The following is a 57,671-nucleotide window of genomic DNA, read 5'->3' as shown; positions in this document are numbered from 1 at the left end:
TTCTGAGTACCATTATCGACGAGATTGCGGGCTGGACAGTATCGCGAAAACTGCAGACTACGGGCGTTACCTCGCGGCTCGAAGTTAATTACCGGCATCCTGTGGCAATAACAGAACAGCAACTTACCGTGCGTGCCCGTATCAGAGAGATGAAGCGGAACCTCGCTTTTATCGATGCAACCATAGAGAACAGCCGCGGCGAAACGTGTGTGGAAGGCACCGCCGTGTACTTTACGTTTGGTCCGGATAAGGCACGCGAGATGGGTTTCACCCGCTGCGATGCGGTAGACGAGCAACTGCTATCTATGTAATAAGGTATGAAAAGATTTCTTTTAGCAGACAGGCAAGGCATCACCCGAGCCGGTCTGATGTTCTTGTTGGGCGGCTTTTCAGATACCGATTATAAGTTTACGGAAGACAAGACCGAACTGATAAATGCGTTACGCGAGGCTCCCGACAGCATCGTTGTGCTCGACTACACGCTCTTCGATATCAATGATGCAGCCGAACTGCTGATACTTAGCCAGCGTTTCGGTAATGTTTATTGGGTGTTGTTCAGCGAAGATTTAAGTACAGATTTTGTGCGTATGATCATTGCATCAAGTCCGCAATTCAGCGTTTTACTAAAAGAATCGCCATTGCAGGAGATACGCGAGGCACTCAGTTTTGCCATGCGTGGCCGGCGGTTCATCTGTCAGCGCATGGCAGAGTTGTTGCTCGTGCCCGAAACACGCGAACAGGAACAGGTGAAACTTACACGTACAGAGACCGAAGTGCTGAAAGATATCGCGCTCGGAATGACCACCCGTGAGATTGCCGAGAAGCGTTTTTCGAGTTTCCATACCGTGAATACTCACCGTAAAAATATATTCCGTAAGCTCGGAGTGAACAATGTACACGAGGCAACCAAGTATGCTCTCCGCGCCGGATTGGTAGACTCGGCGGAATATTATATCTGAATTTCGGCGATAATGGGATGTGCGGAGGGCCTTATTCAAGCCTTGGCTCTGCTCTAACTCCTCGCTGTAGAAAGAGTGGGAGAGGGGAGGAAGGACCTCCCCCGGTCCCTCCAAAGGAGGGATGTGCCTTGCGGAAGACGGATAAATTGCTCGTAAAAATGTTTTTATTCAGTATTCTAAATGAAAACTATTTGCAGTCTAATCGTACTTTTCCCTTTGGAAAGAGGTGACAGAGAGGGGACGGAACTATTTTACCCCACCTCTTTAATTAGAAAAAAAAGTTGGAGTAAAGCAGATAAGTGGACAAGGAAGTACCCTTTACCCATCCATCCAATAGAAAGAGACAGAAGAATTTAAACAGACAGATATACAGGGTGTCTTTATTAGATGTGTAGTTTAAATTTGATAGATATGCCATCTATGCCTGATAGACAGCCGGTCTGACAGAACCGTAAGGACTTAATCTGTCTAAATTCGTATGCGTGTATCGTAAAAATAATATTGCCGAAGAGGATTTTGATAGGCCAAATTCACACAATATAACATGCCTCTCCTCTTGGAAAGGGTAGGCCGGGAGGGGGTTGAACATGGTAAACAAAAGAAATCCTTCCCCCTCCCTCTCTTTCTACAGCGAGGAGTTAGAGCTGGTCTAAGTATTGCTTAGCCTTATTTCTTGCTCCTTGTTTCGCGGTTATTCTCGAACTTTACGTGTACAAACTTGAACCCCATCGACCGCAATAGGTTATTGAATTGCGCGGTAGCATTCTGCTCTGCCGCTGCTATGTTACTACTGTTCAGGCACCGTTTCTTCATGGCAACATAGGCTTTACGGTAAAGTGCGTCGCGTGAAGCCTCTGTCCATGAGCCGCTTTCATAGAAAGAACGACTGCGAGCTTCATCGATGAAGTCGTTCGAAAGTAACTTAATGGGCGGCAAGGTGGCCACGATAGTATCTTTATTCGCCTTTATCCAGCCGGGTTCAGCCTCGTGCAAGTTCACTCCGAGGCGTAATGTACCGTAATAAATACGTACGAGTTGGGCATCTCCGAAGAACCCGTGTCGCACCGTGTCTACCAGTTCTTCATCGCTGATCGATAGAAATTCCCATTCTCCTATGCGTTCTATGGAGCGTATCTGCGTAGGTGTAATGTCGATACGATTATTTTGTACGATGCCTATGCTGTTATTATTGGTGAGCCATACCAGCGCCGGAATACCCACAAGCACTATTAACACCACTGCAACAATGGATATCTGCATGCTTTGCGGCATCATTCCGTAAAGTCTTTTCAGCCTTTCGTGCCGCTTATTCCTATTATTTTCCATGTTCGTTTGTCGTTTTTTCTAAGATTTCAGGTATATCCTGCCACGTGAATTTCTTACGGAAACTGATGGTGATATCCTCTTCTTTGTAGCCCATTTGTACAATCATAGGCACCAAGATGCGTGCCGCACTCTCACGAGCAGTCTCTATAATACCCATCTGCGGTATGTCTTTTATGATTGCCTCGCGCCCCTGTCGTTCGTAAGAGGTAAGTTCGGCATCGGTAAAATTGCTGCGCAGCATGGCTACATACTGTTTCACGTCGTCGTGGTTGATGCGTGTACCGGTGAGAGTAACCTTGGGATCGGGCAATGTTATTTCTATCTTGCGCCCGTTCCGATGCACATTGTCTGCGCTGAAGTCATCGAAATCTACATATGCCTTTACCGTGGCATCCATCGGGATGGCTACCTTACGTTCGCCGAGCGGCAGGTCTATGCTGAAACTTTTCTGCAAAATCTTGCCTTCCAGCTTCTTCGTGTCATCATGAGTCACTATCTTATGCACGCGTACCTCTGCCGTGTAGAGCCGCGAACACTTCTGTATTTGCATCACCATCATGGGAATTGTGTCTACTGCAAGCGTTTCCTTGGATGCCTGTTTGCCTGAACAGGATGTGATAAAAGGCAATATGAGCACGAAATATAATAGCTTTTTCGTCATTATAGAATATGTTAATACTCGCGCAAAGATAGCAAAAATATGTCAAATTGTAGGGAGTAGCGTACATTTTTTCATATCTCGTTAAACTTTTATAACCGCTCTACGTCAAACTGATAGTTGCAACGTAGAAACGATTATGTACGAACAATTAAAATGTAGTGAAGATGAAAAAGAAGATGATGATGACAATGATTGCCTTACTGATGCTGAACGTATCGGTTATGGCACGTGAAGATAGATGGCAGGATAACGACAGAAAGAAGCCCGATACGGAACGGATGGTGCAAATACGTACCGACCGTATGGTAGAGAAGTACGGTTTGAACAAGAAACAGGCAAAGAAACTCCTCGAACTTAATGCCAGATATGCCGGCAAGATGCCTCCGATGGCAGGTTGCGACAGGTGTTTTAATAAAGGTAAACGGCCCGATGACGGCAATCAACCGCCGCTGTTGCGTGACTCGATGCCGCGTCCGCCACGCCCAGATAGTGAAGCTATGCAGGCTGAACATAAAGAAATGCAGGAGAATATGGCTGCCTATCGCAGCGAACTGAAAGAGATAATGACCGAAGAGCAATATGCCAAGTACGAAAGCGATGCAAAACAGATGCAACACCGCCATGGTCGTGGTGCCCGTTTTGGTAAGCAAATCGGAACTAAACCGCCAAAGAAAACCGAATAACGGCACTAACTGAACTTTTATTATATCACAGCAATCTTCAATGGTATTTGGTTTGATTAAAGGCAGCGGCGCTTCCTGAATTATTTAGGAAGCGCCATTTTTCGTATTTGTCGGATAAATATGTTACCTTTGTAATCTAAAATGATTGAGGTATGAAAAAGCTTTTTATGCTGTTGACGGTAGCCGTTGCGGTGGTAGGTATTACATCTTGCGGCGGTAAATCGGACAGTAATCGCATTATTGCGCCCAAACCGGTGAAGCAGAAGCCCAAGGCAACGCAGAAAGTGGGTGATTATTCGCAGACTCGTGATGTGGAATGGTTGGGATCGCATTATAAGATAGAGGTGAAACGCGTGGCAGATACTTCGCTTCCGCTTGCCGACGATGGCTCTGGGAATAAGTATTTCGACAACCGAATTACGGTGCGTATCTTGCGTAGTAACGGCACAGAGTTCTTTTGTCGTACGTTTACGAAAGCAGATTTCGATGCATCTCTCGAAGCTACATATCGCAAGAACGGCGCCTTATTGGGCATCGTGTACGATCAGGTAGTGGGTAAACGGCTAATATTTGCAGCGAGTGTGGGTTCTCCCGATAAGATGAGCGATGAATACATGCCGCTTCTGCTGAAGATTTCTAATCTTGGCAGCGTAGAGATAAGTAAGGATAATCAGCTCGATACAGGTGGTGAAGGGAGCGCAAAGAAGTCGGAAATCGATCTTGCAGAGGAGGAAGGTATGTGATGGAAGACCTCTGATCTGAAGTTTCCCTGCAAAGTTAGATGTGTTAAACATTATCTGATTTTGGAAAGAGTCTGGTATTGCGCCGGACTCTTTCTATCTAATCGGAGTTTTATTCTTTTATTGTTGTAATGATAGATGTGTCTTTCTAAAGCCTTAGCGAAGGTTTCGAACGATTCAAATTTATCTGTATACAGAAGTTCGTACTTCATAATATAAGAATTTTTCAGCCGTCGTATTGTCGCTGTGATGCGCTGATAGCCTCGTTTATTCTTCTTTCTATCTTCCTTTGGAAAAGGGAGAAGTAACCACATTCATAACATCTCTAAGGTCTGTTCTCCCCTTATAGGGAGGAGTTAGAGGGGTACCGCTTCACCTATTTCTATAATATTTCTTGCATACGCACATCGTTTTCGTCGATCGGAATGCAGGATAACTTTTGGAAATCGAAGCATACACCTATTTTATATATATAGGGCAGCGGTCGTAGAAAGCGGTCGTAATAGCCCCGCCCGCGCCCCAGACGGTTGCCGTTTGTATCGAATGCCATACCCGGTATTACTGCAACGTCGATTTCCTCGTAGGCTGTAAATGGTTCGCCTGTGGGTTCCATAATGCTGAGACTGCCTTTCTGCAGGTCTTTTTCTCCGTTATATTCGCGCAAAATCATGGTTTCTTCGCCTATTACCACAGGCAGTAGTATCCGTTTGCCCATGCTTGCAAGGCGGTCGATGGTGTCGTGTGTATCCGGTTCATCGGGCAGCGAATAGTACATGAGTATAGTTTTAGCTGCCACTAATCGCGGGTGTTCCGTCAGTCTCTGCATAATACGAAGCGACAGTTCGTGCAATCTTTCGGGCGTGAACTGCCGCTTCCGTAGGCGTATTTCGCTTCTTATCTCGCTTTTAAGCATGGGCTGTCAGATGTGGAAAGGCATGCAAGGGGCGGTACTCGTAGGAAATGTTGGTCGTAGCGGCTACCTTTTGCGTTCGTTTCGGCACCGTTTTGGGAGCGGGCTTCTGCGGAAAAGCCGCCTTATTTTTAAATACTTCCAGCGCTGTGCCTATTACCGGATCGTCCATATTGATATATCTGTTCCACGCTTCTTCATCGAGCATGTTGTAAATAATACGGCTGTTGATAAAACGTTCCAACAGTTTATGCGAACGTTGTATCATCAAATTCCGGCGTTTAAGGCCATGCTTGTCGGCATATACGGCAAACTTGTCTACCATATTCTGCTTGATCAGATAGTCTGCCATTGCGGTCATCTCTTTGAAAGTATTCAGTTTAAGACGGTTGTCGTCGGTGTATGTGAATGCAAACTGCAGGATGAGTCCGCTCATGCTTGCCTGTTTATAATAGGAAGTTACGTCGGCCGTGTCCTCCGGAACAAAGATGTCGGGGGTAATTCCTCCACCTCCGTAAACCGTACGCCCTATACTTGTGTGATATGCGGGGCCGGTGTGTTTAATAGAGTCTTGCGAGAAAAACTCGCCATGTTTATAACGTGTGAGCAGATCTTGGGCATAATTGGCGTCGTCTCCCAACGTATAAGGCTTCTGAATGCACCTTCCTGACGGTGTATAATAGCGTGCAATGGTCAGACGGATCATACTGCCGTCGGGGAAACCTATTTGCTGTTGCACCAGTCCTTTGCCGAAAGAGCGGCGCCCGATGATAGTGGCACGGTCGTTATCCTGCATGGCTCCCGCAAATATCTCCGATGCTGAAGCCGATCCTTCGTTGATTAAAACCACGAGAGGTATCCTTTGATAGCTGCCATGACCATTGCTCTTGTAGTCTTGGCGGGGCGATTTGCGACCTTGGGTGTACACTATAAGTTTGTTGTTGGGTAGGAATTCGTTCGCTATCTGTACGGCCGATTGCAGGTAACCGCCCGTATTGTCGCGCAAATCGATGATGAGATTTGAGAAATTCCTTTGGGATAACTTGGCTAAAGCTATAAGCAGTTCGGGATAGGTGGTTTCTCCGAAGCTCTTGATGCGTATATAGCCCGTGCTGTCATCGAGCATGTATGCGGCTCCGATGCTCTTTAAAGGAATGTCGCCTCGCGTAACTGTGAACTCTTTCACTTTCTTCTGTCCGTAACGCAGCACCCCTATACGGACCTTAGTATCCTTAGGTCCCTTCAATCTATGCATGGCCTCTTCGTTCGTAACGGCCTTTCCGACGAATTTCTTGCCATCTACAGTAACGATCTTATCGCCGGCTAAGAGCCCTGCACGTTCTGCCGGACCGTTCTTGATTACGTTTTGAACATGGATAGTATCCTGACGTATCGTAAATTCAATGCCTACTCCAGAGAACGATCCTTTAAGATCATCGTTGGCAGCCTGCACGTCTTTGGCGTTTATATACACCGAATGGGGATCGAGTTCGGCAAGAATTTGCGGGATAGCTTTCTCTACCAACGAGTCTACATCTACCTTATCAACGTATTGATCGTCGATGATATGCAACAAATCGTTAAGTCTTTTGCTGCCTGAATTAATGATATTCAGCCGATTTCCGGAGGAATGGTTCGCATAGAAAGAACCTATGATGATGCCGATAACCACGCAGAGCGCCATCAGCAGCGGCATGTATCGGTTTTTATTCTGATTCATATTCGTCGGGGTTTAAATATATAACTTCGATGTTTGCTCTCCTAAGCAGGTTGATACCGTCTTCTAAGCGGTAACGTTCGCCGTAGACAACGCGCTTAATGCCTGCTTGTATGATGAGTTTAGCGCATTCTATGCAGGGCGAAGCGGTTACATAAAGCGTGGAACCGTCGCTGTTGTTAGAGCTGCGTGCCAGCTTTGTAATAGCATTAGCTTCTGCATGGAGCACGTAGGGCTTGGTGATACTGTTTTCATCTTCACAGACATTCTCAAATCCACTGGGCGTTCCGTTGTAACCATCGCTAATTATCATCTTGTTTTTTACTACAAGTGCGCCCACTTGGCGGCGTTTGCAATAGCTGTTTTCTGCCCACACGCGAGCCATACGCAGGTAGCGTAGGTCTAATTTCTGCTGCTTCTCGTCTGCCGATGTCATATTTCTATTTTGGTTTTACCGATGCCATCGCGTTCGAGCAGCGCCTGTATAGTGGGCTCTTGACCGCGAAATCGCTTGTATAGAATCATTGGGTGTTCGGTTCCTCCGCGCGAAAGAATGTTGTCGCGAAAGCTTTGTGCCGTCTTTTGATCGAATATCCCGTTGCGTTTGAATACACCGAAAGCATCGGCATCCAGCACTTCTGCCCACTTGTAACTGTAGTATCCGGCCGCATAACCACCTGCCATAATGTGGCTGAATTGCGTTGTCATACAGGTATCCGGCAGTTGTGGCGTTACCATAGCCCGCTCCCATGCCTGCTTTTCAAAGGGGATAATATCGTCGGTAAATGCTTCTGTCTTCGTGTAATAGGCCATGTCGAGCAGACAGAAAGCCACCTGCCGCATACAGCCGTAGGCTGCGTTGAAGTTACGGCTGCGGATAATGCGCTCTATCAGGTCGTCGGGAATGACTTCGCCCGTTCGGTAATGAAAGGCAAACGTACGCAGGAACTCTTTTTCAACGGCAAAGTTCTCCATGAATTGCGAGGGTAATTCAACGAAATCCCACCAAACATTCGTGCCTGAAAGGCTCTCGAAACGGGTGTTGGCGAATATTCCGTGCAGGGAATGCCCGAACTCATGCAGGAATGTTTCTACCTCTCCGAGCGTCAGCAGAGCAGGTTTGTCGGCGGTAGGTTTGGTAAAATTCATTACCAGACTGGCATGCGGACGCACGTTGTTGCCCTTATGATCGATCCATTGTCCTTGGAATTCCGTCATCCAAGCGCCTCCCTGTTTGCCTTTACGGGGGTGGAAATCGGTATACAAAACGGCAAGATAAGAGCCGTCTTTATCGAAAACATCGTAGGCTTTCACGTCTTTATGATACACCGGAATATCTTTGTTCTCCTCGAAGGTGATGCCGTAAAGACGCGTAGCCAGACCGAATACACCTCGGATAACGTTGGAAAGTTCGAAATAGGGGCGCAGCATTTCAGCGTCGATATTATATTTCTCCATCTGCAGCTTATGGCTGTAATAGCCGAAGTCCCACGGCATAAGCTCGAAATCGCTTTCTTCCATCTGCTTTGCCATGGCCTCTATCTCGGCCACTTCTTTCTGTGCAGCGGGCTTATAGGCATCGATCAATTCGTCTAAAAGCTTATATACGTTGCCTACATTGCTTGCCATGCGATGCTTGAGCACATAGTCGGCGTAGGTATCATAGCCGAGTAATTGCGCTATTTCGCGACGCAGGTTGATCAGACGCTTGCAAATGTCGAGATTGTTTTCTGTATTATCGTGCGTACATTCCGTGTTTCGCGCCATATACATGCGTTTACGCAGGTCGCGTTGGGTAGAATAAGTCATGAAAGGCGAGAAACTTGGAAAGTCGAGAGTGAATATCCACCCCTCCGATCCTTTCTCTTTAGCAGCCAAAGCCGCCGCTTCTCGTGCCGTTTCAGGCAGTCCGTCAAGCTGTTTCTCATCGGTTATATGCAGTTCGAAAGCCTTGTTTTCTTTCAATAGGTTTTGCGAGAATTGCAGCGAGAGCATGGCTGCTTCTTCGGTAAGTTGCCTGAGTTGTTTCTTTCCGGCTTCATTCAACAGTGCTCCGCTACGCACAAAACCGTCGTAACATTTATCGAGCAGCATCTGTTCTTCGGCCGAAAGTTTGCGGTCGGGGTGCTGGTAAACGTGCTTTACCCGTGCAAACATGCGTTTGTTAAGCATTACATCGTTGGCATGTTTGGTAAGTATCGGACTCATTTTCTGTGCCAATTCGTCGAGTTCATCGTTGGTCTCGGCCGATAACATGCACGAAAAAACGTTCGAAACCCTATCGAGCAGGTCATAATAATGTTCTCCCTTCGAGGTGTCTACATGTATGATAGTGTTGTCGAAAGTCGGTTCATCGGGGTTATTCGTTATCTTTTCTATCTCTTCATCGTCGCGTTGTATGCCTTCCATGAATGCTTTTTCGTAGTCAGATGTCCGAATACGACCGAAAGGCACCGTGTTGTGCGGCGTTTCATAGGGCAGGAAGAAGGGATTTTGGTGTTCTGTGTTCTCTATATTCTTTTCATTCATACTAATCGTACCATCTATTTTACTTGCAAAAATAGTAAAAATATCAAAGACACATTATTATAAATAGTATTTTTAACGAATATTACAAGACGGATGGGGACCTCCCCCGTCCCCTCCGAAGGAGGGGTGTAGAGGTGATGGATTAGAGATGAGGGAGGAGTGATTAATGGGTGTATTGTAGGGATTTGACTTGCCTAAGTTCTGTTGTGCCATTCGGTTTTTATGATACATGTATAAAATGATGTGCGAGTTAAGTTCCCGCAGTTCAACCGAAGCAACTACCTGTGGAGCATAGAAATGCCATCTAAGTCTGTTAGAAATACCATCTGAAGCAGACAGACATGCCCTCTAACGGTAATACACATAATACATTCTTAACCAACAGATTATGAATTAAGCGCGAACACCATACTCCTCTCTTTAATAAAAGGATACGGGGAGGGGATGAAACATGATAACCCGCCGCCATCCATCCCCTCTCCGTCTCTACTTTCCAAGGGGAAAAGCACATTTAGACTGCCCCTTCGCTTCAAATGAAAAAGCACGAAAACTCCTGCGTGTACTATATTTACCCATCTTCCGCAAGACACCCCCCTCCTTTGGAGGGGACGGGGGAGGTTAAAATTCCCTACATAATCAACCGTTCCATTGCAGGAATAACGATATGATTTCGGCTGAGTATGAGCAGTCCTTCGGCCTGCATCTCGTTCAAGGCACGCGAAACGTCGAGCCTACTGTCGTTCACTTCGGCCCCTAACTGTGTCATCTTGATCTTAAAGTCCTTGCTTCCGGCAGGGTATAGACAGTGGTCTATGAAGAAACGAACGATACGTTCGCGCAGGCTATGGGGCTGCCTTATCCACGGTCGATGCTGGAAACGCTGGCTCTGGGTAGACAGAATGTTAAGGAGATTGGTACGGAATATGTCGTAAGAAGACGACATGCTAACCACATATTCCTTTCTCAGAAAGAGCGTGCCGCACCGTGTGAGGGCCTGATAAGTACGCGTATAACGCTGCGTAAGACCGAAGATACGTTCGGGTTGCAGTACGTTCGGCGCTTTTAGTTGTTCTTTTAATGAGTATTGTCTGTCGTCCGACCATGCCGTAGTTTCTACCACTCCGTCGAGCAGGAATACCATATTGCTGCACGGGGTGTCTTCTTTAACGATAACGTCTTGCTCTTTAAACGCCTTAAACTCAAAAGGTATTTGTTCTACAATCTGCGACAAATCGTTATGGCTCAGCCCTTGAAAGAGTGGAAGCGTAAGCAATTTGTCGTATAAGTGCAGCATAGACATGGACAATACGTTGTTTATAGGGTTATCGGATGAGGGATGAAGCGGCCGCGCACGGGGTGTTATTCGGCCACGAACTTGCCGTCCATCGAGGGCGAATGCCATATCGAAGTCTTTCCTTCGGCATCGGCATAGATGAAGTAGGCCATCAGTTCGGGATGTTTCTGCAACACCTGTTTGGCTTTTTCTATACCCATTACCATGAAAGCCGTGGCGTATGCGTCGGCTGTAGCGCAATTTGGCGCCAATACAGTGGCCGAGAGCAAGCTGTGTTGTACCGGTCTGCCCGTCTTAGGATCTATGGTGTGGGCATATTTCTTACCGCCCTTGTAGTAGAAGTTGCGGTAGTTGCCGCTCGTAGCCATGGCTTTATCCGTAACGTTTAGCACCGTCTGCAGCTCTTGGTCGATGTGGGTAGAGTCGTCTGTGGGCTTGGTTACCCCTATTCTCCACGGCAAACGTTTCTCGCTGATGCCGCTCGTGACCACTTCTCCGCCTATTTCAATCATAAAATTCTTTATGTCTTTGCTGCGTAGATAGCGTGCCACAACGTCGCAACCATAACCTTTGGCAATGGCAGAGCAGTCGAGCATGATGCGCCGGTCCTGCTTCTTCACCCGATTGGCTGCCAAACTAACCTTTTTATATCCCACTATGGCGCGTAAACTGTCTATGGTTTGTGGCGACGGATGCATATTGTTTTTGAAGCCGAAGCCCCATAGATTGACCATAGGTGCCACGGTTATATCGAATGCACCGCCGGTTTCCGCCGATATTTGTTGTGCCTGTTCGAACACTTCCCTAAACATATCGTCTACAGCCACATCCTTATTCATGTTTACCTGCGATATAATCGAGCCTTTGTTGAAAGTTGAAAGCGAGGCATCCACCTTGTTCAACTGCGCTACAATCTCGTTTTGCAGGTTTTGGTCGCTCTGGTAAGTGATGTTATACACCGTTCCGAAGATAAATCCACTGTCGTGCTGATAGGGCATGGACTGCTGTTGACGGATGATGTATACCGTGCCTGCGATCAGTGCAAGCAAGAAAGGCACCTGCCAGAACAGTCTTTTACGTTTCTTGTTATCTGTCATATTTCGAGGATTACATTGAATGTAGCACCGAACTTTGCACCGCCTGCGCGCCCGAAACCGGGCACATACCACGGTTCACCTATCTCTCCGGCGGTATGAAACAGGCGTCGTTTGTATCTTACACTCCACCCCAAGCGGAACGCCCCCCATATTTTAGCGTCGATGCCTGCCACGCCTTCCAGCCAATGATAGCTGCCTTTCACGCCTTGAGCGCCGAAGTTATGCACTCCACCCCACACCGGATCGATGATACCCGGGTGCTCTATGTCGTATTTAAATGATGTGAAAGCGTAACGAAAGCCCAAATACAGCCGATAGTCGTCGTGCTTGTTTCTCATCATGTTGAAGTCTAAGCCTGCTTTTCCGTATGGAGCGGTGGCTTTGTAGGTAAGTCTGGTGGTCACGTCGTCGGCATTCGCCCGCCCTAAACCGAGCTCGACGACGGGAAAATACTTATCTTTGATGTTCACGCGCAGTGCAGCTTCCAGTTGTCCGTAGCCGCTCAAGACGAGTTGCCCCAAGCCTACGAGGTCGGCAGACACCGCCACTCCCCGAAACGTAGCTATGGTGTCGGTCTTTTCCGGTACAATTCTTTTGGGCTGTTGTGCACTGCCTGTCAGTGCCGAAAGCATCATGCAACTACTCGCCAGCAGCCTTAAAGTAAACATGGAAATGCGCTTTGGTGTAATCATAATCTACGTTTGCTTTTTTTACAACGATGGAGTCGAGGACATGGTACGTGCATTCCACGCCGTTGATTTTATGGAATACCGCCGGATTGCAGTCTATCGACTCGAAATGGGGGTGGTCTTCCTTGGCGATACGCACGGTGTCTATCGTGGTTGCTCCGCCCACGCGCTTCACTTCAAAGTAGAATGTGTCGCGGGCGGCAGCATGACTCATGGGCAGCGAAAAGCTGTCTACCGCCGTTGCACGGTTCAGTATCACCGTGTCGTTGCCGTCGTTACGTGTGGTAGAGATGGTGAGCGTGTCGCTTAGCGTGGTAATATTGCCGGCTAATTTATAATATGTAGCCACGGCACTATTCAATGGACAGTCGATAGACGAGCATGCCGTTAGCATTACAATAGCCATGCATGGCAGGATTATTCTTCGCATCGGATCGTTTTTTCTATTTGATAATCGTTACGGGTGGGGTTTGAACGGCTGATAAGATCGCCAAGGAAGCCCGCTAAAAAGAGTTGTGTGCCGATTAGCATAGTGGTCAGGGCGATGTAGAACCACGGACTGTCGGTGATGAGGCGTTGGGGTATGCCGTTGGCAAGGGCATAGAACTTGTCGGCACCGATGAAGATAACGGCGATAAAGCCGATGAAGAACATGAACGAACCCAACAGTCCGAACACGTGCATGGGCTTTTTGCCGAAGTTACTGAGGAACCATAGCGTTATCAGGTCTAAGTAACCGTTGAAGAAGCGGTTCAGTCCGAACTTCGAAGATCCGTACTTTCGCGCCTGATGATGCACCACCTTTTCGCCGATTTTGCTAAATCCGGCGTTCTTAGCTATATAAGGTATGTAGCGATGCATTTCGCCATAAACCTCGATATTCTTCACTACATCGCGACGATATGCCTTGAGTCCGCAGTTAAAGTCGTGCAGGTTTCGTATTCCGCTTATCCGTCTTGCGGTGGCATTGAATAGTTTTGTCGGCAATGTTTTGCTTATCGGATCGTAACGTTTCTGCTTATATCCCGACACAAGATCGTATCCGTCTTCGGTAATCATTCGGTAGAGTTCCGGTATTTCGTCGGGTGAGTCCTGTAAATCGGCATCCATAGTGATGACGACATCGCCCTGTGCCTCTTTGAAACCGCAGTATAACGCGGGACTTTTGCCGTAGTTACGGCGGAATTTAATGCCCTTTACGTGTTCCGACTGTGCGCTCAACTGCTCGATAACCTGCCATGAAGCATCGGTAGAACCATCGTTTACGAATATTACTTCGTAAGAGAAGCGGTTTGCCTGCATCACGCGTTCGATCCACGCATAGAGTTCGGGCAGCGATTCTGCCTCGTTGAATAGGGGTACGACGATTGTAATATCCATCTGTATAGTTTGCTTGTTATTTGTTTTCTTTATCTATGGGGTGCCCGTTCCTATGCTCCGGCAGCTTCATGGTGGGGGCCTTCTTCGCACCGAAGACGGCTATGAACAGCGAAAGCGGTATGGCTACCATGATATTTTGCATCATAAAGAGGAATGCTTTCTCTATTGCACTCAAATCGGCGAGTATGCCTACCGACTCTATCAGCTGCTTGCTGTCTATCCCCATGGCCCGATAAGCGGCGGCGTTAACGCTTACTACCTGATTTAGGAGTGCCGTAAACTTGCCGTGATCGAGGAACTGAAAGTATAAACCCTGTGCCACTGCGAAGATTAGAGAGCTGTATAAAAAGGTATAGAAGCAGTAGCCGAACGCGCGGCGGTAAGAGATTATGCCGCTCAAAGCGTAGTTACGAAACTTGAACAGCCGCCATCCGACGAAGAAAGGCGTGGCAAGTACGACCAGTTCATTGAGAAACGGAACCGGTACAAGTACCATCGAGACGAAACCTACAAGCCATAAAAGGCTGAGCAGGGCACCGTCTTGCTGCGCAAAAGCCTTGAGCTGTATTAACGAAGCGATATTTATCATACTGATGCAAAAGTAGTCAATTTATTGCATATTGTATGTGTTCGGGTTGTAATTTTTCGATTTTTTACCTATAGGTGTACCACCTGTCGCGGGCAGATATGCCGTTTAAGCGGCTTACATTGCCTGTCTGAGGCAATCAGACAGGCAATGTAAGAAAGGCGTTTGGCACGTATTCATAATCAATAGATTGCATAATCCCCCTCTAACTCCCCTCTGTAGGGGGAAATCGGATGGGAGTTGTCTTTCCTTTTTAAGTGGAGAAGCGCATTCTCTCCTTATCCTTTCCGGTAAAAGAAATAAAGAACGTGGAAGAAAGGCAAGCAATGAGTAATCGATAGCGGTGCCGTACGGACAGAATAGAACCCCCAAAAGATGTTAAAAGAGATGGAAAAACGCTCTTGTTGTTGCGCCATTCGGTATAAATTGATTACCTTTGCATCCGTTTTAATGTATATGGGTAAGTCTCATACGGTCAGCTCCCATCGAATCCTCCAGGACGGGAACGTAGCAAAGGTAGTTGGTTGTAGCGGCGCGATATGAATAGCTTACCCGCCTTGCCTCTTTAGCTCAGTTGGCCAGAGCACGTGATTTGTAATCTCGGGGTCGTTGGTTCGAATCCGACAAGAGGCTCGAATATTCAAGAGATGCATGCTTTGCGTGGCATCTCTTTTTTACTTTTTTATATCTTTTTATGCCAATCACTAATTATGATTAGATAGAAGTAGGTAGCACACATGGTAGCTGTAGAACTGGTGTGTGTTGTGTAAAGCGTTGATTGGTAGGTTGTTGTGTGTATTCGTATGCTTTTCCTTGCACCCTTTCCGCTTAGAAAAAATACCCCTTTTTTAGTATTGTACGGCCGATGGAAAGAACTTAATTTTGCAATCGATAAGCTAATTAATTCAAATTTAACAATTTAATTTTAAACGATGAAAACCAAACTATTTTTGGCATTATGCCTTGTTATGATTATTGTTTCGGCATGTAGCAACAATAATGACGAACCTGCAAACCGAGTAGATCCTAAAGATGTAAAAGCCAAGAGTGCCTCGTTTCCGGCTTCAGCATACGATTCATGGGTTTTTGTAAATCTTGAAAACGGTGATACTGCTATAAGAAAAGATGTGAACGAATGGGAATATCACCAGCTAATTGTAGAAAACGGAAAGTATAAAAGGAATGCAGACGGCTCGCTTGCCTACGAGGTAACAAAGACGGTCAAGGCAGGTACGCCTAACGAACCCAAGACTTGGCACTTGGCTTTCCATGTTTATGACGTGCGAACCAATGGGGGCGAGGCGATGATAACTAAGGAGACGATGCTCGATAAGGTTAAATTAACCGATCTTACAAGCGGAACCTATGAGGCTGACAAGGATATCTTTATTGTTGTAGATATGGCTGGTATGCAGAAAAATCTGATGGGATATTCCAAAGGACAGGCCAATTTGGTTCTGGGTAAATGGCTTACCAGCGTGGGTATGCCGCCCAAACGTACGTTGAGCGATAAGGTTTTTGTGGTGAAATTCAAGGATGGTAGCTATGCTCTTCTTAAGTTCAACGACTATTTGGATGATACCGGAAAGCAGAAAATGATTAAGTTCGATTACAAATTAATAAAGAAAAACGCGTAATAGAAGTAAGGGTATTTTGTGGTTGACGGTCGGGTAGATGGCGGCAGGTAATATTCAAGTGCTGTTTTTTGTGTTGTTCCGTTTTTGCCGGCATGCCTGTCTGTCTGTCCGGCAACCGCAAAACAATCCTTATGTTTCATTGATCTTTAATGAATAATGAGGAATAAGAACATGAATAAATTTCTATATCTCCTCTTTTTGCAGCTTGCTGTAGCGTGGGTTAACGTAAGGGGTGCCGGTCCTGTCTCGCCTCCCAAGTACACCGTTAAAGGCGTGGTAGTTTCGGTAGACGGCGGTCCGCTTGCGGGAGCCACTATCTCTGTCGAAGGTACAAATATCAATACCGGAACGAATGCCAAAGGTGAATTTGCGATAGATTTCCAAAAAGACCGGGTATATAGCCTTCGGGTGAGCTTTGTTGGGTATGTTACGCGTCGTATAACGGTTCCCTCGAGCGGACATCCGCCCTTTATAATAAGGTTAATCCCTGCAGAAACCAATCTTAACGAGGTTGTTGTCACGGGTACACGTAGCGAACGTCCGCTGAAGGATGTACCTGTAATCACGCGAGTTATCTCTCGAGAAGAGATAGATAACGTAAATCCCGCCGATATAACTACCCTCTTGGAGTACACCTTGCCCGGTGTACAGTTCTATTATAACACGATGAGCCAAGTTCCGGAGATAACCTATCAGGGTATGGATAGCAAGGCAGTACTCTTCTTGCTCGATGGAGAGCGGATAAGTGGTGAGGGTGGCGCCAGTAACATAGACTACAGCCGGTTCAATATAGATGATATAGAGCGGATAGAAGTCGTTCGAGGGGCGGCATCCACACTGTATGACAGCCGTGCAATTGGAGGTGTCATCAATATAATTACCAAGAAGAGCGTTCGTCCGGTAAATGTACGCCTGCATGCCCGCTATGCCGGGCATAACGGAGAGCAATATACCGCCTCTACAGGTACCAACTTGAAGCGCTTCTCATCACTTACATCGTTCACGTTTCGCAAAAGAGACACCTATCTTGTAAGCGATGACAAGGGTAAAGTGACCGAAACGCTTAATCCCGACGGCACTGTAACCAAAACAGAGGCCAAGCCTACGGCGGCTTATATCTACGGCTATCGCATCATGGACTTATCGCAAAAGCTGTCGTACAACTTTACCGACCGGCTCAGTGCTTACGTCAGAGCTTCTTACTATGCCAATACGCGTGCCACATATCTTAATGCCAGATTTCATCAGAGATACGAAGACCTCGTGTTGAGCGGCCGTTTAAAGTGGCAATTTTTCGATAATCAGAGCTTGGAACTTTCGTATATCCGCGATATTTATATAAAGAATAATGTATATGACCGTGTGGATTTGAAAGAAAAGGTTTATCGCAATATCAACAACACCGTGCGTATGTATTATACAGGAACCTTTGGCAAGCATACTATCAGCGGCGGTGTAGACTTTTTGCGCGAAGACCTGAAGCATCATTTCATGAAAGATACCGCCAACGTACACATGAACCAATTCTCTCTCTGCCTGCAAGAAGACTGGCATATTGCCGATAATATCGATGTTGTTCTTGGTTTGCGTGGCGACAAGGGGTTACATTATAAGTTCCATCTCACGCCGAAGATCTCGGCTTTATACCGTCCTTGGAAGCGCATTACCCTGCGTGCAGGTTATTCGCAGGGATACCGTATTCCTAATCTGAAAGAACTCTATCAGGAGTATAACATGGGAGGAACGGGTATTATGATGTATGGCAACAAAGATTTGAAGCCCGAAGAAGGCAGTCAGTTATCGGCTTCGGTAGAGTACGACCATAAAGGTTTGAACCTCGCAGTGTCTGTCTATCACAATCGTTACAAGAATAAAATCACCTATGAATATATAGAACCCGGCAAATCATGGAACATGCGTTATGCCAATTCGTTCAATGTAAAGACGACAGGTGTAGAACTTACGGCCAATTACATGCTGCCTTGCGGGCTTCGTTTCTCCGGAGCCTACGCTTACATCAACGACTTTGACAAGAAAGACGGTTATAATATGTCGTGGATTCGGCCGCATAGCGCACGTTTCAGCACGCTCTACAAACACCGTTTCGGCAAGACAACGGAGACAGTTGCCTTAAACAGCCAATGGGTATCGCGCATCACGCGCTATTCTTACGACAGTAAAACCAAGGCGTACACCCGTTCCGTGTACGATGCCCGCACGCTCTGTTCGGTCAATTTGCGGTCGGAACTGCCGCGAGGCATTACACTCGGGCTGATGATAGACAACATCTTCAACTATAAGGACAAGGCTGCAGACTCGGCAGTACAGTTGCCTCAGAACGGTATAACGTATGTAGCAACGCTCGGAATCAATATTTCAGACATGTTTAAACTCTAATCCATGGCAAGATGAAGAAGAAAATAATAATCGGTGTAGCGGCACTTATGCTGCTTGCCTTGTGCATATACGCGTGGCAGAAGTGGTTCTGTGCCACACGTATTGCCTTTGTAAACTACCAAACCATTACGCTTGGCAGGATTGCCAAGGCAAACGACAACCCGTTTATTAAGATCGACGACGTGGAGGCAGACGATTTAAGCAGCCTCGACGGTTATGATGCCGTGTGTATAGAGGCCATGGGACTGCGCTTGACGGAGGAACAGCGCGAACAGATAGAGCGGGCACGAAAGAAAGGAGTACCTATTGTCAGTACTATGATTACCAATCCCGACAACGATTTTACCTCTATGGACTCGATAGTTGCCGATACGTTGAGGAAATACATAGCGAACGGCGGTCAAGAAAACTACAGGAGTATGCTGAGTTATGTACGTAAATACATTGATGGCAAGCTGATTTACGCTCCTAAACCCCATGTATTGGTGGAACAGAAGTACGGTCTGTTATACACATACGATAGGTCTGATGCCGATAGAGAGCCTATTCAATTCCATTCGGTGGCCGAATACCGTAAATATCTGCACCGTAATGGTTTGCTAAAAGTCCATGCACCGGCAATAATCATTACGGGTTCCATCGGCGAACCTAAAGAGTTGATCGCCCGTCTCGAAGATACGGGCAACACGGTATATCCCGTCAACTCCATCAGAGAGTTCATAGAGGGGCATCATGCCGACAGCATACCCGTGGCGGCCGTTATCAATATGGCTCACGGGCGCATGGGAGATAACATGGTAAACTATCTGAAAACGAGGAATATACCCCTCTTCGCACCCCTGAATGTGAACCGTTTGGTAAAGGAATGGGAAGCTGATAAGATGGGTATGAGCGGCGGTTTCCTCTCGCAAAGCGTGGTTACGCCGGAGATAGACGGGGCGCTTCGGTCGTTTGCCCTCTTCGGTCATTACGAGGGGAACGACGGTTTACGGTACGTGGCAGCGATACCTGAGCGTCTTGAAGATTTCGTAAAGACGGTAAACAACTATATAAATCTTAGGCATAAACCCAACAAAGAAAAGCGCGTGGCCATATATTATTACAAAGGACCCGGGCAGAATGCCATGACTGCAGGCGGCATGGAAGTGGGCCCTTCGCTATATAATCTGCTGCTAAAGCTACGCAACGAGGGCTATAACGTGGCCGGATTACCCGCTTCTTCGGCGCAACTCGAGCGCATGATACAGCATCAAGGAGCGGTATTCGGGCAGTATGCCGAAGGTGCATTGGGCGAATTTATGAAGAATGGGCACCCTGAACTTATCGCAAAGAGGCAGTACGAGGCATGGGTAAAGGCCTCTCTCCGTCCAGAGAAGTATGCCGAAGTGGTGAAAGCCTATGGCAATTTCCCGGGTAAATATATGAGTACGCCCGACGGGAAGCTCGGTATAGCACGCTTACGTTTCGGAAATGTGGTGCTTCTTCCGCAGAATGCGGCCGGCAAGGGCGATAATGCGTTTAAGGTAGTTCACGGCACCGACGCCGCTCCTCCCCACACCTATATTGCTTCTTACCTATGGACGAGATACGGATTTAAGGCAGATGTGCTGATACATTTCGGCACTCATGGCAGCTTAGAGTTTACGCCTAAGAAGCAAGTTGCATTGAGTAATCTCGACTGGCCCGACCGTCTGGTAGGCACAACTCCGCACTTTTATCTTTATACAATAGGCAATGTGGGCGAAGGTTTGATAGCTAAACGGCGTTCGTATGCCGGACTTCAGACGTATCTAACGGCTCCCTTCATGGAGAGTAACCTACGTGGAACGTATCATGACCTTGCAGAGAAGATTAAAATATATAACGATAAAGTGGCACACCATAGGGCCGGAATAGAGAAAGCCTCGCTGGATGTGAAGGCTATAGCCGTGAAGTTGGGCATACATCGCGAGCTCGGACTCGACTCGGTTATGGCAAAACCCTACAATGAAGACGATATCTTGCGCATCGACAACTATGCTGAAGAGATTGCAACCGCCAAGATTAACGGTCAACTTTATACCTTGGGCGTGCCTTATGAGCCTGCCCGAATAGTGAGCAGCGTATATGCTATGTGCACCGATCCCATAGCCTATTCGGTTTATGCCATAGACAAAGCGCAGGGACGTGCCGATGCCAGCGTGGCAAAACGTAAGGTGTTGTTTACACAGCGTTATCTTAATCCGGCAAAAGCCTTGGTGGCTAAGTTGCTTGCCAATCCTGCCTATGCCACCGATGCCGTAGTTTGCGCTACGGCGAATATTACGCCTGCTCAGCTTGCAAGGGCACGTGATGTGTATCAGACGCTCACCGCACCCAAGGATATGATGGCTATGATGATGGCCGGAGGCGGTAGGAATAAAGCGAATATGATGAAGGGAATGCCGAAGATGAGAGGCCCTATGCCTGCTATGCGGGGCAAAATGCCGAAACAGCAGGCCGGTATGTCGCCGGCAAAAGGCCTTAAAGGCATGGGAGGAATGCCGGGTATGGCAGCTAAGGAGCCCGCTTATGCCAAGCACGATAAGGATTTTGCCTTCGCAGTAGCGGAACTCGAGCGTACCATCCGTAACGTTTCGACCTATAAGAAGAACCTCTTGGCAAGTCCGCAGCTCGAACTCAGCAGTATCGTCAATGCTATGAACGGTGGCTACACCATGCCTTCGCCGGGCGGAGATCCCATTGCTAACCCCAATACAATTCCAACTGGCCGCAATATGTATGGCATCAATGCCGAATCTACGCCCAGTGAATCGGCATGGGAGAAGGGGAAAGACTTGGCCGAAAATACCATACAGATGTATCGCAGGCGCCATAACGACAGCATACCCCGCAAGGTCAGCTACACTTTATGGAGCGGAGAATTCATCGAGACCGAGGGGGCGACCATCGCGCAAGTGCTCTATATGCTTGGTGTGGAGCCTGTAAGAGACAGCTTCGGACGCGTTACAGACCTGAAACTCATACCTTCTAACGAACTCGGACGCCCCAGAATAGACGTCGTGGTGCAGACTTCAGGACAATTACGCGACCTTGCCGCTTCGCGTTTGTTCCTCATCAATCGGGCTGTGGAGATGGCTGCAGCGGCTAAAAACGATAGGTATGAGAACGAAGTAGCCGAGGGATTGAAGGAAACGGAGCGTGCTCTGACGGAGAAAGGCGTGTCGCCTAAGGAAGCCAGAGAGCTTGCCTCGCGCCGCGTTTTCGGCGGTATGAACGGTAATTACGGTACGGGTATCCAAGCTATGGTGATGAGCAGCGACCGATGGGAACGCCGTTCAGAGGTGGCAGATGTCTATCTGAACAACATGGGAGCGTTCTATGGCGACACTAAAAATTGGGAGCAATTCAAACAGTATGCCTTCGAAGCGGCGCTCACTCGTACCGATGTGGTTGTTCAACCGCGTCAGAGTAACACATGGGGGGCACTAAGTCTCGACCATGTTTATGAGTTTATGGGCGGTATGAACCTCGCTGTGCGCAAGGTAACGGGCAAGGAACCCGATGCATACCTAAGCGATTACCGCAACAGACAGAACGTGCATATGCAAGAGGTGAAAGAGGCGATCGGCGTAGAGAGTCGTACCACCATTTTTAACCCTACCTATATCAAGGAACAGATGAAGGGCGGAGCCTCGTCGGCAAGCGGCTTTGCCGCCATCGTGCAGAACACTTTCGGGTGGGAAGTTATGAAACCGTCGGCGATAGACGATGAGATGTGGAACGAAATCTATAATGTCTATGTGAAAGACAAGTATGATCTGGGCGTGAAAGATTTCTTTGTAAGGCAAAATCCTGCGGCAATCGAGGAGATTACAGCGGTAATGTTGGAGGCCGCACGTAAGGGTATGTGGAAGGCAGATGGCCGGCAAATCGGTACTCTTGCGCAGATGCACGTGGATTTAGTGAATAAATATAAGCCTTCGTGTTCGGGGTTTGTGTGCGATAATGCCAAGTTACGCCGCTTCATTACCGACCATAATGCCGACAAAGAAGCTGCGAAAAAGTATGAAAGAAATATCGGAGAAATACGCAATACAGGCATAAATGCACAAAAAGGCATGAAGATGAAGAAAGAAACACTCACCGAACAACCGTCGTCGGTGAAGCATGTACTGAACAATGTGGCAGTGGGTGTGGTTGCTGTTCTACTCATTATCTTGCTTTTGTGGATAGTAAGACGCAACCGAAAGATGCGTAACATGGAGTAAATGCCTGCTGAATGGAAACGGTAGTAGCTATACTTATGATATTGGTTTGCTTCAATTTCTTGTTGAAGCAAACCTTTACAACATGGCGCACCTTGGCGGTTACCACAGTTGTTCTGGCACTGTTTGCCGCCTTGATGTGGCCTTTGGCCATAGAACAGTCTAAAACTCAGATTGCCGATTGGTTAAAGAACACAGAATTAATGCGCGACATAGCCGTGATATTGACCATAGACGTGGCAGCACAACTCACGTTCTGTCTCTTCACGGTGCGCATGCCGAGTGCCGAAAAAGCCAAACCTCGCAGCCGTGCCATACATATATTGCTCACTCTTTACCCGGGTATAATCGTGTTCCCTGTGGTGTTCGCCACCCTTGTAGAACTCATCTTCGCCTTGCCCGGCACATCGTTTACCCTCATAGCCTATATGCTTGCCGCCGCTATCCTTGCGGTGGTGCCTTTGGGAAGAGTGCTTCTGCGCCTGTTGCTGCCCGAAAACGACCTGCGTTTAGAGATGCTTTTCCTCTCGAATGTGCTCGTGGCAGTGGTCGGAGTAGTGGCAACTGTGAACGGTGAAACACAAACCAAGTCTGCCGACAGCATAGACCTTACGGCGCTGTGCGGCTTTCTCGTATTGCTTACGGCGGGGCTCTTGTGCGGCATGGCATGGTATGCGTTGAAACAGAAACGGAATAATAATATAAACAATCGATAAAAAATGACTTACATTTCAGACGTTTTATTTTGGATATCTACGGGGCTTCTCGTGCCTGTTGTCGTGTTGTTGCTCGTGTTGTTCGGCAGGTCATTGCTGCTCATCGGCACATTTTTCGGGCAATACATGAATATGCGTAGGGTACAAACTGTGGCTACAGCCGAGCTCGAAGGGCTCACCATAGCGAATGTAGATACGCTTGCCGACCGTTTGCCGCACCGTGCATCGTCGTTATTGCTTACGTTTGTGCACCGTATGCTTGCAAATGCCGGCAGTAGTGCGCACATCTCGCGCCTGCTCTCGCAATATGAAATTGCGGCAGATAGGGATATGGGCATCTCTAAAACGCTTGTCAAGCTCGGTCCGGTGTTAGGTCTAATGGGCACACTTATCCCTATGGGGCCGGCATTGGTAGGACTTTCCATCGGTGATATTGCCACCATGGCCTATAATATGCAGGTTGCATTTGCGACAACTGTCGTTGGACTGTTCTCAGGTGCTGTGGGTATGATTACATTACAGGTAAAGAAGCGGTGGTATATGCAGGATATAACGCAGCTGGAGTTCCTTGCAGAGTTGTTGAACCGTAAAAATACTTCTGTATGAGACGGCGCAGATTACTCTTACAAGACGGCGATTTCGATCCTATGAGCTCGGTGGGAAACCTTTTCGACGTAGCTATGGTGTTCGCAGTGGCACTGATGGTGGCGCTCGTTACGCGCTACAACATGACCGAGATGTTCAGTAAAGAAGACTTCACCATGGTGAAAAACCCGGGTAAAGAGAACATGGAGATCATCAGTAAGAAAGGTCAAAAGATAGAACGCTATACGCCTTCTAAAGATCAAAGCAACACCGACGGCACCAAGGGGCGCAAGGTGGGCATTGCGTATGAACTCGATAACGGCGAAATAATTTATGTGCCGGAGTAACAGACGGTATTTTTATGGCAGTTACACGGCATGTTTATCGCCGATAGGCCATAGGTATTAGGGCAGTAAAGATATGGCGTAAGTAGGGCTGTCGGTCGTGCTTTTTCCGTTATCTTAAAAAAATAAGAACGCTCGGAAGGGTTTTTGCAGGCAGTATGATGGCTTAACTCACATAGCAGTTTTACGCTTTAAACTACTTGATTTTTAAATTTATATTTACCAAACTATTATTATTTTATGAAAAAACAGTATTCAATGATGTTCCTCTTGGGACTTTTATGTGCATCATCAGCATTCGTTTCGTGCAGTAAAGACGATGAAAAAGACAAATCTGAAGCACCCGATCCGCACGGATTCGTATGGATTAAGATCGACGGAGGGACATTCGTCATGGGTAGTCATGCCTCGGAATTGGGACACGAGGTCGATGAAGTACAGCACAACGTAACGCTCAAGGGATTCAGGATGAGCAAATATCCTGTTACTTTCGACCAATACGATGAGTTCTGCAAGGCAACCAATCGCAAGAAACCTGCCGATGAAGGCTTCGGAAGGGGCAAAAGACCGGTGATAAATGTAAGTTGGGAAGACGCCAAGGCTTATTGCAAATGGGCCAATTGCCAGCTCCCGACCGAGGCACAGTGGGAATATGCCTGCCGTGCAGGTACTGCCACGCCGTTCAATACGGGCGACAATATAACCACAGATCAGGCAAACTACAACGGTGAAAAGCCTTATGGCAACAATGCAAAGGGCAAATTGCTATGGAAGACTACAGAGGTAGGAGCCTATCCTCCTAACAAATGGGGCCTTTGCGATATGCACGGAAACGTTCAGGAGTGGTGTGAAGACTTCTATGGCCCATATCCTAAGGACGCTGTTACCGATCCTGTAGGGCCTTCTACGGGCAAAGGACGTGTGTTGCGTGGCGGAAGTTACTTCTTTGGAGCCGAGGAATGTCGCAGCGCAGAGCGCGTTGTAAGCGGCCAAACCATAGGGAGCGAGTTCACTGGTTTCCGTGTAGTTCGCCCGTTGTAAATCCTGTTAAGATAGGAAGAGGTATCTTCTGAGTACGGAGAAACGCCCTTTTTACAGGTCTTGCCGTATAGAAAAATAAGGGTAGGCAAAGGCCATAGCTTACTTGGTAAGAGCATCTGCAACCTAAAGGCAGGTGCTCTTTTTTACATTTACTGTCCCGATTATCTTAGTATAAGGAAGTTCTGTTACCCGTAGGCGGCAGATTTGCCACCGGTAAAGAGTGGGCGAGGATTGCATAGAGTGGTGGTGCGCCGTGCCCGCCATAACCGGTTAGCAGTCGAATTGATAGCTGGAATACCCCACACACTGTACAAAATTGTGCGATACTGCCTTGGAAGAAAGGAGCAACACCTTGGTTTCTTCTTCGTAATTCGTCGATAGATCGAGCACAAAGTCGGGCTTCTTGTCGCCGTCCATATCGCCTATCCAAACGATATCCGGTCGGGTTGCTTCGAACAGGGGTACTGCTGCGAGCAGCTGTTTGTAAGGGCTGCCCGCCTTGGCAAGGTAAAGTTTGTAGTTCGAAACCCCGCCCCAGTTGTCGATGAAGTAGCTTGTACAGTCGCCGCTTGCACTAAGTTCGTAGGTTTCTCCGCCAAAATTGAATACTTGTACATCGCCCGGATAAACCAAAGAGGGGAAGTTTTTCAGCGTAAAGAGCTGCTGTTGTCGTGGTTTGATGCCTTGGATAAGGAAGATAGACTTACGACTCGACGTTATTTGAGCGCCGTAAACGCCCGCACAGTTGTCGTATTCTTTACTGATTTTTATACGGGCTTTGCTCAGTAGGAATTGCTTCTTGCGGTTTTGATAGAAGTCATACCACGTCTCGTTCTTCATGTGTGTGTACTTTGAAACGGGCTCATTGCGGTACAAGGCGGGCAGTATAATCGTTATATCTCGCTCTTTGTCGGCGGGAAAGCGTACATTATCCGGCTTTACGGCCGCTGCATAGGTGGCGTTAACGAGCGACCTGTCTTTTACATGCAGGCGTTTGAACATGATCGGATAGATGTGGCGATAGAACATGCACACCTTTTTGTCGGTGCCGATAAGCATGCCTTTATATGTAAGGTTGTCGAGCCGGAAACCGTGGTCGGTATATTTTTCAAACATAAGGCAAGGAGTTGTCTGCGATATATCGACTTTTTCGGCTTTGAAAGCCTCGGTTATGAAGAGCCGTAATGTAGTGTCATTGCCGAAAAACTTATCGGTTGATACCTTTTTCCGTGTAAAACGAAACCGGTATTTGCCGTTTATAACGAGTACATTCTGCTTGATATCGATAGTTAGCTTGGGATGGTGAAGGGTATCGTAGCCCTCTTTGTCGGTATTGTAGGGAATTTCCGTCAATTCGTGTAACCATACGTATCCGTCTTGGTGGGTTGGTAAAACAGCCTTGGTTGTGTCTGCAGCCTTTGCTGCAGGGCTGTTGAAAGTGTCTTTTTTATGTTTCGTACAACTTGTAAAAAAGGTAAATATGAGGACAAGCAATACCGTGATCGGTCCTGAAATGCAGTTTCTGTTCATAGAATAATGGTTTATTACGGTTCAAAGATAGACAATTTTTCACAGAAACCAGTATTTTACGATGGGTAATCTACGACAGTGTTTCAAATATGTTTTGTAGGTGTGGCGGGCGGAAGTATGCTGCTCAAGGGCAGAACAAGTTGCTCCAGATCGATCATGGCATTGAAAAGAGCGACGGAACTGTAGCGGTGTAAGTCTGCCAGACGGACATCTTGCTCCGTCAGAAGGCCCTTGTCGAGCAGACAGGCACGCATGGTACCGCGCAGCAATGGCGTTTTAGGAGTGATCCATCGGCTGCCATCCCAAAATGCCACGTTGGTGTACGAGGTGTCGGTGATATATCCGTCTTTCACAATCAGAATTTCATCGGCGTTGCCCTGCCGTTCTTTCAGTCGCAGGAGTTGTGTGCGGTCGACGCTTTTGTAGGTGTAATCTACGGTATCGTCGCACACTGTCTGCAATGTTCGTACGGTGCGTATGCGGTAGGGTGCGAAAGAGCTTTCATAGATGCCATGCCTATCGTAGATAAATCGCCATTTAACGAGCTTAGGCATACTGTCTAAGCCCGATAGATGGGCACTCAACCGGAGCAAGGGCACAGCGCCGTGGAAATGATGCAGCGTGGCATTCATCCTTGCCTCGTGGTAGAAGCTGTTACAAACCTTGCCTTCGACTATCCTTACGGTTTCAATAAATCGGCACATATACCTTTTCTATTACTTCCCGATACTCGTCTTCGTTGCGGCTCATGGCCGTGATACCGCCGCCGGCCTTATAATATAACCGGTTGTTTTCGCAGTCGATAAAGCGTATCATCACGGCGCTATCGAGCGTTCCGTGGGCATAATATCCCATGATGCCCGTATAGAAACCGCGGTCGTAGCGTTCGGCTTCGGCAATAATCTGTACGGTCTTGGCCTTCGGGGCACCCGTTATGCTGCCCGCAGGCAGTAGGGTATAGAGCAGTTCTCCTATGTGTTGCCGGTAATATTCCGACAGTGTGCCGCTGATTTCCGAACTTGTTTGCAGAATTTCTCCTTTGTTGGTAACGATACGGTCGATATATCTGTATCTGTTAACCCGCACATGTTCCGCCACCATACTGAGATCGTTGCGTATCAGGTCTACGATGGTAGCGTGTTCGGCAGCCTCTTTAGCATCGTTCAACAGTACATCTTCGGCATTCGGAACGGCAGCATCGAGCGTTCCTTTCATAGGATTGCTGCTGATGGTGCCGTTGTTTATGCGCACGAAAGTTTCGGGTGAGAAGCATACGAAGCCGTTCTTCAGCCAACAGCGATAGGGGGCACGGGAACGAAAGAATATGTCTTGCATGCTCAGATTGGTTTCTACGGGCACTCTGCACGTAAGATTGGCCAGATAGGTGTTGCCTCTGTGCAGATTACGTTTCACTATACCGATGCTATGTTCGTAATCTGTCCGCGACGGAGGCGTGAAATGCCACGCCACGGGCGACATGTTACAGTTGTTGGCCGTGGCGGGTATATTGTGCAGGGCGGGGAAAGAAAACATACATTCGCGGCTGTCAACGCGATCGGCCTCCTCGACATAAGCCCGTTGCATGTCGTAACTGATGATAAAGACGAACGCTTTATCGGCGCGGGCCAGTGCGTCTATGCGCTTCGCAGCTTCGTTTCGGTTGAATAGTTCCATCTGATATTTGCTGCAAGAAATATTGCAGACCGAGTACAAAGGTAACTATTTTTAGGCTGAAACATTGCCTTCCGGTTTGTTATTTATATAGGATATCGCAAATATCTTGTAAAACTAAGGCAGATAGACGTATGCTCTAAGCAGCTTATTCCGACAATTTAAAGTTCTTGCTTTGCAAATCGCGACTGTTAGGTCCTACCATTACCTTAAATTCACCGGGCTCGCAAACGTAGTCGAGCGTGCTGTTGTAGAATTTAAGTTTATCGGCATCGATCACGAAATTTACCGTCTTGGTTTCTCCTTTCTTCAGTGAAATGCGGCTAAAGCCTTTCAATTCCTTTACCGGACGGCTTACCGAGCCCACTACATCGCATATGTAAAGCTGCACAATCTCGTCTCCGTCGAAGTTGCCCGTGTTGGTTACGGTTATTGTGGCACGGATGCTGTCGGCCTGTGTCATAGAAGTTCTGTCTAAAACTAAGTCGCCATATTTGAACGTAGTGTACGAAAGTCCGTATCCGAAGGGGTAAAGAGGCTCGTTATCTATATCGAGATAGTTGCTTTGAAACTTGGTGAACCACTTCCCTTCTGCCAACGGACGGCCCGTAGACAGATGGTTATAGTAGATTGGAATTTGCCCCACGCTCTTTGGCATGGTTACTGTAAGTTTGCCACTTGGCGATTTATCGCCGAAAAGCACGTCGCATATCGCGTCTCCGGCTTCTGAACCGCCGAACCAGACATTAAGAATGGCATCGAAATTGGCATCTTCCCAGTTCATTACAGTGGCCCTGCCCGAGAAGTTGAGCAATACTATAGGCTTGCCGGTTTGCTTGAGTGCCGCCAACAGAGCTTGCTGCGCATCGGGAATGGTGAGTGATGAACGGCTGCTGCTTTCGCCGCTCATCTCGGATGTTTCGCCTACAGCAGCCACAATAACGTCGGCTTTGTCGGCAACACTTAATGCTTCGCGCAGCATTTCATCGGCCGGTCGGCTGTCGCGTATCTCGCGTCCGAACATCGAACCGTTGGCCTCTATCTGAGCATCGTTCATAATGTTGCTGCCTTTGGCATACAATATCCGGGCTTTATTGCCTACGGCGCCAATCATTGCCTCGCGTAAAGATTTGTATTTATCGAATGCTGCGGCTACGCTCCACGTGCCGGGCATGTTGGCTTTAGTATCGGCCAACGGACCGATGAGGGCTATCTTGCCGGTTTTGCGAAGCGGCAACAGCCCGCCTTGATTCTTGAGCAACACGAACGTTTCGGCCGCTATGGCACGAGCATCTGCACGGTGTTGCGGCGTATAAATGAGCTTCTTGGCGCGCTTGATGTCGATATAGCGGTACGGATCGGTAAAAAGTCCCAGCTTATATTTTGCCTCTAATATGCGCCGGCACGCTTGGTCAATGGCTTGAAGCGAAACCTTTCCCTCGGCAAGCGATTGTTCTAAGGTGCCTATATAGCCGTCGGAAACCATGTCCATATCCGTTCCGGCGTTCAAGGCCAGTGCCGATACCTGCTGCAAGTTGCCCATGCCGTGGGCTATCATCTCGGATATAGCCGTGTAATCGGTTACTACAAAGCCATTGAACCCCCACGTTTTGCGCAGCACATCGGTAAGCAACCATTTGTTACCCGTGGCAGGTATGCCGTCGACAACGTTGAAAGAGGTCATGAAACTGCCTGCTCCGGCATCGGCAGCTGCCTTGTATGGCGGGAAATAATCGTTGAACATGCGCCAATGACTCATGTCTACGGTGTTGTAATCTCTACCGGCTTCGGCCGCTCCATAGAGTGCGAAATGCTTCACACAGGCCATTATGGTGTTGGAAGCTGCAAGGTTTTCGCCCTGATAACCCTTCACCATGGCACGGGCAATGGCCGATCCGAGGCAGGCATCTTCGCCGCTTCCTTCGGACATGCGCCCCCAGCGACCGTCTCGACAAATATCTACCATCGGACTGAAAGTCCAACTGATGCCATCGGCAGAGGCTTCTATGGCTGCAATGCGTGCTGAATGCTCAATGCCTTTCATATCCCAACTGCACGATAATGCCAAAGGTATGGGGAATATAGTTTCGTAACCGTGAACCACATCCATACCGAAAAGCAGCGGAATGTGTAGTCTTGATTGTTCTACAGCTATTTTCTGTACCTCGCGTATTTTATCTGCACCTTTCAAATTGAATAGGCCTCCCACCTCTCCGCGGCGTATCTTGTCGGCTATGTTGCTGCTTTTAGCCTGTCCGGTTACGATATCTCCCGTTACGGGAAGGTTGAGCTGTCCGATCTTTTCCTTTAGTGTCATCTTGCCCATCAGGTCGTCTATGAAAGATTTCATGTGCATATCATCGCTCTCGGCATGTGCCGTAAGGCATACACTTGATGCCATCAGAACGGTTATAAGTATGTTTCTTGTTCTCATATTATATAATATAATAAGGTGAAAAGATTATGGCATCGCCGCTGTTTTTATATCCAATGCGGCGAGTCCCTGCTGTATTTCGGGACAACTCATGAAGAGTTTCCACAGTAAACCGCTTCGATAGTTCTCGATCATAGGCGCAATAGTGCACTGATCGATGGCTAAATAGCGGGGTACTGTCCATTGTTTAGCTTCGGAAAAGGCATCGTAGAAGCCATATTTACCCCATATCCGGCTGCCTTTGGCGTAAAATCCTTTCAGGGCATTCATCGATTCTTGAGGCGTATAAGGGAAAGACGACAGGGCTGCAGTGGGCGTTATCACGCCCAAGTCGTTATTGGGAGCGTGGGCAGCATATCCGTTTATCGAATAACTTGCGGTGAGTCCCCAGCAATCTTTGCCGTATCCATTGAAGCCTTTTGGGTTTGCAACGCAGTAAGCATAGTCGCTTAACGCATGATTACGTACCACATTCCAGTAATTGGCATATCGGTCGGTGAGGTTTCTCGGATCAAGTCCGATCCACGAATAGTGCGCCCAAAAGAGCGGACCGCCCGTTGTTTCGGCTCCGTTGTGCCTCAATTCCAGCGGATATCCATAGGGAGCAGCGGCCGATTTTATGCCTCCGTTGCGTGCCCACCCCTTATGATAGCAGGCTGACGGTATGCTATGAGTGGACGAAGAAGCAGCAAGTATGTAGGCTATGAGACACTCGTTGTAGCCTTCCAATGGGAAATTCATCTCCCAACCATAGTCGGGCGACCAGTGCCAATATAGCACATCGCTGCCGTTGCGACGGTACCAATCGAACTCCATGCTGTGCCATAGCTCGTTTATCTTGCCGACAAGCTGCTGTTCTTCGGTGTTTCCGTCTTTGAAATATTGGCGTACACAGAGCAGACTTACCATTAGGAAACTGCTTTCCACAAGGTCTCCGCCATTGTCTTTTTGCCCGAAAGGCTTCACTTTACCTGTGGGACCGTTGATCCAATGTGGCCACATACCATGAAAACGGTCGGCATGCGACAGATAATTCACTATCTTATGAAGACGTGCTACGCCTTGTGTTCTGTCGATAAAGCCGCGGTCGATGCCTACAAGCAGGCCTGCAATGCCGAAGCCGCTGCCTCCTGTAGTTACCACGTCTTTATCGTTGTTAGGGTATATGCCATCTAAATGAATGCGTTCGGGGGCAAGTCCGGAGGTGGGTTCTGCACCGTCCCACATGTAATTAAGGCTCACCTTTTGAATGTAATCCAACATTTCGTCGTCGTTGGCAAAAGTTGCCGGCCGCGATACATCGCTATTGTTATTATTCTTACCGTTGATTTTATTTTCTTCGGAAGTCTTACATGCTCCTACACATAGTACGAATACAAGGAGTGTTGTTATCGTTATCGATCGTTTCATCTTAAAAGTACTTTTATTCGTTTAGCTATTCCCGTTTTCCCCCATGCCTTTATATGAAGTAAATTTGGCATGGCGACAGATTTTATACTGCAGTAAACGATGGCTTGTGCTGCCGTTATAAAAGTGAATAATAGTTTATTCGTTCTTCGGATCTGCTTTAAGATCGGGCACATCACTTATCTGTCGGAAGGGAAGGGGATAGTATGTATTTTCAACTGTCCATCCGTTTGTGCCGACTACCGACTCTGCCTTGCCTGTACGTATGAGGTCGTTGTAACGCTCACCCCACTCTCCGCACAGCTCCATACGGCGCTCATCAAGAATCTGGTCTGCTGTAACACCGGTGATAGTTGCCATGCCTGCCCTTGTTCTCACAAGATTGAAAGGCGCGTCTCCGTTCTCTCCTAAGCGCACTTTTGCCTCGGCATTCATGAGCAGAACATCGGCATAACGCAGAATGCGGACATTGTTATTCGAGCCATATTTCGTTCTACCGGGCGTAAGTTGGTTCTTAGGAGTATATGCTTTGCCGTTCCAAGCTTCGGTACTTGTGCCTGAAAGACCGATACTATCGCCACTCGGTGTGGTTGAACCTGGGATGAGAAAGGTTGTAGTATAGCGTGTATTCTCGCCTCTGTTATGGGCCCATTCCATAAAAGCGGTGCGGTATTTAATGAAATTCCAGCCTCCAAGATTGCCGGGGCCTTGAAATACGAACCACTGATCTACGTCTACCATCGGTCCGGAGCCTGTTCCGAAATCGGTAGTCTGGCACTCGAAAAGCGATTCGTTACACAACTTTCCGGGAATTTTGAATAATTCATAAAAGTCGTTGTATAGCTCGAACTTACCACTATTGATAATCTCGTCGGTTAAGGTCTTCACTTTATTGTAATCACCTCGGTTAAGATATATCTTTGCAGCGAGGTGTTCGGCCGTGTAGGCGGTAACTGCACCGATATGCTCCATTTCGTTTGGGCGCAACTTGGGGCAGTTCTGCATAGCGTATTCCAAGTCTTCAAGCATGTAGTTCTGTACAGCTTCTATCGTAGAACGCCTGAGATCCGTCTGTTCATTTTGGCGTAAGATCGTTACAGCGCCGAATGCTTGCACCAGTCGGTAGTAAGCATAGGCGCGCAAGATACGTACTTCACCGCAGTAAGACCGATAGTTGGCGCGTTGTGTATCGGTGGTCATGTTGGCTTCATAGCTGTCAAGAGAGATCAAAGCCGAGTTGGCTGTCTTAATAATACCATAGTATTGGTTCCACATTTCATTAAGTCCCCAGAAGCTATTATCGTATTTATAGTTGCCGAAATCGACCAATAATTGCTGATCATCGGTGCGTCCAGACCATACATCGTCGTCGCGTACGATTGTAAGAGGCCATATCACCCAGTGCATACCACCCGTTCTAACTTTTGCATATACGCCGGACACGGGTTGATAAAGGTTGTCGAGATTAGCGAAATCGACATTCTTTTCGGGTACTTTTGCCTCGGGATCTTTGTTCAAATAGTCACAGGATGTGGTAGTAAACGCAAGGATTGCCACCGCTATGATGGAAAAATATTTTATAGATTTCATTGTCGTATGGTTTGTAGTTGTTAGAAATTAATTTGTACACCGAACGTATAAGTTGCCGTTAACGGATAAACTTCCGTGTCCCATCCTTCGCTGTCACTGACTTCAGGCGTAAAGCTATTGGCCTTGAAAAGCGTTAACGGACGGTTAGCTGTCATGCTTAAGCGAATGCCGGGCATGGTGTAAGCCCCGAATTTGATATTCTTAAAGGTATAACCGAGAGTAATGTTCTGGATACGGAAGAAGTCTGCACTCTCAACAAAATAAGAATTTACGCGCTGATCGCTTACGTTCCAACCCTTTGTAAGCGCCTTTGCAGAAGGCGCAGAGTTGGTACTTCCCTCGCCTGTCCAGCGACTATCGTACTGATCTTTGTCGAAATTATAAAGGCTGGATGCATATCTTAATGCACGTTTACGGTTGTATATCTGCGCACCGGTCTGCCCGTAAGTGGTCATTTCGAAGTCGAAATTCTTCCATTCGAAGCCGATGTTCAGTCCATAGGTGAAGTTCGGAAGATATGAACCCAGTGTGGTCCGGTCGTTTCCATCGATGGTTCCGTCGTGATTGATGTCCTCGTATCTGAAGTCGCCCGGCTCAAGTCCGTTGGCAACAGCTACGGGATCGGCCGCTATTTCGGCCGCATTTTGGTAAATACCTGCCACTTTGTATCCGTAGAAAGAGTTCATTTCGTGGCCTACCCAGTTCACTGTTTTGCCGCCTTGGATAAAGGATGTGCCGCTTAGACCTTTTACCTTGTTCCATAAGAACGACAGATTAGCTCCCACATGATATTTGAAACTGCCCGCACGATCGTTCCATGTCAGGGCTGCATCAAAGCCTTGATTGAGTATTTTTCCATAGTTTCCGGCAAGTGTTTGGTTACTGAATGACAGACGGGGGCTGATTACAGCGTTTCTGGTCATACGGTGAAAATAATCTAAATCTACGTTTAGCCGACTGCGGAGCGTTGCAAAGTTGATGCCGATGTTGGTTTCTTCAACGAGTTCCCAGCGAAGATAACTGAAGTAGGTGGTATTTTGATAGCCCGGATAAGTAGTGTTTCCGAATACTCCGGAGGCACCATTACCGGTTGTGATAGATGCAAAACCGTCGGAAGCTGCCACACGATCGTTGCCCAGTTTGCCCCAACTGGCTCGTAATTTCAGGTAGTCGATGGCTTTAACACCTTTCATGAAGGGCTCTTCACTAACTACCCAAGCTGCTCCCACCGATGGGAAATAGCCCCAACGTTCTTGGTATTTCGACGATCCATCGGCACGCATGGTGAACATAAGCATATACCTGTCGTTGTAATTATAGTTCAGACGAGCGAAATAACTCATGCCCCGATAGGTTGTTCCGCCGTCTCCGTTGGAGTCGCTTTCTTCGTCTCCGAGGATTAGATACTTATATTCATCCTTTCCGGAGGGTACATTAGAGCGCGCACCCGTAAGGAAACGGTACCTTTCTTGGCGCATGGAGAAGCCGATCATGGCACCGAATTGATGCTTATTCCACTGGTCATTGTACTGTAGAGTATTATCCCAAATGGAGTTGTTGTAGGTTGTAATGCTCTTACTCAGCCTTGTAGCGGTGGTATGTTGCTGTTGGCTGACGTAATATTGGGGAGTAAAGTTGCGAGCTTCCATAGTTGAATGGTTGTAACTAATGCTTGTGCGGAGGCTCAACCTTTCGGGCAAAAGCTGCAATTTGGCAAAGAAGTTGGTGTTGAACTGCCACGCACTGTTGTCGGAATCGTAATAGTTGGCCGTTGCAACGGGGTTGTAGAAATTGTTGGTATAGCCAACAGACGACGGTGCGGCATATTTTTCGGGCGTAGCAAGGGTATTGTTATCATCGTAAACGGGATAAAGGCCGGGCGAATTGAATGCCTGTTGCCAAGCTGCATTGTTGGCGAACTGCTGTTGGGAGTTGCTGAAAATGCCGTTAAACCCTACTTTCAGCCAGCTCGTAGCGTCATAATCCAAAGCTGCACGGAAGTTCAGTCGCCGATAGTCGTTATCTACATCCATGATACCATTCTGATAAAGGTAGCTTGCACCGAGCGAATAGGTGGCATTCTGATTGCCTCCACTGATGCCGATACTATGGTTTGTTATCACTGCATTGCGCAACAGTTCCTTATACCAGTCGGTGTTGCTGCCGTAAGTCCAATTATGGAAGTCGGCATCGGCATAGCTCCCGCCGTAACGGTCGATACTCGCTTTGGCATAAGGGGCATAAGCTGTGTAGTTTGCTTCCATGAGCATTTGGGCATATTCCGAAGAACTTGCCATTTCGAGCACGTTGGTTGCCTGCTGTATACCTACATAGCCGTCGTAGGTGATCTTAGCATTCTGGTTGCGATTTCCTTTCTTTGTGGTGATAATCACGACACCATTGGCGGCACGCACACCGTAGATGGCTGCCGCAGAGGCATCTTTCAGCACGCTCATGTCTTCGATATCGTTGCTGTTAAGAAAGTTGATGTTGTCGTAAAACATACCGTCTACCACATATAAAGGAGTAGAGTTGGCAAACGAACCGTTACCGCGTATTTTCACTGTAGGGCCCGATCCGGGCGCTCCGCTGTTTACTACGTTCACGCCGGGCACCTTGCCTTGAAGGGCCGACATGGGCGATGAAGAGGGTGTGGAGGTAAGTTCGGAGCCTTTAACCACGGCGATGGGCGACGTCAGGTCTTTGGCCTTTGCCGAACCGTAGCCTATGGCAACGACTTCATCGAGCATCTTTGCATCATCTTGCATTTGTATGTTCAGATTTGAAGCAGCCTTCACGTTTTGTGTTTTCATACCAATAAACGAAATTACGATGGCAGCATCTTGCGGTACATCCTTTATGGTAAAGTTGCCATTCAGGTCGGTTGTCGCGCCAAGTTGCGTTCCTGCTACCTTAATAGTAGCACCGATAACGGGAATGCCGGCAGCATCTACCACATTTCCTTTGACTGTCTGCATTTGTGCGAAAGTCAGTTGAACGCATAAAGTCAGAACTAATAATAAAGCGATTTTCTTCATTTGTTATTAAGTTAAGGTAATTCTTTTCGAGTGTAAAATTATGTTTAAAAACGATAGTTTGCAAATTATCTGCCACGATAAAGCTACGATGTGGGTGCCGTGTACTACGTTTTTACTACGACCTTATGTCGTTATCCGTTGGTTGTCAGATAATTAAAAATAAATAAAATGCCATTTGAAGCTGAATGGATAATTACTTTAAAACCGCAGAACTGACAAAAAATGTGTGAAAGATGGCATGTCGAAAATCGGCAGAAATGCAATATTCCTGTTGCTGAAAGTATAATTTTCCGGAATTAAATCGTATTTTTGCAAACGTATATGTACCATGTAATCGGAATACATGCCGCGTATAAGCCGAGAATATGGTGCATGTAATTGGAATACATATACCGGATACGAAAACACTTGAACCGTTTTATGGCAAGAACCCTTTGCAATATAGTCTTTGTGATGTGTGCCCTAATCGGGGTACAGGGCAGAAATTTCGTGCCGGTAATCACCAACTTTTCTTCATTGGACTATCGGGCAGGGCTGCAAAACTGGGCGATTGCGCAGGGTAGAAACGGCGAAATGTACATAGGGAACAACGAAGGAGTGCTTACATACGACGGATATAACTGGACTAAAACACCGCTGCCCGAAAACACAATCGCACGTTCGCTTATGACAGATGGCAGCAGATTATACGTAGGTTCGTACGAAGAGTTCGGATACTTTGAGCATAACGAGTTGGGAAACCTGCACTATACCTCGCTTTGGAAGCGTATCAAAGGCTACAAGCCGCATAATGATGAGATTTGGAACATAGTGAAGACGGCCGACGGAAAGATATGTTTTCAGTCGTTTTGCTCGTGGTTCGAGTACGACGGGCATACCGTTCGTGCACATTACGACGCACATCGGCTGCCGTTATATTTCTTCGACATCGGCGGCAGAATATATGTACAGCTCATCAACGGCGGCTTCTGCAGGCTGGAAGGCGGGCACTATCGCGAAATCGTACCCCGCATCTCGGTGGGCAACGATAATGTAGTATCGGCATTACGATTGCAAGATGGGCGCATTTTATTGTGCACGGAGTTCCACGGATTGTATGTTTTCGATGGGAAAAACACACGGAAAATGGCTGCCGATGACGATATGTCGCTGCGTCGGGCACAGATAAACAGGGCGGTAATTGCGCCAAACGATTCTACTATCGTTATCGGAACAATTCTCGACGGTATCTATGGAATAAGTCTCGACGGTAAGACTAAGTGGCATTATTCTACCGACAATCGGCTGCGAAACAACACTGTGCTTCGCTTGTTTTGCGACCGTGATAACAATATATGGGCTGCTCTCGATGCCGGTATAGCCCTCATACACAGCGGTTCTCCCTATGGATTGTTCACTCATTCGGGCTCTTCGCTCGGCATGGTGTACGACTTTTACCGCTCGAAAGACCGTATGTACATAGCTACCAACCAATATACATACCTCTATGACGGCAGCCGGATGACGCCTATTGCTGGCACCGAAGGGCAGAATTGGCACATATCGGCTTTCGGAAACCAGCTTATCGTGGGCAATAATCGTGGCACAAAGCTCATCGAGAACTTGTCGGCAACGCCCGTATCGGGCAGTAGCGAGGCTAGCAGCACGGCCATCAGACGTTATTTGACGGGCAACGGACGCGATTATCTTATAGAAGCCAGCTATGCTGAACTGCGCATATACCGGCAGGAGGGGGGGCGGTGGAAGTTCATAAACGGTGTAAAAGGATTCATGGCACCCATAAGACAGTTCGAGATAGATGCCAATGGAATGATATGGGCTGCCCATATGAACAAAGGTCTTTACCGTATCGAACTCAACGAGAATATGGATAGAGTGGTGTCGGTACGCTACATTGCCTCGCTTGGCAGGGCAGGCGGAGGCTCGCAGATACACGTGATGCGAGTGCTCGGACAGATTGTTTTCGGCGACGGTCATAAGCTCTACACCACAGACTACAGTAATAAAATCGTTCCGTACGAGGCACTCGACAGCGTTGCGGAGCCCGATGCAATATCTTCAACACAAATAGATAATGCGCAATTTTGGCTTTCTTCGCCTAAAGGATATACCTTGATAGAGCGGCACAACGGCCGTTTCAGAAAGCTGCTCTATGTGCCCGCCGCTTTTTTCGGCATGGAGTGTGGCGACAATATGAACAATGTGCGCATGTTCGATGGCATAGCTTACTTCTGTATGAATGGCGGAGTGGGCTGCATGAATATGGGCAGACTTTTCGAAAAGTCGCCTGTTCGCACTGCTCTACGGCTGGTTGGGGTGCAATATATTACTGCAGATCACGTGGTGCACCCTATGCCTGTAAGCGGTAATCCGTCTTCGAGCGGCGATGTAACGTTGCGTTTGTCGTATTCAAACTATAATAATGAGCCGCTACGGTTTGTGTTTCGTCTCGACGGGGGCGGCATCCGTTCGGAAACAACATCGGACCTACCCCAGATAACTTATAACAGTTTATCGTACGGCAGCTACACATTCAGCGCCGAGGCGGTAGATATCAACGGAAAAACAGTGGGTTCCGTCGTCTATAAATTCCATTATCCGCGCCCGTTGTTACTCTCTATTCCGGCTTTCATCGTTTATATTCTTCTGCTCGGTGCGTTGGTCTATGCCTACGTCAGATGGAGTACGGGGCGCATACTTCGTCGCCGTGCCCGCATTATGGAGGCCGAAAAGATGCGTCAAGACCTGCAAATGGCCGAACAACGCAGCCTTATAGAGGAGCAGCAGAAGATGCTTTTAGAGCAACAGTTGCAAGACAAAGGGCGCGAAATTGCCAGTCTGGCGATGGAAGGCATTAGGCATCGTCGTCAGGTTTCCGACATCAAACAGGAGTTGCAGGGCACGGGAATGCGCTCGAACAGTAATAAAGACATCGTTAGGATGCTGCTCCACATCACGGATAACATAGATAACGACGCCTATTGGGATATCTATCGTGAGAATTTCGACCTGATACACAAGAACTTTTTCCGTCATCTGCGCGAGCAGTATCCCTCGCTTACGGCTACCGATCTGAAGTTCTGTGCGCTGTTGAGGCTCAACCTGAGCACGAAAGACATAGCTCATTTCACCGGTTTAACGATACGTGGCGTTGAAGGAGCGCGCTATCGTCTGCGCCGTAAGCTGCAGATAAAAGAAACGCAAAGCCTTACCGAGTTTCTGATAGATTTTAAATAGGGATAAAGGATGAAAGACGGATGATAAATAGTTAATGGCTTTTGAGGGAGAATATATTATATGTAGCATCCCCGTTTTCGCCTTGTAAGAGGAAAATAGAGATAAACTATTGCCGAAATAAAGCTTTTATTGCAGTTCGAGGAGTGGGGCTAAAAGTCTACCACCGTAATGCCTGCGCCTCCGAACTGCACGTGCTCGTCGCGATAGGCGGTGACATTGGGAACGGTAGAGAGATATTCGCGGATGAGTTGACGCAGGATGCCGTTGCCTTTGCCATGCAGGATACGCACGCGAGACATGCCTACAAGGATGGCATCATCGACAAAATACTGCACTGCATGTATGACCTCGTCGCCACGCATGCCCCGTACGTCGAGATCCTGTCGGAAACCTTTCTGCCGTTCTTCGATGGTTTCGCGCGTTATACGGCTCGTTCGAGCGGAACGTACAGGCTCTTCGCGTGGCGTATCGGCATGCTCCAACCGCTCTGTACGCATTTTGGTACGTATGTCTCCGAATATAACGGTGGCCGTGTTGCCGTCGACAGTCTCGACCGTCCCCACGGAAGAAAGACCTTTGATGCGCACCGTGTCGCCCACGGAAATAGATGCATCGGCGGTAGGGCGTGCGGTTGTCAGCGCTGCAGCCTCTTTCTGCCGTGCCTTTTCGGCTTCTTTGTCTTTCTTACGCTTTTCGTGTCGCTCTTTCCGACGCTGTATCTGTTCTATTTTCCGTGCTATCTTTTCGTCGTTCGCCGTGGCGTCTATATTGCTTATTTCTCCTTTAAAAGCATTGAGTTCTTCGCGTATGCGCTTGGTTTCTTCCTTTTCTGCTTGGTTCTCTCGTATCTGGCGTATCGCGTTTTCTATTTTTTTATTACTCTCGCGCAGCAGTTCTTCGGCCTGTTCTTTGGCTTTTTGCATGATTTCTTTGCGGCTCTGCGTAAGGTCGGCAATATCTGTTTCGTACTTGGCAATGGTCTTTTCCAGCTCTTTTTCGCGCTGATGAATGGTTTGACGCTTATGTTCCCAGTAGCGTTTATCACGAACTATGTCCTGCAGATACTTGTCGCTCTGAATATAATCGGAACCTACGATTTCGGAAGCATCGCTGATTACGACTTCCGGAATGCCCGTTTTGCGGGCTATTTCGATGGCAAAAGAGCTGCCGGGTTGACCTATGGCCAGCTGAAACAGTGCTCTCATCTCGTTTCGATCGTAAAGCATGGCGCCGTTTACCACACCTTCGTGGGCGTCGGCAAAGTGTTTCAGGTTCTGATAATGGGTGGTTATCACGCCGTAGGCCTGCTTGTTGCAGAACTGTTTCAATACGGATTCGGCAATGGCACCGCCTATCTGTGGCTCCGTACCCGTACCGAATTCGTCGATAAGCAGCAATGTATTGCCGTCAGCCTGCCTCATCATTATTTTCATGTTCGTCAAGTGCGAGGAATAGGTACTCAGATCGTTCTCGATACTCTGTTCGTCGCCGATGTCTATCATGATGTTTTGGAATACCCCCATGACAGACCTGTCGCCTACGGGCACCGAGAGTCCGCACTGTAACATGTACTGAAGTAGGCCTACGGTTTTAAGACAAACCGACTTGCCGCCGGCATTCGGGCCGGATATGATGAGGATGCGTTTCTCTTGGGTGAGCATGATATCCAGTGGTGTTACCTGCTTTCCCTGCCTTTGCAGCGACATCTGTAGCAGTGGGTGTACGGCTCTGATCCAGTCGATATGGGGATATTCGACCGCTACCGGTTCGAAAGCATTCATGAGTTTGGCCGTTTCGGCCTTGGCACGGATGAAATCTATCGTGGCGAGAAAGCCGAACGAGGAGAGCATCTCTTTGACATGAGGGCGCAACAGCTTAGCCATATCGGTAAGAATGCGTATGATTTCGCGGCGTTCATCAGCCTCTAACTCGCGTATTTTGTTATTGGCTTCTACCACTTCGGTGGGTTCTATGAAGACTGTTTTGCCCGAGGCCGACTCGTCGTGTACTATTCCGTGAAGTCTGCGTTTAAGTGCCGGCGCCACGGGAATGACCAGTCGACCGTCACGCATGGTTGGTGTAACGTCTTTCTCCACAAGACCTTCGCTCTGCGCATTGCGCAATATATTATGTAAGGTACGCGAGATGGAGCCTTCGGTGCGCGATAATTCCTGCCTGATACGGGCAAGTTCGGGCGATGCACCGTCACGTATGTGGCCGAATTTATCGAGTATTCGGTCGATGTGTTGTATCAGTTGCGGGAATGTTGTCACGCCTTCGGTTAGCTTGTACAGTGCCGGATATAGTTTATTTGTACTTTTCTCTTGTACATCTTCCGCATCTTTTTGTGCCTCGTGTGGGGTAGGAGAGAGAGTTGTTTGTGGCGTTGAAGCCTGTAAAAAGGTAACGATAAGATGGATAGTGCCCAGCGATCGGCGTAGATCGAATAGCTCCTGTTCCTCTAAATGCGTGCCCTCGAGACGTATGCGCGATACGCTTTCGCGCACATCGAAGAAGTTCTGTAACGGGAAGTTGTCGGCTTCTTCGAGTATACGTCTGAATTCTTTGATCTGTTCCAACCATTCGTTGATGGCGTGCGGATCGGTTGTGAACGCCATATTATCTACCTTTTCCTTACCCAAACTTGACAGACAGCGTTCGCGGAGCAACGCCCTGATTTCGTTAAACCCTATTTTTTGTTCGAAATTATGCGGATAAATCATGCTGCAAAATTAAGCTAAGTTGGCGTAAAAACAAAATTATAGTACGGCAATACTTAAAAAACGGATGAAATATTTGTAAGTGTCAAAAAATCGATGTACCTTTGCAAACGCTTTAGACCACGCCGTTAAGGTTCGAAAAAAGTAAAAAGGAAAGATGGTAGAGTGGTCGATTACACCGGTCTTGAAAACCGGCGTGCGGAGACGCACCGGGGGTTCGAATCCCTCTCTTTCCGCAAGATGAGGGTGTAAATCAACGAGTTGCGTGATTTACACCCTTTTATTACATCCTGAAAAGCAGATGTTTTATTTCTGAACACTATTCTGGCATTCCTAAAAAGTATATAACATTCGTTCCTTTTAAAGAAACATCTGGGGCATTATCGAAAAGGAAAATGGCGTAACATCGGTTTGCATATCGATACGAATGATGCTGGTAAATTCGCATAGGACGACATGACATATTCCGATCTGTCGATAGCTAAAGATATTGAACGGTTGAGTTTTTGCGTGGAGGAGTATCGTAACCTGTCCGACTGTAACCTGTTTAACCAAGAAAAAAATCCGCCGTAAGCTGGCTGTGAGGAAGAGATAGAGCCACCGATTTATTATATAGACAATATTATTATTCAATAGAATGCAGTTGAAGAAAACATTATACAAAGCGAAGATATGACCAACAGACATTACATTATAGCACTGGCATTAACCTGCGTAACCGTTATTTATGGAGCAAACGACAATAATGCTCCTGCTCCGTGTTATCCTATTCCGTCCAAGGCACAAGTAGAATGGCAAAAGATGGAAACGTATGGCTTCATTCACTTCGGTCTGAACACGTTCAACGACCGCGAGTGGGGATACGGAGACTCTAAGTTAGAAACATTCAATCCTACGAAACTCGATTGCGAACAATGGGTTCGTACGCTTGCCAATGCAGGTTTTAAAGGCGTTATCCTTACTGCAAAGCATCATGACGGATTTTGTCTGTGGCCCACAAAATATACAGATTACAGTATTCGCAATACTTCCTATAAAGACGGGAAAGGCGATATTTTGGGCGAATTGGCAGCAGCGTGTCGTAAATATGGGCTGAAACTTGGCGTATATCTTTCCCCTTGGGACAGGCATCAAGGGTTTTACGGCACCCCGTTATATGTAGAATACTTCTATTGCCAGCTTGAAGAACTGCTAACGCAATATGGAGATATCTTTGAAGTATGGTTTGACGGAGCCAATGGAGGCGACGGATGGTATGCTGGTGCCAAGGAAAATAGAACCATAGACCGGCGCACTTATTATGATTTTCCGCGTGCCTATCGATTGATTGCCAAGACTCAACCCGATGCAATCATCTTTTCTGATGGTGGTCCGGGATGCCGGTGGGTGGGTAATGAAAAAGGATTTGCGTTTGCCACCAATTGGTCTTTCCTTCGCAAAGATGTCGTTTATCCCGGATATGAGAAATATTATGAATTGCAAACGGGGCATCCCGACGGCGATACATGGGTAGCAGCAGAGTGTGATGTCTCGATACGTCCGGGATGGTTTTATCATGAGAAGGAAGACGGAAAGGTAAAATCGGTAGACCAGCTTACAGATATATATTATCGCAGTGTGGGGCATAACGCGACATTCCTGTTGAATTTCCCTGTAAATAAAGAGGGACTTATCCACCCGATCGACTCTGCCAATGCCGTAGGTTTCTATAAACGAATTGCAAGCGAGATGGCCGATAACCTTCTTACCCGAGCTAAAATCAAGGCTTCCAATACGCGCGGAAAGAACTTTTCCGTAAAATCATTGACAGATAACAATTATGATACTTATTGGGCAACAAATGATAATGTCGTGAAAGCCGAATTGGATATCGTTTTTAAGCATCGGACAAAGCTCAATCGGATGAAGCTGCAAGAGTATATTCCGCTCGGACAACGTGTTAAATCTTTTATTGTTGAATACAAATCCGGTAACGATTGGCTGCCCGTTAAACTAAATGAAGAAACGACAACAATAGGATATAAGCGTTTATTAAGGTTCGAAACGATAGAGACTCGTGCACTTCGAATTAGGTTTCTCGATGCCCGTGCTTGCCTCTGCATCAATGAACTTGGTGTTTATTATTCCCCTTATGTAACAGAAGATTATGTAATAAAAACTGAAGAAATTAAAGGATTTGACTTCGTTGATATTGCTTCTCAGCAGCCTGATGTTATTTTGTTTGACCTCGGTTCTAAACAAACAGTGCGTTCTTTCCATTATTTACCGACGACAAATGGCATTATTTCCAATTATGAAATTTATGTAGGTGAGACACCCGATAATATGCAACTTGTGGCAGATGGGGAATTTTCAAACATTCGTAACAACCCTGTCATGCAAGATTTGTTCTTCACACCGACAGTAGGGCGTTATGTTATGCTCAAAGCAAGGAGAATGATCAATGATGGAGAGTCTCCCAAATACGAGAAGATAATCATTCGATAATTTTCAATTGCCCGATTTGTCCCCGTTCAATCAAAAAATATCTATGTATGCAAAGACATTCCGTTTTATACATTATTGTTTTATTGCTTTTCGTTAATATGCCAATCTTTGCCCAATTCCAAATAGTAAAGGATGGTAAACCTAAAGCGGAAATCATCTGTCAAGATGAAACAACTGCTGTAAATAAAGAAGCGGCAGACTTACTTAATATCTTTGTCGAACGGATATCGGGAACTAAACTGCCCATACATTTTGGTAGTAAGAGAAATGCTAAATGTATTATTATCGGTGAAAAAACGGATATGGTGGATGAAGACGGGTTTGGAATTATTTGTAGAGGTAACAAACTTTCTATTCTCAGTGGGGGAGGGAAAGGGGCTATATATGGCGTAGTTCATTTGTTGGAAAAATATATGGGTGTGAATTATTATGCTTATAACGCTTATACACTGACAAAATCTAAGGATATCAGTCTGAAAGATATTCTTGTTTATCAAACGCCCGCTTTCAGATTTCGCCAGACCTATAGCTACGGGAACGATGATCTGATATATAAAAATTGGTTTGCTTTGGAAGATCATCGAGACTTATTCGCTGCTGACATGTGGGTTCATACGTTCAACAGAATACTTCCATCTGCAGTATATGGCAAACAGCATCCCGAATATTATTCGTTTATTAACGGTAAAAGACAACCGGGCGAACACTCGCAATGGTGTTTGACCAATCCAGATGTTTTTGAAGAAGCATGTAAGAAGATAGACTCCATCTTCAAAAGCAATCCTGATATGAAGATGATATCTGTAAGTCAGAACGACGGCAACAATACTAATTGTTCCTGCACAAGCTGTAAAGCTGTCGATGATTATGAAGGTTCTCCATCCGGAACAATCATTCGTTTTATGAATAAACTTGCCCGACGATTTCCGGACAAGGAAATATCTACGCTTGCTTATTTGTATAGTATGCAGCCTCCTAAACATGTAAAACCTTTGCCGAATGTAAATATCATGTTTTGCAGTATAGACTGTAGGCGTGAGGTTCCGTTAACAGACAATGCTTCCGGTCGGGCATTTGTAGATGCTTTGGATGGTTGGTCCAAGATATCCGATAATATATTCGTGTGGGACTATGGCATTAACTTCGACAATGTAATCTCTCCTTTCCCCAATTTCCATATTCTACAGAAAAACATGCAACTATTCAAGGAGAAGCATGCCACAATGATTTTTGAACAAGTGAATGGAACAAAGGGCACCGATTATGCAGAAATGCGGGCTTATGTGTTGGGAAAACTGATGTGGAACCCTTATCTTAATGCAGATTCTCTGATGCTATCATTCCTTAACGGGTATTATGGTAAGGCGACACCTTATCTTTATAGGTATCATAAAATTATGCAAGGAGCCCTCTTGGCAAGTAGGAAAGACCTGTGGATTTATGACTCGCCTATTACTCATAAAAATGGAATGTTGAACAAACCTTTGCTCAAAACCTACAACGAACTGTATGATTTGGCGGAACAAGCTGTTATGGATGACTCGGTAAAATTACAGAGAGTAAGGCTGGCAAGGCTTTCCTTACAGTATGCCGAGTTGGAAATAGACCGTACTAATCCGAATGGCGATAAAAGAAAAACATATAAAAATCTGGCATTGTTTAAAGAAAGAACTGCAGCATACAATATTCCGACTATCAACGAACGAAACAACAAATGTGCAGATTATTGCGAGCTATACGAGAAACGTTATCTTCCTCAAAAAGAGAAAAACAAGGCATTGGGGGCTAAGATTGTTTGGATTGCGCCACCGACAGATAGATATAAACCCATTGCCGATCATGCTTTGACGGATGGACTGTATGGAGGAACATCTTATGTGGAGAGCTGGGTTGGCTGGGAAGGTACTGATGCCGAGTTTATCATTGATTTAGGAGAAAAGAAATCGTTCCGTCAAATCGAAACAGACTTCCTGCATCACTTGGGTGCTTGGATACTTTTACCTGCAGGAGGGAGCTATGCCGTATCCGATGACAATAAGAATTTTACCGAAATCGGCACGTTTAAATTTGATGAAGACAGAGATATTGCGGTTAAATTTGTAAGTGGAAAAATAATTGCAAAAGAAAATATCGAGGCGCGTTTTATCAAAGTAAAAATCAAAGGCATTGGGCAATGTCCTTCTTGGCATTATGGTGTGGGGTATCCTGCATGGTTTTTCGTCGACGAAGTTGTTGTCTTATAGCCATTTTACAAGTTGCAATGGCATTATTCTTTTTTACATCTGTCTTTGTTATAGTTATGAATGCAATATCCAAAAGACTAAATCTGATAATATGTTTATGCTGTGCCATGAATATGGCAGGCAAAAACATTTTGCCTTACAAAAATCCCGCATTGCCTGTAGAAGTCAGAGTAAACGACCTTATCAAGCGGATGACACTTGAAGAAAAAGTAGGGCAACTATTATGTACGCTTGCTTGGGATTATTATTACATCGATGGTAAAGCTGTCAAAGTTTCCCAGAAATTCAAGAAAGAATTGCAGGAAAAGCAGATGGGAATGCTATGGGCAACTTTTCGTGCCGATCCGTGGACTAAGAAAACATTAGCCAACGGACTCGATCCTGAATTGGCTGCAAAGGCCGGAAATGCATTGCAAAGATATGTTATAGAAAATACCCGTCTTGGCATTCCTCTATTTTTAGCAGAAGAAGCACCCCACGGGCACATGGCTATCGGGGCTACCGTGTTTCCTACCGGACTGGGTATGGCTGCAACATGGTCTACAGATGTTATCGAACAAGCCGGTGTTGTCATCGCGAAAGAAATCAGACTACAAGGCGGACACATCAGTTATGGGCCCGTTCTCGACTTAGCTCGTGAGCCGCGGTGGTCTCGTGTTGAAGAAACCATGGGGGAAGATCCTGTATTAAGCGGTACCATAGCGGCTGCCCAAGTAAAAGGGTTAGGAGCCGGCGATATAACAAAACCCTTTGCCACAATAGCTACATTGAAGCATTTCATTGCCTATGGAGTACCTGAAAGCGGGCAAAACGGCGCGCCTTCGATTATCGGAACACGCGATTTGCTGGATAATTTTCTGCCTCCGTTTCGTCGGGCAATCGATGCCGGCGCATTGTCTGTCATGACTTCATACAATTCTATGGATGGCATACCATGCACATCTAATAAGCATCTTTTAACAGAAATATTGCGTAACCAATGGGGCTTCAAGGGCTTTGTCGTGTCTGATTTATATAGTATAGACGGTATCTACGGAACTCATCACACCGTTTCTTCACTTCAAGAGGCGGGTATTGAAGCCCTTAGGGCTGGTGTCGATGTAGATTTGGGTGCCAATGCCTTTGCTCTGTTATGCGATGCCGTGCGCCAAGGAAGAGTCTCGGAAGCAGCTATCGATGAAGCTGTGTTGCGTGTATTGAGAATGAAAATACAAATGGGACTCTTCGAAAACCCGTATGTAAATCCTAAAATAGCAAAGACAGGTGTAAGAACGGCTGGGAATATTCAAGTTGCAGGACGTGTCGCAGAAGAATCCATAACGCTTTTAAAGAACTCGAATAATCTGTTGCCACTAAGTAAGAATATTAAAATTGCGGTTATCGGACCAAATGCAGATAACAGATATAACATGCTCGGCGATTACACGGCACCGCAGCAGACCAGCAATGTAAAGACCATTCTTGATGGAATACGGTCGAAACTTCCGCCGTCTCAAATAACCTATGTAAAGGGATGTTCGATACGCGACACAGTTTTTAATGAAATCGGAGAAGCTGTCAGAGCTGCGCGAGAAGCTGACGTTATAGTTGTGGCTGTGGGCGGTTCCAGTGCCAGAGATTTCGAAACAAATTACCAAGAAACCGGTGCGGCAATTACAAGCAGTAAAGTTATGAGTGATATGGAGTGCGGCGAAGGGTTTGACCGAGCATCTCTGTCTCTCATGGGTATTCAAAGCCGTTTGCTGCAATCATTGAAAGAAACAGGCAAACCTATGGTTGTAGTCTATATCGAAGGGCGTCCTCTCGATAAAACATGGGCTTCCGAGCAGGCCGATGCCTTGCTTACAGCCTATTATCCCGGGCAGGAAGGGGGCAATGCCATTGCCAATGTGCTGTTCGGAGATTACAATCCGGCCGGCCGTTTGCCTATAACTGTTCCAAGAAGTGTAGGCCAACTTCCTGTATATTATAACAAGAAACGTCCTGTTGTGCATAATTATGTCGAGATGACATCTACCCCTCTCTATCCTTTTGGATATGGGTTAAGCTATACATCGTTCGACTACTCGCATTTGAATATTACCAAGAAATCGGAAGAAGAATATGAGGTGTCGTTTGATATACGAAACAGCGGTGAAAGAGATGGCGACGAAGTAGCGCAGCTTTATATAAGCGATAAAGTGGCATCGGTTGTACAACCAGTCAGACAACTGAAAGATTTTGCGCGTATACATCTAAAAAAGGGAGAAACCAAACGGATAACCTTCATCCTGATGAAAGACGATTTATCAATAACAGACCGAAATATGCAGCGTGTTGTAGAGGCTGGAGATTTTGAAATACAGATAGGTAGTTCATCGGAAGACATTAGGTTAAAAGCTAAACTAACGATATGATACATACGTAAGTTCATGATAAGATAACACAGACAATATAGTTTTATTTTTTTATTATCGTCTGCCAGTGTCTTTGTAATTTGTTGTTTGTAACCGGCATATACTATCGGTAGAAAAGAACTTATGTTATTATAGTAAAGGTTACGGAAATCTAAAAAACGTAAAGAAGTAGTAGGTAATTTGGGAAAAGTACTAACTTTGTTTCCCAAATTATACAATCTTTCTTGTCTTGTTTAAGAGAGGAAGAACGGATTTTAGGAACAGTAATCAGCGTTTTGCAGCATCCTATTTTTGCAGGAAATCATGTATGGTTCGTTTTTACAGGCTTTAGACGAATTTCGAGCACATAATGTGTCTGTGATAGGCGTATGTTCTTTTCGGGATAGACGTATGGTGTGTTCTTTTTATCCGGCATGTCTATCGTCATCCGACAGCGGGCCTTTTCCGTTTGGCGGCATCTTTGTCTTTACGATAGCAGTGCATTTGCCGGTCTTGCTTTTTAGCAACTTCGGCCACGAATATTGAAAATATTTTCCGCGGGCAGTGCCCGTTAAAAACTTAGGGTATATGAAACAGGAAAACGAAGAATTGAATAAATGGATCGAACTCTATTCGGAACCTCTTCTGAACAGGGCGTTATCGATGGTAAGAGATAAGGAAGATGCGATGGATTTAGTGCAGGAGGTCTTCATATCTGCGGCTGCCGCTCATGGTAGTTTCGAAAGACGTAGCTCTCCGCTGACGTGGTTGCAGCACATACTGAAGAACAAAACGGCAGATTTTTATAGAGACAGATACCGAAAGCCCGATTGTGTAAGTCTTCCGGAGTTTTTCGATAAATCGGGAGCGTGGACGGATGATACTGTTCTTCACGACTGGTCGCAAAGTTTCGACGAGCCGGATGAGCAGAATGCACTGACGGGTGTTCTAAACAAGTGTTTGGGTTTTCTTCCCCCGCAATGGCAGACTACGGTAAGACTTTACTATCTGGAAGAGAAAAAGACCAAAGAAGTGTGTCAGGAGTTGGATATTGCCACGACTAATCTTTGGAAGATACTTCAACGCAGCCGTATGCAATTAAGGAAATGTATAGAATTAAATTGGTTCGACAAATTATGAAAGCATTGATCAGTAAACTGATTCATATCGTCATTATGCCCTGCAGCCATGTGCCGTTGCAGATAGAATGCGAGCGGGCGGGCAGCCTCTCATTCGTGAAAAGGTTTCGTCTTCGTATGCACCTTTCGGTGTGCAAATGGTGTGCTGCTTATGCGAAGAAAGTGGAACAGATAGACCGTCTACTTACGAAAAAAACTATGGATGACAAAAAAAAGTTGCACTTCGAAAAGACTGAAATACAGCAATTTAAGGATAAAGTGAGAAAAAATATATCTTCTTGATCGTATTTCTTCTGTCAGGATTCAAATAAGTTTCCGACCATAAGTGCAGAAAATCTCTTCAAGAGTTTTTGCAAACAGTAAATAACTTATGAATATCTGACAAGATGAACAACGTAAAATATCTGCTTTCGGGCAACGGAATATATAAACTCGGGTACTATGTTACCCTGTTCGGCACAGCCGTTATTCTTTTATGGATAGGTCTTTTTAAATTCACGCCAACCGAGGCTGCTGCCATCAGGCCCTTGCTTGAGCACCATCCTTTTACCTTTTGGGTGTACGATATATTTAGTGTGCAAGCAGTTTCCGATGTAGTAGGAACGATCGAAATAACAGTTGCTGTCGTACTTCTGTTATCTGTTAAATTTCATTTTCTGAAACAGTATGCCGGATTGGGAATAGTCTTCACATTTCTTATAACACTCAGTTTCTTGTTTTCTACGCCCGAGATGTGGAGAGTAAAAGATGGTGTTCTCGTAACCGACTACTTCATTTTAAAAGACCTTGCGTACCTTGGATTTGGATTGATGCTGCTCGGTAATTCGGGTGTGAAGGGCAAACGGAAAGAATAATACGGAGAGAGAGTCTCCCCACTAAATAAGTAATTATAATGTATATTTTAAAAAACAGTTCAAAATTTATGAAAAAGAATCTATTTAGAGCCGCATTGTCGGCTGTGGTGTTGGCAAGTGCATTTTCGTTCACTTCCTGCAGTAAGGACGATGATACGAAGGCTCCTTCGGGCAATATGCGTACTTTGATGGTGGAAAACATCGTTATGCCGAAGATGTTTGTAGAGAGTGGCACGTTTAAAGGTGTGGGCAGTAAGGATGTTAAGCTCCCGGTTATTCTGCCCGGACAGAGTGTCAGCTTTAAATTCAAGGCCGGAAAAGGACAGGCACTGATGTTTGCCACGATGTACGGAAACTCGAAAGACTGGTTTTTCGCTTCGCAACAACCGGGCATAAAACTGTTCGACGATAAGGGTAAGGCTATGACCGGCGATGTTTCTTCGCAGATGAAATTGTGGGATAACGGTACAAAGAACGATGAAACAGGAGCAAGTGAGGCAAGGCCGGTTATGGAAGTAAGTGGAGTAGATGCTTCTAAGCTGATGAATGTAATGCTGGCTTACGAGGAAATGACCTCCGAGTTTACGCTCACGATAAAGAACGTTTCGGGCGGTACAAAGAACGAAACGCCGTTTTCACCGGGCGTATGGGCGGTTTCGACTTTCGATGGTAAGAAACTTCTTGCCGATAAACCTTTCTTTACTCCGGGCCAGAGAACAAATCCGGAACTTACGGATATCGCTCAAATGGGAAATATCGATAAACTGAAAGCTAAGGTAGAAGCCAATACAGGTATCATTACCGGCATCTCTCCTGTACTTGTTGTGGTGTATCAGGGCGATAAAAATCCTATCTTCGAACTTGGTAAGAAAGATAACGGCATGGGCTTGAAAGAACTTTCTCAAAAGGGTGATGCAAGCAAATTGCAGGAAAGTTTGAAGAAAATGAAGAATGTGAAAGGCGTATATCTTGCAGGCAAGGCTCCTGTAGGCCCGGGAGAAAAGGTGACGACACAGTATAAAGCGGATGATACAGACAAGCTGGCTTTCGTTACTATGTTCGGTTTCTCCAACGACTGGTTTTATGCTAATGAGCGGGCACTCTCTGCTAAGATGAGTGGTAATGTTACTGGCACAACTGCATTGTTCGACTCCGGAACGGGTGTAGACCAATTCCCCGGCGCCGGTAACCGTCAGGCTCTTTTTGGCGGAACACCGCAAGCAGAAAGCAAAGCAATTAGCAAAGTCGGAAACGAATTCCCTGTTCCGGCAGTTAACAAGGTTTTGAGGATAACGATTAAATAAGGGATTATTTCTCTAAAACAGCGGGCAGTGTGGATAGGACTGTATAATGTTCTGTTTGCACTGCCTTTTTTTATTGAAGATACATGGTGTGTGTGCCCGAAAAACAGCTTTACGGTATCATAAGTAGGTTGGCAGGTTCCCTTTTTTCTACATTCTTCCTTTTTCGCTTGCTCCTGCTCCAGTTCCTTTGTACTTACTGTCAGTGGTATTGAAACGGTATGATAGCGTAAGGCTTATGCATCTCGTGTCCATGTACGCCTTGCGGTCTACGGTCATGTAAGCCCCTTTGTATATTGCGCTGTTTCTGTACGTCTTGAACATGTCTGCAGCCTTGAGCCGCACGCTGAGTCTGTCTGCGAGGAATGTTTTGTGCATTGTCAAGGAGAGTTCGTGCCTTGCCCTGTTGTATGTGGTGATTTCGTTTCCGGCCGTTGTGCAGTCGTATCTGAGTGCCGCATGTATTCCTCCGGGGAGGTAGAACGTGTTTGAGAACTTGAACGTCCAGTATGGCTTGTTGAGCCGTGCTGTAATACCTTCTTGTGAAAGGTCGAATATCTGCCTGCTCATTCCTGCGCTGTATCTTGGATGCCATCTTCCTATTCTCTCCGAATATGTCAACATGATGTGCAGGTTCCTTCTTCTTTGAATGTTCACAGGTGTGTACAGTATTGCCTTTCCTCCGTATATCTGGTCAACCCATGCCACGTCGTTGTGCACGTCGGCATATGTGCACAGCATTGTGATACCCCCGTGCTGTGCCTCCAGCGAGAGCGTGTGTATCTTCGAGAATCGCAGCAGCGGGTTTCCTCCCTCGTAGATATGCTCGTCTTCGTACAGCCTGTTTCCCGTGAGGTTTTCGTATGCCGGTCTCTGCGTTCCCGTAGTGTATCCCATGCGGCACGAAGTTTTTCCTTTGGAATATCTCGCCGACAGCGCCGGAAACCATCCTGTGTATCTGGTGCTCTGCTCGTGGCTGAACACCCCGAAGCGGTAGTACTGCGTCCCCGTATGCTCATATCGTATGCCCGCCGCTGCCGAGAAATCTCCCGCAGTGAGGTCGTATTCAGCAAACATGGCCGATGTGTTCTCTCTTATCTCGTCGTCTGAAATGGCCTCAATTCCCCCGCTACCGGTGAAAATGCTTCTTCTTATCGTTCTTACATGCTCTAATCCCACGCTTGCCTTTCCCTTATAACATGAATATGCCATCACGCTTTTGATAGCGAACATCCTTGTGCAGTTGTTGTTCAGCGAGTTTACCTCATACACTCCTTGTTTTTTCTCCACGTGTGCCCCGTTTCCGATCCTGTTGCGCGCATACACGAAGTCTGCGTCGAGGTCTATGTTTATCCTTCCCACAGTCCCGTTGTAGTACATGCATATCGTGGGCATGGTCTTTCCCTTTCGGTCTATCGACATTCTGTTGATGTATTTTTCGGCTGTACCTCCCTCCTGCCTTCCCTTTATTCTGCTGTTTCCCTGTCCTATGGAGTGCATGCGTCGTACGTGGCAGGTAATTCCGGCAGAGTGTGCGCTGCAAAATTCATAGTTTACACGGAACCTCCCGCCTAATTTCGATGTTCTGTCGTCGTAGCAGAGCATCGAGTTTTTCTCAACGATCCCCCTTATGTCCCAGTACGTGTCCTGCTCCTGCCTGCGGTGCAGCATCGAGCATGTCATGCTTCCCGACACGTCCAGTCCTCCCGTTCTGTAGTTCATGCTTGCATTCGCGTTCCCGCTTCCGAATCTTCCCATGCGTGCTTCGGTCTCGAAAGCACCGCTCCATCCCTCTCCCTTCTTCCTTACCGTCCTGATTCTGATGACCGCCGTCACCGCCGCTCCGTAGTGTGTTTCGGGGCTGGCAATCACCTCCACGTTGGCAATCTCTTCCGACTTGAGCAGCGTGAGCTCGTCCCTGTTGAGCACCTTCTTGTTGTTGATGTATATCACCGGTCTTCCCGCCCTTCCGAACACAGCGATGTGTCCGTCCTCAGCGGTGATGTCCGGCAGCATTCCCAGCACATCCTCGGCCGTCCCTGCATGACTCAGATTCGTTCCCTGCACCCCTGCCACGAGTCCTTCCTTTCCTATTCTGTATGCGGGCCTGTGGGCCTTTACGGTCACGTTTCTCACGGGTACCGTGCTTGTGCGCATCCTTATGGTCCCTACGGCTCCCACTTCTGCGGGATGGTACAGCGTCCTGTATCCCACGCAGCTCACCCTCATGAGTACTTGCGATCTGCTTGTCGGTATTACGAAGTCTCCGCTCTCGTTGCTCACCCCTCCGGTTACGAGGGTTGAATCCTCGGGATTGAGCAGCGCAATGTTTGCGTATATTACGGGCTGTGCGTACTGGTCTACGATCCTTCCGATGAGCCTCTTCCCTCCTTTCTGTGTGCATTCCACGAAAATGTTGCTCCCGCTGTCGTCGGTAATGATCCGTATGGGATAAAATCCCACCGCGTCTCGAATGGCTGCGGGAATGGTCTTGTTCTTGAAAGAGGTTGTTACCACGAAGTCTTCCAGTTCGTCGAATATGAAGCTGATGCGGTATTCGTCTGACTCTCGGTCTAATGTTTTGAGCACTTCTGCGAGCGATTCTCCCCTGAAGACGTGGCTTACTCGCTGCGGATGTGCCGTTATTGAACTCAGAATGATGTACAGGATGAGTGCTAACTTTTTCATTGTCTGCCTTTGTTTTTCAAGTGCTACCCCCGTTGTGTCACTCCACTACGATTGTATCCCCGGTGAGAGAAAGGCGTATGTTCTCGAAATGATTGAACAGAGCCACCACCTCTTCGATCGTCTGTCCGCTGTTCCATCTGAGATAAAGCCTTATTGCCCTTAGCTCCGGCCGTGCGTATCTCACTCCGACATGATATACCGAAGCCACGTCTCCGAGTATGTTCTCGAGCGTTTCGTCGTCGTATATGTACGGTCTTGGGCGAGTCATGGCCGTGCGCAGTGCCGTTCCCGCCGTGTCGTCGGGTGTGGCGTTGCAGGCTGTACGTACATCCTGTTCCGGCCTTCCCCCGCCGTCATGTGCGTCATTGTCCTTCCCTTTGGGATGAAGCATGGCGAAAGCCAGCACCGATACCACGGCCAGAGAGGCGACGGACACCACCGCCACTCTCCATGCACTGCGCCGGTGCGTCACATGCGCTCGTCTGAAACGTCGCCATTCCCTCATGGCATCGGGCGTGTGGTCTTCCTTATTCACTTGCTCTGCTGCCATGGCACGTCGTACCTCGCAGAGCTTTTCGTAAAGTTCCCTGCACTCATCGTCTTCGAGAAGCTCGTCCTTGATGCTTTCAGGGAAGTCTTCCGGCCGTTCGATAAGCTGCAGTAGCCGTTCGAGTCTTGTGTTATCTTCCATAATATGGTGGATTGGTTTCTTATTCATTGTATGGTCTTGTTGTTGTCGCGGTGGCCTCTTCGGTGGCCTGAGAATTTTGCCCTCAGCTCCTTTAGTGCCTGAACGACGTGCTTGTTTACAGTCGAAACGCTTATTCCTAGCGCCTCTGCGATCTCACGGTAGCTTTGTCCTTCTCCGTAACGCATTCTCAGTATTCTCCCTGCCTGCGGTGTTAGGTCATGGTCTATGGCATTTAGAAGCTCTTCGATGCGCCTGTCTTCCTCGTCATCCGGCCCGACGACGTTCGACAGCTGCATTGGATACAGCTTCCTTAGTTTCTCGTCCCTTCCCTTCCGTGCGATCAGGTTGAGACACCTGTTTCGTACACATGAGAGCAGAAATGCGTGCTGCGTTTCCTTCTTTAGCGCCGTTCCCTCGTCCCACAGCCTTGCAAAAACCTCGCTTACAACGTCTCTGCTCTCCTCATAGTCTCGTAGGAAAGAGAATGCAAAGCGGTACATTGCGTCGTAATGACGTTTGAACATAAGGGCAAAGAGTTTCTCCTTGTGGTGCATAGGTTTTTTAAAGTAATACAAACAATGTGTTGAAATCATCACCCCTTCGTACCTAAAACCTCCCTTATTTAATACCTATTTTTTATTTCACGTTGAGTGGTACGCCGTGCGCAATTTCCGTATAAAGTTAAGACAATAATTCAGAATACAGCCAAGGAATAAGAACAAAATGAG

43 protein-coding genes and 2 tRNA genes (1 of these 45 running past the window's edge) are annotated in these 57,671 nt (G+C 47.0%); 21 read left to right on the top strand and 24 right to left on the bottom strand.

What is annotated here, in order from left to right:
- Positions 1–311, top strand: partial view of a PaaI family thioesterase gene (locus BN3912_RS00895; protein WP_023984943.1) — the 3' portion only. The gene continues 175 nt to the left of window position 1, outside the view; 311 of the gene's 486 nt are visible here — the last part of the coding sequence; the start codon falls outside the window, past its left edge; the stop codon is at positions 309–311.
- Positions 312–317: 6 nt separating this feature from the next.
- Positions 318–959 (top strand): response regulator transcription factor, encoded by a 642-nt coding sequence (locus tag BN3912_RS00890; protein ID WP_023984944.1) that lies wholly within the window; start codon positions 318–320, stop codon positions 957–959.
- 666 nt (positions 960–1,625) lie between these two features.
- Here the strand turns inward: BN3912_RS00890 and BN3912_RS00885 are convergent.
- Both BN3912_RS00885 and BN3912_RS00880 read right to left on the bottom strand, forming a co-directional pair.
- A complete protein-coding gene (locus BN3912_RS00885) occupies positions 1,626–2,285 on the bottom strand; it encodes a DUF4230 domain-containing protein (RefSeq protein ID WP_023984945.1) in 660 nt (219 codons plus the stop codon).
- Positions 2,275–2,946, bottom strand: coding sequence for a DUF4230 domain-containing protein (locus tag BN3912_RS00880; protein WP_023984946.1), 672 nt, complete (start codon positions 2,944–2,946; stop codon positions 2,275–2,277). Before BN3912_RS00880 ends, BN3912_RS00885 begins: the two co-directional genes overlap by 11 nt.
- 164 nt (positions 2,947–3,110) lie before the next feature.
- Here BN3912_RS00880 and BN3912_RS00875 point away from each other — a divergent pair, with 164 nt between their 5' ends.
- Entirely contained in the window at positions 3,111–3,629 is a 519-nt protein-coding gene (locus tag BN3912_RS00875) for a DUF4890 domain-containing protein (RefSeq protein ID WP_023984947.1), read from the top strand.
- A 152-nt stretch (positions 3,630–3,781) separates the two neighbouring features.
- Positions 3,782–4,372 (top strand): DUF4738 domain-containing protein, encoded by a 591-nt coding sequence (locus tag BN3912_RS00870; protein WP_023984948.1) that lies wholly within the window; start codon positions 3,782–3,784, stop codon positions 4,370–4,372.
- A 50-nt stretch (positions 4,373–4,422) separates the two neighbouring features.
- Here BN3912_RS00870 and BN3912_RS12610 read toward each other — a convergent pair whose 3' ends face one another.
- The 11 genes from BN3912_RS12610 to BN3912_RS00820 all read right to left on the bottom strand — a co-directional run bounded on the left by BN3912_RS12610 (position 4,423) and on the right by BN3912_RS00820 (position 14,574).
- Complete coding sequence (locus BN3912_RS12610) at positions 4,423–4,581, bottom strand: IS3 family transposase (protein WP_195906759.1); 159 nt, start codon at positions 4,579–4,581, stop codon at positions 4,423–4,425.
- A 170-nt stretch (positions 4,582–4,751) separates the two neighbouring features.
- A complete protein-coding gene (locus BN3912_RS00865; RefSeq protein ID WP_036859959.1) occupies positions 4,752–5,282 on the bottom strand; it encodes a 5-formyltetrahydrofolate cyclo-ligase in 531 nt (176 codons plus the stop codon).
- Positions 5,275–6,999, bottom strand: a complete 1,725-nt coding sequence (locus BN3912_RS00860) for a S41 family peptidase (protein WP_023984950.1) — start codon at positions 6,997–6,999, stop codon at positions 5,275–5,277. Before BN3912_RS00860 ends, BN3912_RS00865 begins: the two co-directional genes overlap by 8 nt.
- Positions 6,986–7,432 carry a dCMP deaminase family protein gene (locus BN3912_RS00855; RefSeq protein ID WP_004367988.1) on the bottom strand — a complete coding sequence of 149 codons (447 nt, stop codon included), beginning with the start codon at positions 7,430–7,432 and terminating at the stop codon, positions 6,986–6,988. The genes BN3912_RS00860 and BN3912_RS00855 overlap by 14 nt, the downstream gene beginning before the upstream one ends.
- Complete coding sequence (locus tag BN3912_RS00850) at positions 7,429–9,525, bottom strand: M3 family metallopeptidase (RefSeq protein WP_023984951.1); 2,097 nt, start codon at positions 9,523–9,525, stop codon at positions 7,429–7,431. Before BN3912_RS00850 ends, BN3912_RS00855 begins: the two co-directional genes overlap by 4 nt.
- Positions 9,526–10,153: 628 nt before the next feature.
- Positions 10,154–10,927, bottom strand: a complete 774-nt coding sequence (locus tag BN3912_RS00845) for a Crp/Fnr family transcriptional regulator (protein WP_317038897.1) — start codon at positions 10,925–10,927, stop codon at positions 10,154–10,156.
- Complete coding sequence (locus BN3912_RS00840) at positions 10,885–11,916, bottom strand: FAD:protein FMN transferase (protein ID WP_023984954.1); 1,032 nt, start codon at positions 11,914–11,916, stop codon at positions 10,885–10,887. Before BN3912_RS00840 ends, BN3912_RS00845 begins: the two co-directional genes overlap by 43 nt.
- The gene (locus tag BN3912_RS00835) at positions 11,913–12,608 is read right to left on the bottom strand and encodes a DUF6048 family protein (RefSeq protein WP_023984955.1); all 696 of its coding nucleotides are present in this window, start codon (positions 12,606–12,608) and stop codon (positions 11,913–11,915) included. The genes BN3912_RS00840 and BN3912_RS00835 overlap by 4 nt, the downstream gene beginning before the upstream one ends.
- Positions 12,556–13,011, bottom strand: coding sequence for a DUF6452 family protein (locus BN3912_RS00830; RefSeq protein ID WP_004367994.1), 456 nt, complete (start codon positions 13,009–13,011; stop codon positions 12,556–12,558). Before BN3912_RS00830 ends, BN3912_RS00835 begins: the two co-directional genes overlap by 53 nt.
- An 11-nt stretch (positions 13,012–13,022) precedes the next feature.
- Entirely contained in the window at positions 13,023–13,985 is a 963-nt protein-coding gene (locus tag BN3912_RS00825; RefSeq protein ID WP_023984956.1) for a glycosyltransferase family 2 protein, read from the bottom strand.
- Between the two features lie 16 nt (positions 13,986–14,001).
- Positions 14,002–14,574 carry a DUF4199 domain-containing protein gene (locus tag BN3912_RS00820; RefSeq protein ID WP_004367996.1) on the bottom strand — a complete coding sequence of 191 codons (573 nt, stop codon included), beginning with the start codon at positions 14,572–14,574 and terminating at the stop codon, positions 14,002–14,004.
- 556 nt (positions 14,575–15,130) lie between these two features.
- On the opposite strand from BN3912_RS00820, the gene BN3912_RS00810 reads away from it, so the two are divergent.
- The 8 genes from BN3912_RS00810 to BN3912_RS00775 all read left to right on the top strand — a co-directional run bounded on the left by BN3912_RS00810 (position 15,131) and on the right by BN3912_RS00775 (position 25,538).
- Positions 15,131–15,204, top strand: a tRNA-Thr gene (locus BN3912_RS00810).
- A gap of 299 nt (positions 15,205–15,503) precedes the next feature.
- Positions 15,504–16,208 (top strand): HmuY family protein, encoded by a 705-nt coding sequence (locus BN3912_RS00805; RefSeq protein WP_004367998.1) that lies wholly within the window; start codon positions 15,504–15,506, stop codon positions 16,206–16,208.
- 171 nt (positions 16,209–16,379) lie between these two features.
- A complete protein-coding gene (locus tag BN3912_RS00800) occupies positions 16,380–18,605 on the top strand; it encodes a TonB-dependent receptor (RefSeq protein WP_023984957.1) in 2,226 nt (741 codons plus the stop codon).
- An 11-nt stretch (positions 18,606–18,616) separates the two neighbouring features.
- Positions 18,617–22,855 (top strand): cobaltochelatase subunit CobN, encoded by a 4,239-nt coding sequence (locus BN3912_RS00795; protein WP_023984958.1) that lies wholly within the window; start codon positions 18,617–18,619, stop codon positions 22,853–22,855.
- 11 nt (positions 22,856–22,866) lie between these two features.
- Positions 22,867–23,568 (top strand): hypothetical protein, encoded by a 702-nt coding sequence (locus BN3912_RS00790; protein ID WP_023984959.1) that lies wholly within the window; start codon positions 22,867–22,869, stop codon positions 23,566–23,568.
- Positions 23,569–23,571: 3 nt separating this feature from the next.
- Positions 23,572–24,174 carry a MotA/TolQ/ExbB proton channel family protein gene (locus BN3912_RS00785; protein WP_023984960.1) on the top strand — a complete coding sequence of 201 codons (603 nt, stop codon included), beginning with the start codon at positions 23,572–23,574 and terminating at the stop codon, positions 24,172–24,174.
- A complete protein-coding gene (locus BN3912_RS00780) occupies positions 24,171–24,500 on the top strand; it encodes a DUF2149 domain-containing protein (protein ID WP_004368004.1) in 330 nt (109 codons plus the stop codon). The genes BN3912_RS00785 and BN3912_RS00780 overlap by 4 nt, the downstream gene beginning before the upstream one ends.
- 237 nt (positions 24,501–24,737) lie before the next feature.
- A complete protein-coding gene (locus BN3912_RS00775; protein ID WP_230204607.1) occupies positions 24,738–25,538 on the top strand; it encodes a formylglycine-generating enzyme family protein in 801 nt (266 codons plus the stop codon).
- A 270-nt stretch (positions 25,539–25,808) separates the two neighbouring features.
- Here BN3912_RS00775 and BN3912_RS00770 read toward each other — a convergent pair whose 3' ends face one another.
- The 7 genes from BN3912_RS00770 to BN3912_RS00740 form a co-directional block, all read right to left on the bottom strand.
- Entirely contained in the window at positions 25,809–27,068 is a 1,260-nt protein-coding gene (locus BN3912_RS00770; protein ID WP_064972245.1) for a hypothetical protein, read from the bottom strand.
- 83 nt (positions 27,069–27,151) lie between these two features.
- A complete protein-coding gene (locus BN3912_RS00765) occupies positions 27,152–27,772 on the bottom strand; it encodes an aminotransferase class IV family protein (protein ID WP_023984963.1) in 621 nt (206 codons plus the stop codon).
- Positions 27,756–28,742 carry an aminodeoxychorismate synthase component I gene (locus BN3912_RS00760; RefSeq protein WP_004368008.1) on the bottom strand — a complete coding sequence of 329 codons (987 nt, stop codon included), beginning with the start codon at positions 28,740–28,742 and terminating at the stop codon, positions 27,756–27,758. Before BN3912_RS00760 ends, BN3912_RS00765 begins: the two co-directional genes overlap by 17 nt.
- 145 nt (positions 28,743–28,887) lie before the next feature.
- Complete coding sequence (gene bglX / locus BN3912_RS00755) at positions 28,888–31,173, bottom strand: beta-glucosidase BglX (protein WP_036859964.1); 2,286 nt, start codon at positions 31,171–31,173, stop codon at positions 28,888–28,890.
- A 27-nt stretch (positions 31,174–31,200) separates the two neighbouring features.
- Positions 31,201–32,583 (bottom strand): glucoamylase family protein, encoded by a 1,383-nt coding sequence (locus tag BN3912_RS00750; RefSeq protein WP_023984965.1) that lies wholly within the window; start codon positions 32,581–32,583, stop codon positions 31,201–31,203.
- A 135-nt stretch (positions 32,584–32,718) separates the two neighbouring features.
- On the bottom strand, positions 32,719–34,170 hold the full coding sequence (locus BN3912_RS00745; protein ID WP_023984966.1) for a RagB/SusD family nutrient uptake outer membrane protein: 1,452 nt from the start codon (positions 34,168–34,170) through the stop codon (positions 32,719–32,721).
- A gap of 20 nt (positions 34,171–34,190) precedes the next feature.
- Entirely contained in the window at positions 34,191–37,208 is a 3,018-nt protein-coding gene (locus tag BN3912_RS00740) for a SusC/RagA family TonB-linked outer membrane protein (protein WP_023984967.1), read from the bottom strand.
- Positions 37,209–37,628: 420 nt separating this feature from the next.
- On the opposite strand from BN3912_RS00740, the gene BN3912_RS00730 reads away from it, so the two are divergent.
- Positions 37,629–40,445, top strand: coding sequence for a hypothetical protein (locus tag BN3912_RS00730; RefSeq protein ID WP_023984968.1), 2,817 nt, complete (start codon positions 37,629–37,631; stop codon positions 40,443–40,445).
- Between the two features lie 149 nt (positions 40,446–40,594).
- Here BN3912_RS00730 and BN3912_RS00725 read toward each other — a convergent pair whose 3' ends face one another.
- Positions 40,595–43,168: an endonuclease MutS2 gene (locus tag BN3912_RS00725; RefSeq protein ID WP_023984969.1), complete on the bottom strand. Its 2,574-nt coding sequence runs from the start codon at positions 43,166–43,168 to the stop codon at positions 40,595–40,597.
- 148 nt (positions 43,169–43,316) lie between these two features.
- Between BN3912_RS00725 and BN3912_RS00720 the strand changes: the two genes are divergently transcribed.
- The 8 genes from BN3912_RS00720 (at position 43,317) to BN3912_RS00680 (ending at position 53,567) form a co-directional block, all read left to right on the top strand.
- Positions 43,317–43,401: transfer RNA gene (locus BN3912_RS00720), tRNA-Ser, on the top strand.
- 436 nt (positions 43,402–43,837) lie between these two features.
- On the top strand, positions 43,838–45,652 hold the full coding sequence (locus tag BN3912_RS00715; RefSeq protein WP_023984971.1) for an alpha-L-fucosidase: 1,815 nt from the start codon (positions 43,838–43,840) through the stop codon (positions 45,650–45,652).
- A gap of 98 nt (positions 45,653–45,750) precedes the next feature.
- On the top strand, positions 45,751–47,895 hold the full coding sequence (locus BN3912_RS12135) for a DUF4838 domain-containing protein (RefSeq protein ID WP_230204606.1): 2,145 nt from the start codon (positions 45,751–45,753) through the stop codon (positions 47,893–47,895).
- Between the two features lie 56 nt (positions 47,896–47,951).
- Complete coding sequence (locus BN3912_RS00705) at positions 47,952–50,291, top strand: glycoside hydrolase family 3 N-terminal domain-containing protein (RefSeq protein WP_036859968.1); 2,340 nt, start codon at positions 47,952–47,954, stop codon at positions 50,289–50,291.
- A 567-nt stretch (positions 50,292–50,858) separates the two neighbouring features.
- Positions 50,859–51,410, top strand: a complete 552-nt coding sequence (locus BN3912_RS00695; RefSeq protein WP_023984974.1) for an RNA polymerase sigma factor — start codon at positions 50,859–50,861, stop codon at positions 51,408–51,410.
- The gene (locus BN3912_RS00690; RefSeq protein WP_023984975.1) at positions 51,407–51,691 is read left to right on the top strand and encodes a hypothetical protein; all 285 of its coding nucleotides are present in this window, start codon (positions 51,407–51,409) and stop codon (positions 51,689–51,691) included. The genes BN3912_RS00695 and BN3912_RS00690 overlap by 4 nt, the downstream gene beginning before the upstream one ends.
- Positions 51,692–51,795: 104 nt before the next feature.
- On the top strand, positions 51,796–52,263 hold the full coding sequence (locus tag BN3912_RS00685; RefSeq protein WP_023984976.1) for a DUF417 family protein: 468 nt from the start codon (positions 51,796–51,798) through the stop codon (positions 52,261–52,263).
- A 68-nt stretch (positions 52,264–52,331) separates the two neighbouring features.
- Positions 52,332–53,567, top strand: coding sequence for a spondin domain-containing protein (locus BN3912_RS00680; protein ID WP_023984977.1), 1,236 nt, complete (start codon positions 52,332–52,334; stop codon positions 53,565–53,567).
- A 147-nt stretch (positions 53,568–53,714) separates the two neighbouring features.
- On the opposite strand, the gene BN3912_RS00675 is transcribed toward BN3912_RS00680, so the two are convergent.
- The 3 genes from BN3912_RS00675 to BN3912_RS00665 are packed head-to-tail and all read right to left on the bottom strand — an operon-like array spanning position 53,715 to position 57,536.
- Positions 53,715–56,252, bottom strand: a complete 2,538-nt coding sequence (locus BN3912_RS00675; protein ID WP_023983770.1) for an outer membrane beta-barrel family protein — start codon at positions 56,250–56,252, stop codon at positions 53,715–53,717.
- A 37-nt stretch (positions 56,253–56,289) separates the two neighbouring features.
- Positions 56,290–56,970 carry a DUF4974 domain-containing protein gene (locus BN3912_RS00670; RefSeq protein WP_023983769.1) on the bottom strand — a complete coding sequence of 227 codons (681 nt, stop codon included), beginning with the start codon at positions 56,968–56,970 and terminating at the stop codon, positions 56,290–56,292.
- Positions 56,967–57,536, bottom strand: coding sequence for a sigma-70 family RNA polymerase sigma factor (locus BN3912_RS00665; protein WP_230204604.1), 570 nt, complete (start codon positions 57,534–57,536; stop codon positions 56,967–56,969). The genes BN3912_RS00670 and BN3912_RS00665 overlap by 4 nt, the downstream gene beginning before the upstream one ends.
- Positions 57,537–57,671 lie beyond the last annotated feature (135 nt).

This window comes from Prevotella phocaeensis (genome assembly GCF_900065875.1).
Taxonomy (GTDB): domain Bacteria; phylum Bacteroidota; class Bacteroidia; order Bacteroidales; family Bacteroidaceae; genus Prevotella; species Prevotella phocaeensis.
This window is presented reverse-complemented; position numbering and strand designations above follow the sequence as displayed.

Bases quoted from the DNA above. Each gene is read 5' to 3' on its own strand.
- BN3912_RS00890 (WP_023984944.1), top strand. From the start codon at position 318: ATGAAAAGATTTCTTTTAGCAGACAGGCAAGGCATCACCCGAGCCGGT.
- BN3912_RS00885 (WP_023984945.1), bottom strand. From the start codon at position 2,285: ATGGAAAATAATAGGAATAAGCGGCACGAAAGGCTGAAAAGACTTTAC.
- BN3912_RS00880 (WP_023984946.1), bottom strand. From the start codon at position 2,946: ATGACGAAAAAGCTATTATATTTCGTGCTCATATTGCCTTTTATCACA.
- BN3912_RS00875 (WP_023984947.1), top strand. From the start codon at position 3,111: ATGAAAAAGAAGATGATGATGACAATGATTGCCTTACTGATGCTGAAC.
- BN3912_RS00870 (WP_023984948.1), top strand. From the start codon at position 3,782: ATGAAAAAGCTTTTTATGCTGTTGACGGTAGCCGTTGCGGTGGTAGGT.
- BN3912_RS12610 (WP_195906759.1), bottom strand. From the start codon at position 4,581: ATGAAGTACGAACTTCTGTATACAGATAAATTTGAATCGTTCGAAACC.
- BN3912_RS00865 (WP_036859959.1), bottom strand. From the start codon at position 5,282: ATGCTTAAAAGCGAGATAAGAAGCGAAATACGCCTACGGAAGCGGCAG.
- BN3912_RS00860 (WP_023984950.1), bottom strand. From the start codon at position 6,999: ATGAATCAGAATAAAAACCGATACATGCCGCTGCTGATGGCGCTCTGC.
- BN3912_RS00855 (WP_004367988.1), bottom strand. From the start codon at position 7,432: ATGACATCGGCAGACGAGAAGCAGCAGAAATTAGACCTACGCTACCTG.
- BN3912_RS00850 (WP_023984951.1), bottom strand. From the start codon at position 9,525: ATGAATGAAAAGAATATAGAGAACACAGAACACCAAAATCCCTTCTTC.
- BN3912_RS00845 (WP_317038897.1), bottom strand. From the start codon at position 10,927: ATGGCATTCGCCCTCGATGGACGGCAAGTTCGTGGCCGAATAACACCC.
- BN3912_RS00840 (WP_023984954.1), bottom strand. From the start codon at position 11,916: ATGACAGATAACAAGAAACGTAAAAGACTGTTCTGGCAGGTGCCTTTC.
- BN3912_RS00835 (WP_023984955.1), bottom strand. From the start codon at position 12,608: ATGATTACACCAAAGCGCATTTCCATGTTTACTTTAAGGCTGCTGGCG.
- BN3912_RS00830 (WP_004367994.1), bottom strand. From the start codon at position 13,011: ATGGCTATTGTAATGCTAACGGCATGCTCGTCTATCGACTGTCCATTG.
- BN3912_RS00825 (WP_023984956.1), bottom strand. From the start codon at position 13,985: ATGGATATTACAATCGTCGTACCCCTATTCAACGAGGCAGAATCGCTG.
- BN3912_RS00820 (WP_004367996.1), bottom strand. From the start codon at position 14,574: ATGATAAATATCGCTTCGTTAATACAGCTCAAGGCTTTTGCGCAGCAA.
- BN3912_RS00805 (WP_004367998.1), top strand. From the start codon at position 15,504: ATGAAAACCAAACTATTTTTGGCATTATGCCTTGTTATGATTATTGTT.
- BN3912_RS00800 (WP_023984957.1), top strand. From the start codon at position 16,380: ATGAATAAATTTCTATATCTCCTCTTTTTGCAGCTTGCTGTAGCGTGG.
- BN3912_RS00795 (WP_023984958.1), top strand. From the start codon at position 18,617: ATGAAGAAGAAAATAATAATCGGTGTAGCGGCACTTATGCTGCTTGCC.
- BN3912_RS00790 (WP_023984959.1), top strand. From the start codon at position 22,867: ATGGAAACGGTAGTAGCTATACTTATGATATTGGTTTGCTTCAATTTC.
- BN3912_RS00785 (WP_023984960.1), top strand. From the start codon at position 23,572: ATGACTTACATTTCAGACGTTTTATTTTGGATATCTACGGGGCTTCTC.
- BN3912_RS00780 (WP_004368004.1), top strand. From the start codon at position 24,171: ATGAGACGGCGCAGATTACTCTTACAAGACGGCGATTTCGATCCTATG.
- BN3912_RS00775 (WP_230204607.1), top strand. From the start codon at position 24,738: ATGAAAAAACAGTATTCAATGATGTTCCTCTTGGGACTTTTATGTGCA.
- BN3912_RS00770 (WP_064972245.1), bottom strand. From the start codon at position 27,068: ATGAACAGAAACTGCATTTCAGGACCGATCACGGTATTGCTTGTCCTC.
- BN3912_RS00765 (WP_023984963.1), bottom strand. From the start codon at position 27,772: ATGTGCCGATTTATTGAAACCGTAAGGATAGTCGAAGGCAAGGTTTGT.
- BN3912_RS00760 (WP_004368008.1), bottom strand. From the start codon at position 28,742: ATGGAACTATTCAACCGAAACGAAGCTGCGAAGCGCATAGACGCACTG.
- bglX (WP_036859964.1), bottom strand. From the start codon at position 31,173: ATGAGAACAAGAAACATACTTATAACCGTTCTGATGGCATCAAGTGTA.
- BN3912_RS00750 (WP_023984965.1), bottom strand. From the start codon at position 32,583: ATGAAACGATCGATAACGATAACAACACTCCTTGTATTCGTACTATGT.
- BN3912_RS00745 (WP_023984966.1), bottom strand. From the start codon at position 34,170: ATGAAATCTATAAAATATTTTTCCATCATAGCGGTGGCAATCCTTGCG.
- BN3912_RS00740 (WP_023984967.1), bottom strand. From the start codon at position 37,208: ATGAAGAAAATCGCTTTATTATTAGTTCTGACTTTATGCGTTCAACTG.
- BN3912_RS00730 (WP_023984968.1), top strand. From the start codon at position 37,629: ATGGCAAGAACCCTTTGCAATATAGTCTTTGTGATGTGTGCCCTAATC.
- BN3912_RS00725 (WP_023984969.1), bottom strand. From the start codon at position 43,168: ATGATTTATCCGCATAATTTCGAACAAAAAATAGGGTTTAACGAAATC.
- BN3912_RS00715 (WP_023984971.1), top strand. From the start codon at position 43,838: ATGACCAACAGACATTACATTATAGCACTGGCATTAACCTGCGTAACC.
- BN3912_RS12135 (WP_230204606.1), top strand. From the start codon at position 45,751: ATGCCAATCTTTGCCCAATTCCAAATAGTAAAGGATGGTAAACCTAAA.
- BN3912_RS00705 (WP_036859968.1), top strand. From the start codon at position 47,952: ATGAATGCAATATCCAAAAGACTAAATCTGATAATATGTTTATGCTGT.
- BN3912_RS00695 (WP_023984974.1), top strand. From the start codon at position 50,859: ATGAAACAGGAAAACGAAGAATTGAATAAATGGATCGAACTCTATTCG.
- BN3912_RS00690 (WP_023984975.1), top strand. From the start codon at position 51,407: ATGAAAGCATTGATCAGTAAACTGATTCATATCGTCATTATGCCCTGC.
- BN3912_RS00685 (WP_023984976.1), top strand. From the start codon at position 51,796: ATGAACAACGTAAAATATCTGCTTTCGGGCAACGGAATATATAAACTC.
- BN3912_RS00680 (WP_023984977.1), top strand. From the start codon at position 52,332: ATGAAAAAGAATCTATTTAGAGCCGCATTGTCGGCTGTGGTGTTGGCA.
- BN3912_RS00675 (WP_023983770.1), bottom strand. From the start codon at position 56,252: ATGAAAAAGTTAGCACTCATCCTGTACATCATTCTGAGTTCAATAACG.
- BN3912_RS00670 (WP_023983769.1), bottom strand. From the start codon at position 56,970: ATGAATAAGAAACCAATCCACCATATTATGGAAGATAACACAAGACTC.
- BN3912_RS00665 (WP_230204604.1), bottom strand. From the start codon at position 57,536: ATGATTTCAACACATTGTTTGTATTACTTTAAAAAACCTATGCACCAC.